The following is a 44,711-nucleotide window of genomic DNA, read 5'->3' on the forward strand; positions in this document are numbered from 1 at the left end:
TCTTGCCAGTGTGGCAAAGGCGTCTTAGTGCGAAAAGCCGCGAAAGCCAAAGGGAAATTCTGGTGGGGATGCAGCGCTTATAAATCGGGATGTACGGCTCGCTTTTTTGATGAAAAGGGCAAGATTGGCAAAGCTATGCCCAACAAGGCGTAGCGTGAAATGTGTACAGGGTTATCCACCGAAAAGGTGGATAACTGAGCAATAACCATTGAACAGGAAGATAGATATGAACAACAGTCATGAGCAGACTTTATCGCATACAACGGGTGTCATTATTCAGCACGTTGCGGATAAAAACCTTTTTGAAGGAGGCGATGACGCACACTCATTATGGACCCAAAGCGCTTCGTCTTCGTCCACAATACCAGTCCAGCTTTGGCGAGTTGGTGGAGGCCATGATGCCAGTATGGTCAGGAAAAGCGGTGACCCATTACTGTTATCGAGCGGATGAATCCCTTCATGTGTTGAGTGCGGATTCGTTCGAAGTGACGATCAATATGGGGTGTCAGCCCCACATACCGACAGGGGGTGATTTGAAGGATTCTTGTCGAGTGGCCCATGTTACCGCTGACCTCTGGGATAATGCCGATGTTCAAGGTTTTATTGAGTTGCTACTGCGTAAGTTGAAGGCTTCTTTGGTGTTGTCATCGGTTGATAAGTGTAATACTCCCGCGGAGGTGGAATGTGCAGAGTGTGACAGTACGACCGCGTTTGTGTTTGATAATGGCAAGGATCAATTTTCCATTCACCTTGAAATTGTGTTGCAGTGTTTGAAGCTCGCTGAAGAGTATGGACAAGTGCCACCGCTTCCTGATGACTGGTGGTGCAACATGAATCATAATCTGGACTCGCAAATTTTTTAGAAGGGCACCATAAGCATTATGTGTTTTCTTCTGAAGGGAGCGTGTCAGGTTTAGGGTGATCGATTAATGTTTTCGATAAAATGCCACGGTTGACCCCTAACACTTTTGCAACGTGGCTTTTTCTTTTGCCGACCATGCCCATCGACTCTTGGAATATCACGGGCTTGAAGGCGCGCAATATCTGACTGACATCGGGCGTGTCCAATTTCTCATCGAACTGAGAGAGGTAGGCTTTCAAGTTGGCCTTAAACGCTTTTTTCGCTTGTTTCATTTCATCAGAAGGGGGCGTTTGCATGGGAATTGCCTTAGAGTATGAATTGGAGCGTGCAGCGGGAATCGAACCCGCATCATCAGCTTGGAAGGCTGAGGTAATAGCCATTATACGATGCACGCAACGGAGCGCCTGTGAGAGGACTCCGGCCAATGAGCATCCTGTTCCCCAATGGCGCGAGTATTGTAGCGAATATTGGTGTGACCTCAAGCGCTATTTTCAGTGCGTTTTTGTGGAGAATGGCGATGGGCATTGTGTTGATGGGTGAGCAGTGAGAATATGACGCCACTTATCACCGATTGGAGGCAATATGGCTGCTTACCAAATTCGTTATTATGATAACGAAGAGACACTACTGAAATCGGAAACGGTATTCATGAAAGGCACCAGAGCGGCAAAACAAAGCGCGACCATGACCGCGCCTGAGCATACCGTCCGCACGATAATTCTTGATGTGGTTGGGCGTCCTTTGTTGACGAAAGAGCTCGGACAATGGACAGAGCATAAGAGCTAGGTATGTCGAACACTTATCAATACTACAAAGCGCTGAATACATTGGTGTCCAATGCGCTGCTTCACCTGTTTATGCAAACCCAAGCGACCAAGGGGTTTGTCCCCAAGGCCAAGCGTAACGCCATCTTAGTCAAATACATCAAAGCTAGGCAGCATCTCCCTGAATTTAAAGCCATCAAGAAAGACATGAAAACCATGTTGAACCTGGGGCGTAAAGGCGGAGACTTACAGCAAGGCCTGGATGAGATTAACACCATGGCTCAAGAGCATTATAAGCGCCTGTCTCATGCGGATGACCTTTACGTGGCGCTCAATCACGCCTATGAACAAGCGGGGTTTGAATCTCGGCTTGAGCATGTGGATGAACACAAAGAAGAAGACATTCTCTATATGGCAGCAAAAGAGATTGAAGAAGGATTTGATGACAAGAATATCCAGCTTAGGCCGTTAAAGCTGTTCATCAAAACCGATAAACTCAGTCAGCTCATCAAGATATTTGATGATGAAGGGCACTACACGCTAGTGCAAGACTCTATTAATGAGCAGGGTTTTTCTCACCTGTTATTAACGCATTCTTAATGGCCAAAGTCAGAGTGGCCCATGTTTAACCAGTCAGTATACCGAGAGAGGATGTATGGCGTTTAGTGAGTTTGAGACAGCTCGATATTTAAAGATGATGCAAACATTTGTGGAAGAGATACGTCCACCTCAAGCTGTGAGAGCGCAGATTGACTATATTTCTGAGATTGAGAAGCAAAGTGTGATGCTTTATGAACTCTCCAATTCGTTCTCAAGAGACGGCACAACGCAGCGCTTTCCTGTTGCAAAAATCACCTACGTGAATACGAAAAAGCATTGGGTTTTGTATGGAATGCGAGCGTCAGGAAAGTGGATGAAGCACTCGATACATTCTCATTTGGAGTTCGCGATAGGCACGCTAAAAGCAGACCCTGATTGCAACTTCTTCGGCTAGTATTTTCGAGCAAAAATCGACCTTTCTTCTTTACAATCGATCGATTTTTGCTATCGTAACCACTCTTAATACGTTCGTTACCCACGTTAAGCGGTATCAAGCACACGGCCTCAATAAGCCTTAAATGCCCCTAGGAAGCGTGTCGCGGTCTGACCCAGTCAGATTGAAGGGATTTCAAATCATTGTTTCGGCAATGGCTAACATAGCAAATCATTAAGATGTTGCTATGGCCTACAATCCAAAACCCATGCGGGAATATTATTTCCCATGGGGTGATAGTTTTCTCGCTTTTTTCATTTTTGAAGAGAGAGAAAAATCATGTCACAAGCAAACCAAGACTCCCAGAAAGCGTTAAACCTACATACCAAAGGTATTGGATATCTTAACCGTATCCGTAAAGTAACGCCGAAAAAGGGCCAGCCGTTTTGGTCGGTCGAAGTGAATTGCCACTATGGTACAGACAAAGATTCGACCCGTTTTGATTGCATAGTTGTTGGCAAAGATGCCATCGACTTGTTTGATAAACACCTGGTTGGGATGACCAAAGAAGATACCGTGACGGCCAGTGTGCTCATCAGTGATATCTATTTGCATCAGTATATCTACACAAAAGGCCCAAAAACGGGCGAACCTGGTGCTTGCATCAAGGGACGTCTTTTGGAAGTGAAGTATTTGAAAGTGAACGGTCAAGTGGTGCATTCCACTAAGCTTCAAGCAACGAATACCCACGCTGCCTAATCAAAACCACATCAGCACGCCTTCGGGCGTGACTGACCCATGCGGGAAACACTCTCCGCCTGGTGGGGTTGTTTTCTCGCTTTATATTAAGAAGAGAGAAAACAATGAAAAACATGAGCCAAACTATCACGACCCTTGAAGCGTGCTACGCTCAATTTCAATTAGAAATGAACATGTTCTATACGATTTTGGGACAGCACGCTCGCATCCAAGACTATTTTGCTTGGAATGTGGATGTGGCTTTAAACATGGTGAATCACGCGAAATCGCTAGCTGAAAGCTGGCCTGAGCGTTTTCCTGAGTTTGAAGAGCAATTTGAGGAGGAGTGTTATCTGGCGCAAGGTTGGTGTTTAGACGTTCTGGATGAGGCCGCGCCGATGATCGAGCGTTCTTATCCTCAATTCCAATCACCACCGTCGATAATGGAAAGAATTCATGTCTTTCTGTCATCCAAGCGTCAACGTTGGGTTATGTAACCCAAACCCACTGAAAGTCGCCCGTTAGGGTACTTTCATTGGAGTCTGCCAGACTCTTAAAACAACGGCACTAAGCAAAGTCGAGTGATCGTGTTTTGCTTTCTTACGTTATCCCTTGCAGGGCACCGCTTCTGTAATGGGTTGGGTGTTCTGCTTTTTTTGTTATACTAAAAGAAGGAAATCCAATGAAAGGAACGACAATGTCAGACAATCAGGGCCATTCAATTGTTCTTTCGTCAGAGCAAGTCATTAATGCACTCATGCACACTGCGACTCAATCGCATGTGCAAGAGTCTGAATCACGCCTTAACCATCGAATCGATGAAGTGAAGGAAGATTTAGGCAAGCGCATTGATGAAAGCAATAAGCGCATTGATGACGCTAAAGATGATCTTGGAAAACGAATTGATAAGCTTGATGCCAAGTTTGACCGCTTGACCTTTCTGTTCGTGAGCCTTTCTATGACTTTGTTTTTTAAAGATCAAATCATGATGCTTTTTAGTCAATAACATTGGAGGGTTACTGTCATGTCGGACAAAAGTAGCAACCATGTTACCGCTAAAGACTTACTGTACGTTATGTATGATTTGGCAAAGCGAAGCGTTACTCGAAAAGAGTTAGAGCAGCGATGCCGTCAGTTAGAAGTAAAGATAGAAAAGCTTACAGAGAAAGTCGAATCGTTATCGAAAGATAAATAGCATTACCTACTTTGAGCATAGTGTTGAATTAACTCAAACGCCTCCTTGTGAGGCGTTTTCTTTTTCTGAAAAACAGGACTCTATGCCGTCCTACGGGCTTCGCCCTACCTGCAAAGCCAATAAGATAAGAAAATGCTGCGCTTATTTCCTTATCTCATCGACTTTCAGTGAATCCTTTCTCTCATTTAAATAAACGCACTTCTTTTTGCACCACATTGGTGCAATCAACACTCCGCAGCAAAATTCACTCACAGGTATATAAAAAGTCAAGGATTAGGCGGCACTATTTTTCTGCTATTTTCGTGCCGTCTAATCCGTGACTCTCGATCTAAACTTGGTATCGTTTCCTTATTGAACAACAACAAGGAAACGAACATGAAAGCGATACCTTGTGCCATTGGCGTACTGACGTTAGTCGGATGCGCGAGTGAGCCGCCGCCTGTTATCCCAGAGCCCATGGCGCCAATGAATGTGCGCACGGCGCCCGATTTACAACAAAGCGCCATGATAAAGACCTCACGCTACACCCTGAGCAACCCAGTGCACGGGGCGAGATTGGTGGATATTCTCAATGTGTCTGTCGATGCGCGCATTCCAACGCTGGATGCGGATTTAACCGTTAAGGAGGGACTGAACTTCTTACTGGATGACTCAGGCGTAAAGCTGCGTGAGCCGCGCTCTTATGGTGAAGAGCAACTCTACAAGCAGCCGTTGCCACTGGCGCACTCCGACCTTGGCACCATGCCACTTCGTGAGGCGCTGCAAGTGCTGGGTGGTGAAGCCTTTGAACTCCAAGAAGACGTGGTTAAGCGCGAAGTGGGCTTTTCTTTGAAATCAGGCTACGTCTGGCAGCCCCCAAAAAAGGATGCCATTACGCCAACACCAACCATCAGCAAGGCGCTTGCTCACAACCAAGCTGCCAGCAGTGAGTCTCTTCAAGAAGCCAATGATGCTTTGTTTTTGGGAGAGAGCGTAACGCATTCAGTCAGTAAGACGGTGCCAGGCAAGGTTACGGGACTATCTGGTCGCTCAACTTTTAAAGTCAAGGTGGGGGAAACCTATCGAACGGCGCTCCTTCGCTGGATGAATCGCGGTGGCATTAAGCATGTTGCCATTGCCAAAGTCCCTCAGTTTCAAGAGGCGCTCTCTCAATCGGCTCATGAGGCATTTGTGAAAGAGGGCACGCTAGGTCAAGCCGTGGCCGCGCTCTCTTATCAAGTGGATGGGCTCGATGCGTTAACTTACACCCCTAAGCCTTCACTAGAGATGGCGGCACTTCACCCTTACAAGCGTGACGCTGTCACTCTATTTTTATTGCAAGGTAAGACTCTGTCACAAGCGGGCGCCTTTGCAGCAAAACAATACGGTTGGAAATGGCAAGCGCAGCCAGATTTACCCGACTACCGCTTTGACCAAGTTTACCCAATGGTCACCAAGCGCGGTGACATCAATCAAGCCATGAATGAAATCCTGGCCTCTTACCCACTGAAAGTGCAGCGCCTTGATGAGAGCCGCACCCTCTACTTAACCAAAGCGAGTACATTATGATGCCGATATCTTCAGGCACTTTGAAGCCCGTTGCCTTGATCATGCTTTCACTCTCGCTGCTGGGGTGTGAAATGCTGGGGTTCAACGAATACGACAAGAGAAACAGTGAATCCGACCAAGTATCACAACGTATTGATGCTTATCAACAAGGGCTGACAACAAACAAAGTGGAGACCGTAAGCTTTCCACCCGTGGACATTCGCCCGATGCAAGCCAGCCGATATGCGTGGCTCGATAAACCCGTGCAAATCAGCGCTTACCAACAACCTCTAGAGTCTGTATTGGTGAAACTTTCTCGCCAAGCGGGCGTGAGCGTACAAATCCAAAGCGACGTGAAGCGCGACCTGCCCGTGTCGCTCTCTGTTGATGGGACGCTCTCTGACGCACTGAATCAACTGCAAGCATTAACCGACATTGCTTTGGTTCCTGGCGCAAACACATTGAGCGCTCAGCCTATGCTGTCAGAAACGTTTGAACTGAGCCTGCCGCCAGGCCGAATTAGCGGTCAAATTGGTGAGTCCACCTCGGGAGACAGTGGGGATGATGAAGAGGGCACCACGCAGCTAGAGGGGCAGTTTGTCACCACCTCGACAGAGGATGTCAGTCCCTTTGAGCAGGTGGCACTCGGCGTGAAAGCGCTGCTAATGGACACCAACGGTGATAATGATAACACCGTTGGCAGTGTGGAAGCGATATCGTCTCTTTCTCGACTAGTGGTGCGCACGACCCCATCTCGAATGAAAGCGGTGAAGGCTTTCATTGAGCAAAGTGAGGCGGACTTAAATGCTCAGGTACTGCTGAAAGTGGAAGTGCTGGAGTTTCGCTCGAACTTAGGTCATGAGCGCGGCGTGGATTGGAACTTGGTCAAAGATATTGGTAACGACAGCAGTTTAACCTTTTTCATTCCAGGGACGTCTTTGGAGTCCTCTGGCGGCTCAGGCATGGCATTCACGGGAGGCGGCAAGTGGTCAGGCTCGACAGCGCTGATTCAAGCCCTCAACCAGCAAGGTCAAACCGCCACTCAATCGCCCGTATCGCTGTATGTGCAGAACTACCAAACCAACCACATCACGACAGGCAACACCGTGGATTACATCAGTCGCCTATCCAGTGATTCCGATGAAGGGGTCGTGAGCTCTGATATTGAGATTGACACCCGTCGCTCAGGCATGGATTTCATTGTGGTACCGAACATCCAAGATGAAAAAGTCCACCTGCGTATCTCAGGGCTGCTAACCAAAATCTTAGGGTTTGAGCAACAAGACATTAATGGTCAAGTCGTGAAATTCCCTCAAATGAAAGAGTCGAAAATCAACATGGCAACCAACCTTCGCTATGGGCAAACCATTGTATTGAGCTCTATCTCACAGGAAGAGAGCAGCACTCAAGACAGCACCTTCTTTGGTGTGCCGTTTTTCGGTGGCTGGAGTGCTCAAACGCAGCGAGTGGAAACCTTGGTGTTACTGACGCCCATTCGCGCGGATGGTTAAGGAGTGTCCATGATGTTTTTTACGTTGCCCCATAACGGGAATCCGCTCTTTGCAAGATTGACGTTGCAAGGTGCAGGGAAAGGTCAGCCGTATCGCTGTTTTGTGTCAGGAAAAACGCACCTATCTCTGTACGCGCAAGTGACGCCAGGTGTGGCTTGGTCAGAAGTGTACCGACGCGTATTGAAAGCTCGTGGGTGTGATGTTGAGCACGCGGCAGTCATGGCGCACCACCCTGATGAGAAAGAAGGGGCGCAATGGCATGTGACCATTATCCACAAAGGCGAGGTGATTCAGCATTGGTCTCAAGCGACCAATGACGTCTCTGGCAGCATTGATGTGCAAGGTCAATCTCACCATTACTGGGTGGGTTTAGATGAAACCACAAGCTTGCCAAACACCCCATTCAATGCGAAAGCCAGCATTGAACACATGGCGCCTCTGACCGAGCAAGAGCAAAGCGTCATCGGGCAATACACCCTAAAGAAACGCCGTTGGCCTCTCATGGTAGCGGGCGCGGGGCTCTTGGTCGCACTGGCCTGGGGAGGGGCAGCTTGGCTGACTGCTCCAGAGGTTACCCCTGTGAAAGCGCCCCCTACCGTGGAAACGGTAGAAGTCGTTGAAACCCAAGTGAAAACTGACCCAAACGAAGCGTATCGAGAAGCCATCGCAAAGGGGCACAGCGCTCACCGTTTGATGTATGAGCTGGGCATGGCGATGACATTAACCGACACCCTCCCTCAAGGGTGGAAAGTGGGCAGCATCCAAAGTCAATCAGGCAATGTGCAGATTGATATTCAGCGCGAGACGCACGGGGAGGTCGGCATGATGTTGGCGTTTGCGGACTACTACAAAAAGCTCAAGCCTTACATCACGCTTTGGTCAGACCGTGCGGACATTCGCTGGAAAAACCCAAGCGACAATACGCATTGGTTAAGCCATGGCGCGCCGCATTCGTCCACCAAAGTGGCGTTACTGGACGCGTTAACCCGAGTAGGACTGGTTACCAAGGTGGTCAGTGAGTCTGCGAACCCTCACTTCATTTCATCCATGATTGAAGTAAAAGGAGAGCTCAGTGCAGGACGTTTGGGGCAATTTAGTCAAGCCTTTGAAGCGCTGCCTCTGTTTGTTCGAAAGGCCACATTCTCCCCCAAGTCCGAACGAACTTGGGAGGCAACATTAACGATGATACTCATCACTCGACAAGGAGATGAACAATGAGCAGCAAAGTAAAAGTGGGAGCAGCGATAGTCGGCCTCATCGGAATTGCCGCACTCGCCGCGACGATGAACACCGACAAAGGCTCAAAATACCTAAAGGCAGCACAAGCGCCCCAACAAGCCGAAAACTATGAGGATAAGGAGCCTCAGTCTCATTCTTCGCCGATTTCTAAGGGGAAGAATGAGGAAACCAGCACACAGGAGAGCTCGCAAGCGGAAAAAGCGTCGGCGCACACTCAAGCTCAACCTGACAAGGTGGCGTCGGATGTTGAAAAAGAAGACAAAAAAGCCCCTGAAACACCCGAAAGGCCCATCACGCTTGGGGCGGTGGATAAGCACTTTTCCGAAAGATTCTTAGATACGCTGACCCTTGTCGATAAGCAGGACGCACTGATTAATGCCAAGCTGGATGCGGAAATTCGAAAAGCGCAAGGGGAAGGAGAGTTGGGCTTAAATCAAGCCGTCCCTGTGGCCACAGCAACCACAAACACCGAAGCAAAGAAGCCCGAGTTTACCCCTATCTATGTAGACCGCACTTACTTTGATGGGGATAAACCCTGGGCGGAAATGGATCTCTTTATGACGGGTGACATGACCCAGCTTTATCCCGCATGGGAGGGGACGCGCTATCGCAATGTTGAAATCATCAAGATTGAGAAAGCGGGTGTCTGGCTCTCTGAGAGCGGCAAGAAACGCTTTATTCGCACTGGAGAAACCGAATGAATATAGAACTCACGATGGACAAAGCGCTGCTAACGCTTTGTCTTGAGGATGGCCACACGGTGGTCGATAAGAGGGGGAACATCCATACAGGTCAGCCGAGCACGCCGAAAAGTGATGAAATTCGTGATTACCTGATGACGCACTGCGCCCACTTTGGTCAAGCCAAAGGCTGGGTACCCAATCGTTATTTGTTAGATCGCAACGCATTGACCATCCACCTCGACAGCATACAAGCGCTCTTGCTCGATAAAGGGGGGGAGATGAAATCCAGCGTGGGTGACCGCTTAACCGCACTGTGTCAATCGGCGGTTAACCGAGGCGCGTCAGATATCCACCTAGAGGTGCATCGCAACCAAACCAGGGTACTCCTTCGAGTGGATGGGAAGCGTGAGCCTTTGCTGGTGCTTTCTAATGGCGAAAGCGCGCAGAGACTGCCAGATGCGACAGGGCATCAGTTGGGCTCTTACCTGTTCCAGGTGCTAGGTCGTCAAAACTTTTCTGTGCGAACGCCGATGAATGACCGTTTTGAGCTCAACCTGGAGGTCAAGGGTCGATTACAACCTGTGGAGTGGCGTGCGGCGTTAATGCCACTTGACCGAGGGTTTAAGTTGGTCCTTCGCTGCTTAACCTCCCTTGGTCAGCCATTAACCCTGAAAGGCATGGATTTACTGCCTGCGCACACCAAGTTACTGAAAGAAAAAGTAGCTCGCCGAAGTGGCATCATCATTTTAACGGGGCCGATGGGGTCGGGTAAATCATCAATGATGTACGCGCTGCTTGAGACCATTGACCGAACAGCGCGCTGCGTACACAGCTTGGAAGACCCTGTGGAGTTTGAGCAGACCATGGTCACCAAAACGCTGGTAGAGCCTAAGCGAGAGCTCAAAGAGGGTGGTGGTCTTTACCTCGACTACACCTTCTATGCGCACGAACAACTTCGTCAAGACATTGATGTGACTTCGTTTGGCGAGCTTAGACAGGCCGACACCGTGAAAGAGTTCATCCGTAAAGGGGAAACGGGAGGCTTAGCGCTCTCAACACTGCACTCAAACAGCGCCATCGGGGTGCCGTCGATATTCATTGAGCAGCTTGATGTGCCAGCTTCCGTGGTGGCAGCGCCTGGTCTGATGCAGCTTTTTACCCACCAAAAGCTCATTCGCTCGCTGTGCGACTGTAAGTGCCCAGCGCTTAGCGATGAAACTCGCACGCTGTATGAGCAAGCGGGGCAATTGCCTTTGTATCACCGAAAAATCAAACAACTGAAACGGGTGCTCGGTGAAGAGGCGCAACACGCCGCCATCACACGCCCTAAAGGCTGCGCTCAATGCGACAGCAAAGGGGAGAGAGGGCGAAAGCTTGTCATAGAGATGATTGCGGTAGACGACGATGACCGCGACTTTTTCCAAAATCGTGACTATCTCGGTTGGAAAAAACATCTGAAATCAAAAGGGTGGCCTGATATTCGAGCGCACGCTCTGCACCGATTGCGGTTAGGTCAGGTAGATATTTTGAGTGCGTCTGAGCAGGTTGATGGACTGGTCGAACTGCCAAGCCAAAGCATTTACCAGACATTGTATCAACAACTCGCCGATACGGAGGAGCGAGCATGAATCTCCAAGCCTTGATGTTCACTCGTCAAGACCAAAAAAGCCTCTTGGAGCAGTGGGCCATGTGCGAAGAGGATGGCCTGACGACCATGCAGTTCTGCGCCTTGCTCACCGAGCACGGCAGCAGCAGTGAGCAAAAAGTTGGGCGCGAAGGCCAGCAAGCTGCCGCCGATGGGGAAGCGTTTTCTCAGGTGCTGGGTCGTTGGTGTAGCCCAATGGTTGTGGGGGCGATTGACGCGGGCGAGCAGGCGGGCAACCGCCTGCTGGGTATTCGCGTGGCTTTAAGCATCTTACAAGGGGGGCAAAATGTCATGGCACGGTTAGCCAAGGTGACCCTATTTCCCCTTGCCATGATGTGCGCGACAGGCTCAATGGGGCTCTACATTTCAGGCGAAATCATCCAGACCGCTCAATTGAAGATGGGGACAGGTAGTCAACTGCATCAAACTCTCGATACCGTCTTGCCTGCTCTGGCTATCGCCATTGCGCTACTGCTGACGCTCATCACTATTGCTTTGCCGTTGTGGTCGGGTTTTGGACGCTCATTCGCCGATAAGCTGCCTCTGTTCTCCCACTATCGCCTTGGGGTTGCCAGTGGTTTTTTAGAGGTCGTCGGAAAGCTCTCAGAAACAGGGTTAAGTTTGGATGAATCTTTGTCTCTGGTTGCCCCGAAAGCCACCCCGTATTTGCGTCATCACATTCACGCCATGCGCACCACACTGCTAAGAACCAGTAACTTAGGCAGCGTGATGGACACGGGACTACTGATGAAAACCACGCAAAGCAAACTGCATGTCTTAGGGGAGAGCCAAAGGCTGACGCATCTTCTTCTTCGTGCAGGCGAACACCACCGCGATGCGGTGGAGAAACAATTGAAACGCCTTGAGGCCTGGCTTCCCAAAGTCATTTTGCTGATAGGCATCGGTTTATTGCTGACCCTCGTTGGGTCGGTAATGAACGACCTCTTAACACAAATCTTATAGCAACAGGAATTATCATGAAAAAAACAATGCAATCACAATCACGCCGCCACCCTTTGTCTAAGAAGCAAGGCGGATTCTCGTTACCTGACTTCGCCCTGTGGGTTGTGCTGGCAGGCGGCTTAATTTTGGGGCTCATCCAGCTTTACGCAATGGCATCAGGCTCATTAAAAGAGTTTCAGACGACGCAAGCAGTTAACTCACTCAAGGCGGCAGCAGAAAACGTCAAAATCATCAATCACACGGGGTTGTCTATGACCAAAGTCTGCGATGAAAACCGCAATGCCGCACCAAAAGCCCTATGTGGTGAAGCGCGAGACGGCAAAGGCACTAACCCTTACGGTGGTGATTACCAGCTAGCGCCCAACAGTAACTTCTCTTTAGTAGATGTCACCGTGACAGGTATTGATACGCAGTACATCGACAGCATTGCCGACAAGCTCGCCACCATGAGTTCGGGCAACTGCGCCAGCTTTACAGGGTGCAGCACCATTGCGCTGTCAGGTAATAACATTACGGTGACGTTGTAGTGAATCTGCCATCGATGATTCTGGCGCTCTCTCTGAGCGCCAGTGTAGTGGGGGTGGGGTGGCACTATACCGCCTCTATGCGCTTACATTCCGAGTTAAGCGTGCAAGCTCAAACGGTGATGGACGCCATGGCAACGAACATGAGCTTTCATGTGGGAGAGACGAGCTGCATGACAGAGCCTGGCAATCACAGCCTTGAGGCGCTGAAAGCGAAGGACTATTTAAGCGAGTCGTTTGAGAGTGATTGGGACATCACCACGCAATACCACTTAAATCCGCCTTGGGTGACGTATCAAGTTCTGTTTCATGGAAAAACAGAAGCTGAACTCGACGAGCTTAAACAGGTTGCGCCTCGATTTGGGACGCACTACCGCCTGGATTTTGGAGCTAAGACGCTGACCGTGTATTCCAATACGGATTACTACCTGAAATCTCAATATCAATTTAACCGATACGACTGGTCAACCGACTGCTTCGTTGATCCGTTGTAACGATTCAAATAAAGGAAAAAAATGAAACTCAATAAAAGCGTGTCCCACAAAAAGCAGCAAGGTTCCACTTTAATGAGCGTTTTGCTCGGGTTGTCAATAGCGGCTCCCTTAATGTTGGGATACTACAAATTCGATCAAAAGCGACAAGACAAGCTCGACCGAGAAGCTTTTGCTGTCTCAATCAGTGAAATAATGGAAGCCGCGCAATCTTGGCAGTTTCAGTACGTTAAAAATAATAACTATGATGACGTATCTTATGAAAACCCATTGATTTTTGAGACGTGGCCCCCGTCCTTGGATGCGCTGATTGCTTCTCCTTATCTTAATGATGGATGTAGTTTAGCCGAGGAGTCAGCGGGTAAGTGCCTTCGCTATGATGGCGTGGATTGGAGTAATCGACGCATCACTCAAGAGAAAAGCTATAAGACTTTCGATAATCAGTACAAGATTGTCATTCCATTGGGCGATCTCGCTCCTGGAGGAGGCGCAGGGCATGAGGATTGGGATAGATACAACCGCTGGGTTGCACCGTTAAGAGAGATTGGCGCAAAACAAAGACCTAATTACGACGTAGAACTGAATGTTAAGTTTTTACAAGACTCAATCGCCTACTCAGAGATGGTGTGGCGCAACGGTTCAAAAACGCTAACTGGTGATTGGGATGTGGGGGGCGCACACGGCATCACGAACGCGAAAGACTACATGATTGCAGCAAGTGACGGCAGTCAGATATCGGTATCAAGAAGACTTGTGACGATTGAGGGGGTTTCACATCTTGATGATGTAATGAAGCCTAAGTGCAGCAAAGGTTTGTCACCGAATTTGATATTGAACTTTGGTGGCATTAATACTGATCATCGCTATGACTATTTAGGCAACTTCAAAGCTTACATTCTAACTCAAAATAGCAATTACTGGACTGTCGGTATTGAAGCTTCTTTGAGAAACAAGAACACAAAGAACCTTGAAGTAACGAATCTTGGCAAAGCGACCGCTTTAGTTCAGTGTATTTAACAGGAGAAAGTCATGAAAAAAGTAATGTTAATGATTGCGCTTATGAGTGGCGCAATGGCAAGCCATACGGTGCTTGCAAAGGTTACGCTTGAAGATGGTTATGCGAGTGAGGCCGAGTATTGGGACAGCGTTAAGCAAAACCGCGCTGAATATGAAAAAGATTTGTATGACGGACTAGAGCCGCCGAAGTCAGAAACAACAACTGACGATCCTTATCTCTTCGGAGGTAGTTACGGCGAAACGATTAGTGACAGAAAAAAAAGTTGCAGCTCGCCAAATCCAATTACAGGAAACTGTAGTTGTCCGTCAGGCTACGATGATGTAAATCATTCCAACAACGGCGGTTCAATTATTTCAACTTGTTATAAACGAGTAAAATAACCAAAAAACCTCATGAGGATATGGATATCCTCATGAGGTTTTGCTATAATGTGTTCATCTACACAACCAGAGGCGTATACCATGTCAAAGCTAGCTTATAGAGATGATAAAAAACTTATATACGGCTGCTATCTAACTGATGAAGACCATAAGATAGTTACTCAAGCAGTTGATAAAGCAGCAAAGAGCATTGGTGTCACAAACAATCGAAAAGCAAGACTTGCATTGATTGAAATGGCTAGATTCTACAATGAAAAAGGAACGTCAGAATGAAAAAAACATTGCTCGCACTTTGGCTAAGTGCACTATCAAGCTCGTCTTTTGCTATCACAAACGGAACTGTTGTCGATTGGCAAAGTGACTTTGATGATTATGTCTCGGGTAACTGCACTGGCTTAATCATTGGCGGTGATCAAATTCTTACTGCTGCGCACTGTGGCATCCCTGATAACGTAGTTGTTACACATGACGGTAGCTATCTTGATGTCGTTTCAAAAGTTGACAATCCAAACTATAGCTTCACTACTGATTACGATGTCTCTATTCTAAACATAGGTACACAACCAAACCAAAACATCCGATTTTTTTCTGACTTAAACAATCCTACCGCAAGCGTAGGCGATGCGGTTCATACCTACGGTTTCGCTGGTAGTCTTACTGAATTGAAACGTGGTGACTTTTCAGTAATGCGAGTAAGCGATGCGTCTCACTATCGAATGTATCACGAATACGCAGCAGGAATTTCGCAGACAGAAAACGGCGATAGTGGCAGCGCGTGGTTTAACGCTAGTGATGAAATCATAGGAGTAACTAGCGGAGGTGATGCCTTCGCAGATCTCTTTTACTCAAAAGACTTCATTCTTGAGACTGTGGACGGTTGGCATTATCCGACTGTACTTAAAGGCACGGGCACTCAGACTGTGAAAGTTCAGTCATTGCACCAAAATGGTGTGACAGATTCTGCTTACGCGACAGGCGATGTTCAGCTTGTTGGCGGTACTTGTCAGACTCTAGCAACTATTAACGAGTTCGATACGTGTACTTACGAGCTTGATGTGATAGGCACGGGACAGCTTCACCTAAGCAGCGATGAAGTCATTGATATCACTCCAGAATCAGGCGGCTCTCTGTCAGTTTGGGGCTTGTCTCTAATCGCACTCTTAGGTTTGCGCCGTCGAAAAGCCATCGCATAACGGAAAAGTGCCTTCTGTACGCTCTGCCATTAAGGTTCGCTATGAAAGAAGAATTTGCACCCAGCGACTTGGTCGTATTGGAAATGCTGGAAGGTAACGACTGGCGCTACATTCGCACTTATTATGCGAGAGCAAAATATCTGCTGAATAAAACCCAGCATCGAGGTTATCTGCTCTATCGAGAGCGAGATGGACACCCACTGAACAGAAAATCGGTACGATTGAGATAATCCCACCTTGAGATGAGCGTTGAATGGTACATTCAATGGGAGTCTTGAGGCCACAACCGAAGGGCGTGAGCGCTTTTTTATCCGATTGGTGTCAAATAGGCTCCTGTAAACAAACACCGAGCACCCACAAAGAGGTGTGACGCCAATCGTCTCCCTTGCCCACTCAGCAGTGTAGTGTTGTGTGGGCTTTTTTTTACTTGGCGCGCCGCTGACTAAACTATCGAACACCACCATATCAACACGAAACATGCTCTTAACAACGTTGACGAAGCGCCGCACTGATATTAACATGATTGCTGTAAACCCTTTCTTATCTACTCCAAACCGGCTTGGTTTCCCTTACGCGTAAAATGGTAGGGGCATTTTTTCAAAACCATTGATAAGCCTCTTCTTTTCCTTTATATCTACCCCCGAAAATCGTCCAGTTAGCTCAAACACACAGGCATAAAATGAAATTAACTCAGCGTCAGACTGAAACCCCCACTTCATTGCGAGCGCTCACTCGATGGAGTCAAGATAACCGAACTGACCGAGGTCAGAACAACCCCAACAAAAAGAACGTCATCAATCAGCAATACTCGGTCCCTCAAGAGACCATCGCCCTAGCGCTGAGCGACTATGTATCGGGGAATTTCAAGTACAAAAAAGAGATAGCAAAGAAGCACAGCATATCGACCCAAACGCTGGTCAGGCACGCCAATGACCGCGAATTGGTTTTTGTTAAGCAAGGTGCTCAGCGAAAGAGGGGCCTATGAGGGATGACGTTAAAAACCATTCGTACATTTACCGTTCGGTTTACCCGAGAATATTAAAGACTCAACGCTTGTCCGACCTTATTACTCCCAGCCAATACTGGACAAAGGTGGGCAACAACCACCTGACATTTCAGGTGAAGAACAAAGTGCTCACTCCACGCCGGTATAACGTGCGTAATGAGCGCACCATTGAAGACCAAGCGTTACCCGAAGAGACGCGTCTCCCTAAGTGTCGCGTACGAAATTTTTGACACACTTCAAAGCGTACGGTTTGTCATCATCTATAATGATGGTAAACCCATCAGCGTCATTACGCTGATTCGGCTTTAATTCTATTCTCGCAAGGAGTGCGCATGAACACACAACCCCCAAAACACATCGTCAGCAAAAAAGAAAAGAAAGCGCTCATGGCCCAGCGCGCTGAAAGTGACACAACAATCCACGCCACGAGAAAGCGCATTGAAGCCATCAAGGAGCAGCAAGCGTTTGACAGAGAGTGGGGAGAGTTCACTCACTAACACCTCGTGTTAATAATCAGGCACGCCCAGTGCAATGCGCCATAATGGAGGCATCAAAAAGGGGAATCTCACCCCAAGGTAAGGGGTGTTCATTCTTTGACTGGCCTGGCGATAGGAAATCGCTGCAATCGCTGACTCCAGCGAGCCTTCTCTTGAAAAGTAGTGCATCAGCGTCTCTTCTGAGACGTTGAGCATTTGAGTGGCTTGAGAAACCGTCATCGCTCTGGATTCAGAATGGTCGTAGGGGCTTTTTTCTTTCATAGCATGGTGATTGTGAGCTGGAGTTTGGTGCAGTGTACCACACTCCGCCACTCGCTTTACCTTGCCCTTACCGGATACATCACCTACCACAAATAGACCAGAAGTCAAACGTTAGACGGCACTATTTTTCTACTATTTTCGAGCTGTCTAATTCGTGACTCTCAATGTGAGCTTGGTATCGTTTCCTTATGGAATCATCATAAGGAACGAACATGTCACCCTCGCCCAAAATATCTCGTCGGCGCTTACTTGCCGTACTGCTTTGCCTCTGCTTGGCAAGCATACTATGTGGTGCAACATTTTGGCTAACGCTTCAAGTCGTAGAGTCTCGCCTTGAAACGCACGCCACAGAAACGAGCAACGCCCTGTTAGCGCATCAAGAAACGCTGAACACCCAACAGCTTGCCCATCAAGAAGATACCCAAAACATCTTGAATAAGCTGAGTGGTATCCAACGCCAATTAACCGCGCATCAAGGCGTGCTGGACGCTCAATCCCAACGCATCACCTTGCAAGACAGGCGAGAAAGGGTGTCAGACCTTCAAACCCGCCTTGATGCTATTAAGCACCTATTAAACACCCACACCAAGGCACTTAAATCGCTCAAAACGACAGGGCAGCGCCAGCAAAGTCTAGCGCCTCGCACCAAGGTTGCGCCAGTCGTGACAACGCCTGTATCAAATCAGTCCAAACCGAAAGCCAAGCCCATTATTACCCCGCCTTTTGCCCTTTTTGATGTGCAAAAAAGAGGGATGCATCACCTAGCCATTGTCGGGGAGGCCAATGCTACCCACATGTCACAGCTTCGCGCGCTTCGTGAGGGGCAAACTTATCAAGCCTGGAAAGTTGAGCGCATCACTCAACAAGGCGTGCGTTTATCGAAAAACACCACCACTTTCTTTTTGGAGAAACCTTAATGAAACCCATCTTAATGGCACTCGCTCTCACGCTCAGCAGTGCGACTTACGCAGGCACAACAGACCCAATAGACACCCACGCCCAAGAAACCACGGTTCAGACGCTGAATCAGGCGAAAGCCTGGGGGTTGTCAGAGCAAGATTGGCAGCGCTATGAAACTTTGATGAGCTCTCCACAGGGCCATGGTCTTGAGAAATCCAACCCCATCACCGTACTTGGACGTTTTGCACGCACACCCAGCGAGAGAGCAAAGCTCGCGGAAGCCTTGGTGCACTACGAGAAGAAACGAGTCGAGGGCTTGTTGGCATTCAATCGCGCCTATCAGTCCGCTTGGAAGCGCCTCTATCCCACCCTTAAGCCTATTGGCACTCAGCGACCTGACCGCGTCGCGTTGTTCGTGCAAGAAGATTGCCTGACCTGCTTTACCGCCTATCAACAGTGGCGCAGCCAGGGCGTGGCGGTCGATGTCTACATCAGTGGGATACAGCAAGACGATGAGCGATTGAAGCGCTGGGCAGAGCAGGCGGGCATCACCACCTCGGACGTGCAATCAGGGGCGGTCACGCTCAATCATGATGATGCTGGATTGGCCTTTTCCTTTTCCATATCGAGCGGGCGCACCTTTCCTATGAGCGCACACCGCAAGGGGGGCGAATGGGCGCTTATCGACTTGCCTTAATGATGGTCGGCGCTCTGAGCAGCTCATCAAGCCTTGCCGTCCCAGCGCTGTATCAATCCATTGCCGCCAATGTCGGCGTACCTGACAAGGCCCTTTATGCGCTCGCCATGACCGAAACGGGCACTCGGTTAACCAATGGCACCCAAAGACCTTGGCCGTGGACGCTGAACGTCAAAGGGAAGGGGTACTACTACCCCAGTCGAGACGCGGCGTGTCAGGCTTTGCTTGGGTTTCTCACTCGTACGTCCTCCGTCGATATTGGACTGACTCAGGTGAACTGGCATTGGCATCAGTCTGCGTTCAATTCGCCCTGCTCCGCACTTGAGCCGACCAGCAATTTGACCTACGCCAGCCAATTGCTCAAAAAGGCATATCAAGACAAGCAACACTGGGGCTTGGCGGCGGGTGCTTATCACCGCCCAGCGGGCGGGGCGCCAGCCATTCGTTATCAACAACGCTTTGAGCGTTATTTTTACTCATTGTAGAAGGAGTCCAACTTGTACCGTTTTCTTTTTTTACTCATCAGTCTGGCTCACTTTAGTCAAGCTCACGCAGCCCCTAACGTCAGTGCGCGAGATTTTTCAACCATGCTGCCCGTCAGCACCCCTTCGCTCACCCCAGGCGAGGTACATAAGCGACCGTTAAAGCAAACGATAAGGCAGCCGCTTTTCATTGTCGGCGCAGACCCGATGTCGCATCGCTGGCTCAAACGCCACCGTGACTATCTCGCGCGCATTAAAGCTAAGGGCATTGTGGTGGATGTGCGCACGGTCTCTCAGCTTCAAGCACTAATGAATTACGACCTGCCGATGTACCCGATTCAAGGGCATGAGTTTGCTGATATTTTTTCAATCACGCATTACCCCGTTTTATTACATGAAGGAGAGCTCAAGCAATGAGACCCCCACAACACGATTTCATTACACCCAAAATCAAACAGCACGCGCTTCGAGAGTGTGATGTTCATGAGATTGTCGCCAAAGTGCACGGCATTACCGCCAAACCGGAATTTGCACCGTTGATTTTAACCCTTATCGAGCAGTGTTTGGTGGAATCCATTCGACCTGAGCAGGCGATGATGTCGCTGATTCAGCGCAATCTTGCCTCCACCCACAACACGCGATTGGTTTTTCCTACCCAGGAGGTGGTGAGATGATGGAAGGACTCCTTCGCCCCGCCGAGGAGCGATACAGCGCTATCGCCCTCACGGTGTCGGCGTGCTGGTTACTGAGCGCGCCATCGCTGTTTATGCTGACATCGGGCAGCGCAACAGCGCTGGCGGCGGGCATGTTGTCACTGGCAGCCCTACGCGAACATCAAGCTCGCACCCTGCGCCGATATCAGAAAGGGCTCATGCGGCTGCCCTATTGGGCTATGCCTTCTCAAGATATGCCTGTCTACCAAGATAAGCTTTTTCTAGGGAAAGGGTTTGAGGTGTTACCCCGTCACGCCCAGCGTCTGTTTGATACGCGTCAGATTGGTGCTGAGCCCTACGTGACCCCAAGCGCGCTATACCACTTTGCCAGGGCGCAAGAAGCCAAATACGAACATCACGCATTGGGACGATTCTGGTCAGCCAAACCGGTCTTCAAGGAAGGGACGCTCACCGCACTCAATCCACTGCTGAAAAAGCTCAACCCCGCCCCACCGAGACCGCCTGTGGGTGGAGACACCTGCCTTCACGGCGTGGGATTGGAAGAGGAGCGAGACTGTTTATTACCCAGCAGCGCCAGAGCGGGCCACACTTTAGTGCTCGGCACGACAGGGGTAGGCAAAACACGCCTTGCAGAGCTTTTGGTGACGCAAGACATTCGCCGCGGAGATGTGGTGTTCGTGTTTGACCCAAAAGGGGATGCTGACATGTTGCTTCGCATGTACATCGAGTGCCTGCGCTCAGGGCGCTTGGATGACTTCTACGTTCTACACCTTGGTTACCCAGACCAAAGCGGGCGTTACTCGCCTCTTGGGCGATTCAATCGCATCACCGAGGTAGCGACCCGCGTATCAGGTCAACTTGAGGGCAGTGGCAACAGCGCCGCTTTTAAGCAGTTCGCTTGGCGGTTTGTTAATATCATTGCCAGGGCGCAAGAGGCACTGGGGCGCAAGCCAGACATGGCGTCAATTCAGCGCTACGTGACCGCCATTGATGAGCTCTACATGGACTACTGCATCAAAATGTTGCCCAGTTATCACCCTCAAGCAGTAGAGTGGGTGATGGAAATGGAAACGCAGGTGGATGAGACCAACACCCCCAAACATCTGCAAGGCCGACACCCAAGAGTAGTGGCTCTGGAAACCTACTTCCAAGCCTACCCCAATGATGATGACGTTCTAGCAGGGCTTCGCAGCGCGATTCAATACGACAAAACCTACTTTGACAAAATCGTAGCGTCACTGCTGCCGCTGCTCGAAAAACTCGGAACTGGCAAAACGGCCGACCTCATCTCACCCAAACATCGAGCGCACGATGATAGACCCACGCTTGACTGGCGAGAGCTCATCAACCAAAACGCCGTGGTCTACGTGGGGCTTGATGCACTATCCGATACCACCGTTGCAGCGGCCTTTGGCAATAGCATGTTTGCGGACTTATGCTCACTGGCGGGGGAAATCTACAAATTCGGCAACACCCCTGGCTTTGATAACCTCAACCTACCACCCAGACAAATCATGATACACGCCGATGAGTTTAACGAGCTGATTGGGGATGAGTTCATCCCCATTCTAAACAAGGCCAGAGGGGCGAAGTTCGTGGTGACGGCCTATACGCAAACCGAATCCGACATCGAAGCCAGGCTCGGCAGCGCCGCGAAAGCAGGGCAGACCAAGGGGAACTTCAACACCTTAATCACGCTTCGAGTCAGAGAGCTCAAAACCGCGCAAATTATGACGTCAAGAATGAAAATGGCCACAATTAAAGAGATTGTACCCGATACGGGCGTCAGTGATGCACCTGGCACTTTAACGGGCTTTAAATCGACCAACAAAGACACCTTGCAATCCAAAGAAGTGCCTTTGATTTCAGACAGCGACCTGACCAACCTTCCCATTGGTCAAGCGTATGCGGAGCTCGAAGGGGCGAAGTATTGGAAACTGCGCTTTCCACTACCAAGCAGTGTCGGAGATGAAGGGCTACCAGAATCCATTCACTACTTAGTGAGCGAGATGAAAGGCAAGACTGAGCGTCTCACTCCCGACGTATGGTCTCTCGCTGCCCCAACCCCTCATTCATTACCAGGGCTGGATGAGCCATCGCTACCAGAGGATGAAATCACATCAGCGTTCAGTGCGAGCGATTTTCTGGCGAGGCTGAACCATGAATGAGAAAAAACAGACGCCCGAGCATAAAGCCCCACAAAGACCCCAACCCACGCCTTGGCATGCCTGGCCTTTTGTGGCGCTCAAGCACCTCACCATTATCTCAGCAGCCTTAATTGTTATCGAATGGACAGGCTTTTTCGGTGAGGTGGGCAGTCATGCACATCAACAGTTAGTCGCTTTGCTGGACGGCCTGACTCACGCCTTGGCGTTGTCACCCTCCATGACGCTGCATTTGAATGACATCTTGCTGCAAGGTATTACCTACCTGAATGTGGACTTTCAAGGAGGAACGCAGTGGATGCAGCCGTACTGGGAGGGGGCGGTGTACGTCCTGATGGGGCTCGCACTGCGCGCTCTCATGCTGTTTGCCAGCTACCCTCTGTTTGTATTGGTCATGACTCTGGCCTTGATTGATGGATTGGTGGTGAGACAACGCCGCATTGCCAAGGTCGCAAGGGAAACGGAGACGGTGCACTACTATGCCAAACGGTTAGTGCCCATCGTAGCCATCATCGGTGGTTACGTCTGGCTGGCTCTACCAGCCTTCATCACGCTCCCCATCCATTGGGTACTGATGAGCAACCTTGTTGTGCTCAGCTGGCTGTTTCAAAAAACCGTCGCCAGCTATAAGAAGTTTTTTTAGTGCAACCATTAACATGGACGATTTATTGTACACATCATTGAGTGGTACTATACTTGTTCAATAACACGTACATATTGGAGTATTTATGAGAATTGTCTCTTTTACAGAAGCGAGGAACGGTCTTAAGAGTGTGCTTGATGGTGTGGTGAATGATGCCGACACAACCGTCATTACTCGTCGTGATTCTGAGGACGCCGTCGTTATGTCTTTAGATTACTACAATAGCTTGATGGAAACGGTGTACTTACTTCGTTCACCTCAAAATGCGGAGCACCTCAATCGCTCTATTGCGCAGTATCGCGCTGGAAAAACGATGCCGCGAGCGCTGATCGATGAATGATGCGCCACACCTCCTATCATGGACAGACGAAGCCTGGAAGGGTTATCTCTATTGGCAAACTCAAGACAAGAAAACATTAAAACGCATCAACAAGCTGATCCTCGACATAAAGCGCTCACCCTTTGAGGGGATTGGCAAACCGGAGCCGTTAAAGGAAAACTTGTCAGGGTTTTGGTCTCGTCGTATTGATGATACCAATAGATTGGTTTACGCCATCGATGAAAAGGTCATAACGATTCTTTCCTGCCGTTACCACTATTAATGCAATGAAGTTCAACCTCCAACAAACAAACCCTTACCACACATAACATCAAAGTCAAGAATTAGGCGGCACTATTTTTCTACTATTTTCGTGCCGTCTAATCCGTGACTCTCGATCTGAATTTGCTATCGTTTCCTGACCGAACAACGACAAGGAAACCGACATGAAACCACGCCTTTCCTGCGTGCTGTTATCGCTACTCGCAACCAGCGCATGGGCCAGCGCAGAAGGGGAGCGCGCCGAACTTGAACTCGTCCAAGCGCACCTTGGCAAGCTTCACTACCTCATTGACAAAGCCGAGCAAGAAGCCGACTACCGCATCGAGCATCAGTTTCACTACGACGCGCTGAGAGCCGATTTAGCGGACATTGAATCGGGCATTGCCGTTTACCTCTCTCCTGAGCGCTCAGAAGCCCGTCCACTTCGTCCGTTATCTGGCGACTATCGACAACGGAGTGCGCATGAGTAATGAGTTTAGCCCAGACGCCGCTTTTGAGCATGGCGCTGGTTTTTCGCTGCATGACGTTAGTACAACATTAGCCCTCGTGAGTGTGGCTGTGACGATGTGCTGGGTGCTCTGGACAGCGTGGGGCGGCTTTAAAGGCATGAAGCGCGGTCAGCTCAACAAAGAAGACTTTCGTCGCTTACTGTTCAAAGCCCTGTTTATTTTTCTATTAATCAACGTATTTTCATTCTATGGAGTACAACAATAATGAGCCTTCAACGCCTTTCACTTCGCACGGCACTCACGGTTATGGGCGCCATCGGCGCCCCAGCATTGGCGAAAATCCCCACCAATACCAGCCCAACGCAAGGCGACAGCGACAATATCTTGGAGGTTGTCCTTAACTACGCCTATGACATCTTGCTCTATGGCGGCACGGTCTTTTTGGCATTTTGTGCCATCTACTTCTTGGGGCACGTGTGGGACATCTACAACCAGACGCGAGAAGGGAAAAAGACCAAAAAAGATTTGCTGACCGATACCGTCATTGGCGCGGTGCTGCTGCTCATTTCCGTTTGGGGACTGAACTACGGCCTTGATGTATTAAGTGGCGTCTAATGAAACAAGTGGACCTCCTCTGTGTTAAGCCCCCGTTTTACAAGGGGCTTAACACCACAGAGCTTGGATTGGTGACGCTGGTCGGCACTCTCATTATGGGGAGTGTCGGCATTCCCGTCGCCTTAATCACAGGGTGGGGGATAGTGGCCTTTAGCGCCCTGTTTTTAGGGGTGATATCCCCCGTCATTCTGCCCAAGCGCCTGCTCAGCGCCTTAGCCAAACGTAAAGAGCAACATTGCCGATTTTATTTTGCCCAAAAGTGGCACCATTTTTTTCATCCCGAGCACTACACCTTACGCTCAGAGAAAATGGCCAGAAAGAGAGTGCACCATGACTGAATTAACCAACAGCGCCCCTGAGCGCCCAAGTATTGTCTACGACATCATTCCAACAACGGGAGAAGCGTCCATCTTGCTTCACGGCTGGCTCATGAGCTACGCCGAATTTACCGTGCCAGAGCATCAAACGACGTCAGCCTTTCAAGATAAGGAGCGCTTTCGCCATGTGCGTCAGGAGATTTACCTCGCCAATGATGGGCACTATCTCGCCGTCGAAACCATTTTGTCTGGCGACAGCAGTTGTTACGACCGTACCTGCGCCTGCTGGCAATACGCCGACAAAGCGGACGTCAAACCGCCGTTTCGCCATCGCCAATACTTAACCGCCTTGCTCAAACAGGCGGGAATTGAGCACATTCACGTACTGGGCCAGAAGGAAAAAGCATGAACACCATTGTATTAAGCACGCAAAAACCTGGGTTCAGCCAGGTTCAATTTGAAGGGCAGTGTTTGGCGCAGCATCAAGATGCAAACGCCACCTATCGCCTCTATCAAGATGTCAACGACGACTGGATAGGCCATATCCACCCAAACAATCAAACGCCCGCTCACACCGAACCACTCGATGATGAGTTTGACCTTTTGCAATTTTTTGGCCCTTCGGTGAGCTTTTCACTGCTCAAATCCCTGCAAGAGAGTCCCATCACTTGCCTCGGATACCGTCAGGAGGTGGCATGACTCAATCCAAATTACGAAGCGCGCTCTCTGGGCGAGACGCGCACATCCGCTCACTTCGCGTCGCCCTAGTGTGCGTGACCAGTGTGGCGCTGTTTTCGCTCTGGGGGTGGCATCAGGCGGGTGAGGGGATCATTGTTCATACACCGCCAGACCTAACTTCTGGCACATCCAAACCTTGGTGGGAAGTACCCAAGCCCAACGTCTACAGCTTTGGTGTGCAAATCTTCACGCAAATCAACCGATGGGCCAACGAAGGCGCCGTCGATTACGAGCAAAATTTGCATCAATATCGCGCGTATTTGACCCCGCAGTGTTTCAGCACTTTGCAGCAAGATTTATCCCAAAAACGTACCCGTGGTGAGTTGTCAGGCCGAGAGCGCAGCTTGTCACAAATCCCCAGCCTAGGCTTTGATGAGCAACGCGTGATATCAAAGGGGCGAGACGCTTGGGTGGTCAATGCCGACCTAGAGCTCAAGGAGTACGTCAGCAACGAGCTGGTAAAACACAACATCATTCGCTGGCCATTGAAAGTGGTGCGTTACGACATCGACCGCAATGCCAACCCCTGGGGACTGGCACTCGATTGCTTTGACAGCGCGCCAAAAACCGTCCAATTTGCCAATAAGGAGGCGTCATGACACGCTGGCTTCTTATCCTCTCTTGCTTGGTGGCGACGTTCAGCCACGCCCAAACCCCTCGCGCGATGCAGTGGGATGGACGCCCTTTGCCCGTCTCTCTCAGCGTGAACAAAGAGATGGTGCTCACCTTTGAGGCGCCTGTGCGCCTTGCGCTGCCTAAATCACTCATCCAGAAAGTGGAGGCGTTCAGCTTGGATAATCACCTCTACTTAACCGCAAATCAGGCCTTTCCCGCCTCTCGATTGCAAGTGGAGAGACTCAGTGACGGCAGTCGATTGTTAATCCAATTAAGTGCCCGTGAACAAACCGATGAGCCCGATACGGTCACCATCCAGTTTGAGCGTGACGCGTCCAGACCTGAGCGCGCCCCGCAATCGCAAGCGATTCAACCCTCAGAGCGATTGGGAATGGATGACGCGACACTGCTCGTGCGACATGCGATGCAATCGCTTTATAGCCCTAGCTACGCCATTGAGCCGCTCCCTGGCGTGCAGCGCATTCCTGTGACGCTGCCAGAAGAGATGGCACTGTCCACCTTTCCGCTTTGGCAAGTGAGCGCCAAGCCCATCACCGCTTGGCGACTCAACCACACCGTGGTCACCGCCATTGCTTTGAAATCAAAAGACACACGCTCACAAACGTTAGACGTAAGAGAGGTGACGCTAGGGCAAGGTTGCACGCTCAAGCGCTGCTCCGTGAGCTTTGCGCACCCAACTTTGGGGGCAAAAGGCGAGCAGACGGACAACACCACGGTGTTCATCGTCACGCCAGGACCACTGTCAGACTACTTGTATGGAGAAAGCGCATGGTAAAAGGCAACAAACTCCTTCCTATGCTGGTTGGCACCGCACTGCTGTCAGTGATTGCGATTTCCTTCACTGGCTCGCCAGAAGAGGAGAAAGACGTTGAAGCCACCCCAGAAGCTTCAACAGACACCTCGGAGACGGTGGTCATTGATGCCGTAGGTCAGACTTTAATTGGCGACACCTTTGAGGATGGCTCGGGGGACACCCTTCGCACCCTGACGGCGACCATCAAGCACCGAAATGAAGAAATTGAAGCGCTGAAGGCTGCTCACCAAAAAGAGCAAGAAAAGACCGCCACCGCACTGAAGCAACAACAAGAAAGCACGGAGAAAATCGCCTTCATGCTCTCTACGGTCACCGAAGAGATGAGCCGACTTCAAGCGCGAGTGAAAGCAGGCGCGCAAGAACTGAAAGACAAGCAAGCCCCGATACACCAAGGGAATGACCACGTTGAGTCCGATTGGCAGGCGCATTGTGACCCAGAGCTCACCGCATTAGGGTTAGGCGAGTGCTCAACCGTGCAAACCGAGCACAGTGATACCACAACGCCCAATACACGCCCCGAAGCGTACCTATGGATAGATCCGCTTGACGCCCGTTACGACGAAGAGGGCGCGCTCATTCGCCCAGCGTCCAGCTCATCCTCTCAAGATAAAAGTGAATGGAAAGACGAGCATGGCGAAGATACGCTTTCCTCCACACCGCTCTTTTCATTACATCCTGGCGCGGTTTTATCCGATGCCGTCAGCATGACCGCCCTGATGGGGCGGGTGCCTATGGATGGTCAAGTGACCGACCCTTATCCCTTTTCGATGATTATCGGAGCCGAAAACCTGCTCGCCAATGGGCAAACTTTACCCGACGTACAAGGGGCCATCGTAACGGGCACCGTCACGGGCGATTGGAGCTTGTCGTGCGTTCGCGGGGCGGTCGAAACGCTCACGTTCATTTTGGCGGACGGTCAAATGGTGAACTACCCCGACCAAGAAGAAGCCGTCGATGGGGAGTTTGATGGCAGCACCATTAAAACCCATGACCTCGGGTTTCTGGCAGACGTGAATGGCAACCCTTGTTTAACGGGAGAGCGCATCAGCAACGCCCCGCAATATCTAACCACCAAGGGGTTGTTGGATGCCGCCACAGCCGCTGCGAATGCCGTTGCGGTCTCACAACAAACCGTCAGTGTCGATGGCAGCACCACCACCTCGTCAGTCACGGGCAACGCGGCGAAAAATGCCACTGCCGAAGCGGCAGCAGCCAGCGCCCAGACCGTCTCGGACTTCATTCAATCACGAATGGGGATGAGTTTTGACATCGTTTATGTACCACCTGGCGTAAAGGCGGCCATTCACCTAAGAACGCCAATCACGTTAAGCCTTCCTGAGACGCCAAAGCGTGTTCGTTACCCAACATCATCAATAGGAGGAGCGTATGCGCTGCCTTAAACATGCCGCTTTGGTTGCCATATTCTTATCTGGCTGCACAACGAACCAAGAAGCGGTGCTTCCTCAGCCCGATACCAATGTAAAGCAAGTGTGGAATGAAGAGATGGGAGCTGGGCGCAGCGCTGACGCGTCTCCTTCATCCATTCAAAGGGAGCGAGCGCTTGATGCCAGCGCCCTGGCAAGAAAGCAGAGCGACTACGCCAGAGACAGCTATCGAGAGCATCAGCAACTTTTTCAGAGGCTGCCTAACCCTGATATCGTGCTCTATGTGATGCCGCATCGCGCAGGGCAACTGCCCGTACCTGGTTACACCACGGTGTTCCCGCTCTATGAACGAGCTCATTACAAAATGTAGAAAAAGAAACAGAATGCAGACCGAAAAGCCACAGAGAGATTTGTGGCTTTTTTGTTAACCGACAATAGCAAAGACCAGTGTAGAGATGCCCCATCTGAACGCCCCCCCCCCCAACAAACCAAATAAAACAATCACAACGTCACACTCTAAAACAATTGAACTATTTAAAATTAACATCCCATTTATAATTCAGCCGAACTCATTGCATATCAGGAACAAACCATGAAAAAAACCATCATCGCATTAGTAACAACATCGTTATTTATTACGGGCTGTCAAACAACGGGAGAGTCTCACAAGGCATCAACCTATACAGCCGCCCAGTTAAATACAAAACAATCAGCAAAAACCATCGAAATAATCGCGGTACTCCCTGCGAAGGTAACTCTAGATAACTCAGAATCAAAAGAGAAAGCCACAAAAGGAGGCGCACTATTTGGCGCCATTGCTGGTGCCGCCATTGGCTCAGGGAAAAATTCAGAAACAGCAGCGGTAGGTGGTCTAGCTGGAGGGCTTTTAGGGGGGCTAGCTGGATCCACCGTCTCAGACACAGCAACTGTGGATGCGGTTTCTATTACATATTCTGAAGATAATGAAATCTACACAAGCACACAGGTGGGTCTTGAGTGTGAATTCAAAGTAGGCACGGCATTGGTGATTACAACCCAAAAGAATGAAACACGCATCCAACCCAATGCAGCATGTCCAGTCGAAGGTTAAAAATGAAAAAGTTATCACTTTTAAATGGCATTATCATTGCTACAATTGGGTTTAATGCCCATGCGAATCTAGACTCACAGCTCAATGCCATAAAGGGAATAGAGCAAGATAATCAGAAAAAAATAGAAGAAGAAAACGCCAGACAAGCAAGAGCTCGACAAGAAGCGGCTCGAAAAAAAGCACTTGCTGAAAAAAAAGCTTATGACGAAAGGATGGCGAAAATAAAAGCACAAAAAGAACGCGACAAAGCCAAACTCAAAGCAGAACAAGACCGAGTGGATACGCTTGAGTCAGAAAGGCTCGCTGACAAATACAGAGAGCAAGAGTTTGAAGATCAGCTGCGCCAAATGCAACTGGAAGAGATGCGTTTAGAACTCGAACGGAAAAAAACGCGTGTCGCAAGAGAAGGTGATGTTATTGACTCAGAGCTAGCCAGCTCTAAGGCAGAAACGGATCAAGTCCAATCTGTCGCAGACTCGAACCGCAACATTTCATCAGGTGTGAAATCGGCTTTGGAAAGTGAAGGGAAAGCCAAAGAAGAAGAAGCGTCAAGCTGGTTCAACTAATAGAATGTAGTCCGAAAAGCCACAGAGAGATTTGTGGCTTTTTTGTTAACCGATAATAGCAAAGACCAGTGTACAGATAGCCATCACCACCCCCAGTAAAAATAGGGAACGGTACAGATGGCGACGCTCTCGCCGTAATCGCTCCAACTCTTTATCGTGCTTCATTTATTTTCCTCTTGTGATTGACTGTCAAAAAGAGCCGCTAGCCCTTAATCATCGTTTGTGATCGCCAAACTGGATAGAATAGCGGAAACCTCTTCTCGAGCGATGTCTCTTTTCACGAAATCTTCTACCATCCAAGCCAAATTCTCTTCATCAGGAATAGTAATGTCGTAGAACTCAAGGAAGGTGATCGCAGATACAAAAGCGGTGCGTTTATTGGCATCAACAAAACAGTGCCCCATAGCGATGGCTTCAATGTAAAGCGCTGCTATGTCAAAAACATCATCCAGCCCACCATAGTAAACCGCATTGTCTATTCGGCCAATTGCTCCACCAAGCTTGTTGTCCCCATAATACCCCTCACGACCAGGGGCGGTATTTAAGATCGTGTCGTGGATGTCAACCACTTCTTCTATAGATAGAGTGGTGATCATTTATCGGCTAACAACTCAATGGCTTTCTTGTTTGTGCGCATCACACGACGGCAAGTGGCTTTCAGGTGAATTTTTCGGCTATCATCGCTCATACCAACGACATAGCTATTGGCAGATACTTTCTTCTTGTTTTTCTTTTTTGCCTCATCGAGCAAACGACGAGTATTTGGAGACATCATAAGAACCTCTCATCCCTCTTTGTGTGTAGTGACTCGCTTCAATCGAGCTGCCAGGTTCGAGTTTTAACCTCGCTCATACACTACCTAGCATGAAACACATAAAATGTCACGAATTAGGCAGCACTATTTTTCTACTATTTTCGTGCCGTCTAATCCGTGACTCTCGATCGGGAGTTGGTATCGTTATCTCATTGTTTATTCAACGAGAACGCGTATGCCATTGCCGAACCCATTTCAATCCTTCGCTCACTTTTTCACAGAAGGAAAGTCCACAGAAAGCGAGCCTTTCTGTTATGACATTCCCAACTCTTTTGCCTCCAAGCTGCCTTGGGTCGAGGTCGGCAATCGAGGATTCACGCTATTAGAAGATGGGCGCTCGGTCGGGGCGTTTTTTGATATCACACCGACAGAAACCGAAGGCAAGAACAACGAGGCACTTGACCGAGCCATACGAAAAGTCAGCCACACCCTCAGCAGCGCCTGCACGGATGACGACAACCCGTGGATATCCAACTTTTCGCTCGTGATATCGCGGGGTTTGGGGAGGTTCATCAAGCTCTATTGAGCAACGCCCGAGTGGTGGATAATTTCACGAAAGCGGTACTGGATGAAGACCGTCGCCACTTTGAGCTCATCGGGCGTGAGCAGGGTATTTTCTCTGTTGAAAATCGACCGTGGCGAGGCCGAGTCAGACAAATAAAAATGGCCATCTATCGTTGGCTGCCTGACACCGAGACCGACAGTGATATTGAGAAAAACACCCACAAACTGCGCAGCATACGACGCACCCTAATGAACCCGTCCAGCATGGAAGGGACAGGCATCACCATCAAAACCAGCAGTGGTGAGTCTGTGTTTGAATGGTTAAGCCCCTTTTTCAATCCATCGGGCGTGGCAGGGGAGACACTTCAATATCGCAAACAGCGCAATCCCATTGACCAAGACTTTTCAGAGCGATTACTTCGCTCCAGCATCCGAAGTGATGTAGAGCATGGATTGTGGTGGTTTGAGGGCAAAAGCAAAGTCGGCTGCCGCGTCATGGAGCTAGAGCGATGGGACAGCGACCACTTTCTATCGGGTGCGGTCTTTGGTGAAGTATCAGAGCATGAAGACCAGCCTAAACCCCAAAGTGTGGTCTTTGATGAGTTGCCGCCAGGCACCATGATGAGCATGACACTTGTCCCTCAAAGTAAAAAGAAAGCCCAAGAGCGCATCAACACCATCAGCCGAGCGGCGGTAGGGGATGAGGCGGAGCTGGTTGAAGTCAGAGAGCGCTGCGCCCAATTCACCAATGAATTGCAACACCAGCCCCTTTGGCGAGGGCAAATTGCCTTTTACATTCAGGGGGGAAGTGTTGAGGCGATAGATGCTGCCACGGACCAACTAAGAGACACTTTTAACCGCGACGGGCTCGCACTTCGATTTGTGCAAAACAGTGACCAAGTCTCTCCGCTTGATAGCTACCTGCGCTGGCTGCCGATGAACTACCACTATCAGGATGATGCGCGATTTTGGTACTGCGGCTGGTATTTCTTGCATGACTTATTGGCGCTCTCTCCGCTATTTGGGCGCGCCAATGGCACCAACGCCCTGACGCTACAACACTTCAACCGAGGTGGGGAGCTGTTTGGCGTTGACCCTCTTACCGACTACAAGTCTAACGGTCATTTAAACCTGTTTGGCCCATCGGGCTCAGGCAAGTCCGCCACATTAGTGGGCACCTGCCTTCGCCTACTGGCCATGCACAGACCGAGACTTTTCATCATCGAAGCGGGCAACAGTTTTGGTCTGATGGCGGATTTTTGTGAGCACCACAACCTAACGGTGCACCGCGTCAGTATCGGCGCGGACTCCAAAGCGTTAATGGCGCCGTTCGCTGATGCCCTGCAACTCATCGAGCCGGATGTTGACTTAATGCTCTCGGAGCATGAGTTGGATGTGGAGATTGAGCACTTGAACGATAACGACAGTGATTTTGATGAGCAGCGCGACATCTTGGGTGAGCTCGAAATCATGGCGAGATTGATGATAACGGGCGGCGATGAGCAGGAGATGCAGGACTATCGCCGCGCGGATGCAGCGATGGTCAGAGAGGCGATAGTGTATGCCGCTCAGCAATGTAAAAGCCAGCAGTGCCAAGTTCGTCCTGAGCACGTGATGAACGCCTTAATGACGTTTAGTGAGCAACCCTCTCGCACACCCGAAAGACGCGCTCGCGCCGCCGCTATGGGCGAAGCCATGACGTTATTTTGTCAAGGCATGGAAGGAAACATCTTCAACCAGGAAGCGCTGGATTGGCCTGAATCTGACGTGACGCTCATTGATTTAAAGCTCTTTGCTCGAACAGGGTATGAAGCCCAAATGGCGACCGCGTATATCTCGCTGATTAACCGCATCAACGCCATCGCCGAGCGAGACCAATACACAGGGCGTCACATTGTCACGCTGACCGATGAAGCGCACCTGATTTCCACCAATCCACTTCTGGCGCCTTACGCGGTCAAAATTGTGAAGATGTGGCGAAAACTCAACGCATGGTTCTGGCTTGCCACGCAAGACATTGCGGACTTCCCAGACATTGCCAAGAAAATGCTCAACAACGCGGAGTGGTGGATGCTACTCAACATGGGCGAAGATGAACTCGGCAACTTGACCGCCTTTAAAAAGCTCTCGGAAGAGAAAAAGAACTTGATTCGCTCGATGACCTCAGAGAAGCATAAATTCAAAGAGGGCGTGATATTGGGTCAAGACAACACGATTTTTCAGCGTTTTCGCATTGTACCGCCCGCACTCTATCTAGCACTTGGTGAAACCGATGCGCCCTCAAAAGAGAAGCGCCAAGCATTAATGGACAAACATGGCATTACGGAGCTGGAAGCCACGCTCCTCAAAGCCAAAGAGATAGAAGACGCCAGAGCGTCCTACCAAGGCGAGGGCTGGTCATGAGATTCAAAGCTCAACGCTATGCGAGTGCCTGTCTGATGGTGAGCTTGTCCTTACCTGTGATGGCAACGGGGGCGATAAGCACCCCTGAAATCATCGCCAGTAGCGCTTGCCCTGACTGCTTGAATTATCAAGTGAAAGGGATGTGCCTGTGGATGACCTGCACCCCAGCGGGGTGCGTCACCGCCGAATCCGCCTTAGTGTCTCACCGCCTGCCTGAAACGGTGGTGATGAGCTACCCAGAAGTCGGCGAGGCGACCTGGCAACCCGTGGGACTATCTATACCCTCACTGCCTTTATCGAAAAACGGAGGGCGCAGCACCAGACGCAGTGTTGAGGGGCTCGATAACGTCATCATGACGTTTCAAAATGTCGATGTGATAGGCCACCCAGGGCTCGATACCGTCTATCAAACCCTGGCTGGAACGGGATTTTTCTTGCGCTCTGACGTGCTCTCACTGATGCCCTATTACCTATCCAGTATTGACCCCATTGGGTGGCGATGGAATCTCCCTGACATGTTCAAGCTCGACAGTTACAACCCGTTTGACAGCAAGCTGGGCACGCTAGGCGATATCTACCCAAGAGGCGGATTTTCAACGCAGCGCCACCCGTTTAAATCCGCCGCCCTTGCGGCGTATAAAGCGCAGCACATCGTGACCAGGCAAGGGGAGACTCGCCTGTATCACACCGTTGAGCAACGGCCTCGCACAGGGTTTTGGCCGCCAGAGCCACTTAGCCCTGACTCCACAGACACCGCCTTTCAGCGCCTTTATCCCAAGATGGAGATGAGCGCGCACGTTTGGCCTGAATTTGATGACAGTTTATCGCTGCATGACCCCTACGCCGACCAACAGTCGGAGTCAGGGCAGTACGCCTGGGCAGTCTGGCGCACCTACACGGGCTGCCAACGACTCGGCGCCACCTTACTTTTTTCGGTAGGAGAATAACCATGAAACCGACCTTAACCTTACTGACCCTCTCGATAGTGAGCGGGTTAACGCTCATTCCCAATGCGTTCGCGCGAGAAACCGATGTATTGGACTACGCCATTGGAGGGGGCCCAGTGATATCTCTCCCTGCGCGTGAAGACCACATCAAAACCGCCAAACTCGGACTGGGCTGGGATGCCAATTTGCAGTGTGGACAACTGGACCCAAAACTGACCGTCGAAAATCAGCTCAACGGCATCACCGAGGGGTTTCAAGACATGATGGGAAACGTCATGCAAAGCGCCACCTCAGCGGTGGCCTCTCTGCCTGGTTACCTCATTCAAAAAGAAGACCCAGGTCTGTACGACCTACTGACCAACGGCGTACTGCAAGGCAAATTTGACTTTGATGACGCTCTGACTTCTTGCGAAGCCATGACCGAAACCATGGGGGAGACCATCGCCAATAGCGATTATTACGCTCAAGCCAAAGCCGAGCTTTGGGCAAAAGAAGCAAAAAGCGGGGACGCGGTGCAGGCCAAGCAGAGTGTGCTTGATGACATGGGTAACTCAGGCATCACCTGGCGAGGCGGCATCAGTGCGGGCGGGCGAGGACAGCCGACCATCAAACCCACCGAAGACAGCGCCATTGTGGGCTTTGAGATGCTCGCCAAAACAGGGGGTGGCACAGGCACCAACGGTGACGAAGAGAAGACGGGGCTATACCGTTTCTGGGACTCTCCCGATGCGCTCTCTGAGTGGGTCGCCTCCGTCGTAGGCAGTCAAAGCGTTCAAACCGGTGTTGACCAAAGCCAAGTGGAATCCACCGCAGGGATTGGGCTGTCACCCGAAGTCGTCACTGCCAATACAGCGTTAACGCAAGAGCTAGAGCAAGCCATTACCGACAAAGCCGAAAGCGAACACTTCCCACTGGCTCTCGTGACAGCGCTCTCAGAAGGGGAAGCAACCACGGGCACTAAGCAGCGCATCACCTCTGAGCTGGCACTCGCCCACACGATTGAAAAGGCGCTCATGGCGAGACGCGCTTTACTGGCTGGAAAGCAAGAGGTCTACATCGCTCAAAACAAACCCGCCCAAGAGAGCATTAACGACTCTGTGGCGATTTTGGAAGACGAAATCAATGCCCTTCGCTTTGAAGCCGAAGCCCGACAAACCATCAGCAGCTTAACCGCGACGCGGTACATGCAGGCGCATTACCAGAAACGCAACAACAGCACCATCCAAGAAAAAGAGCGTAACTCTGCGTTCTTGAATGAAGACTTAACCACTAATAAGGAAAGCTCCAATGACTCGCAATAAACCGCTCAAATGGCTCTATCTCGGCCTTATCGTTAGCGTGATTCTCTTTTTTTCGTATTACTTCTTACTCAATGAGCTCCCAGCCATTAATGCCAAGCTTTACGTAACGACACTGCTCTTTCGTACGGCGCTGTATTCGCTCACCTTGGCCTACCTATTACGAAAGAAACGTCCAACACCCAGCATTTGGGCGCTACTCATTAGTGCCATCACCGCAAATGAATTAACCCTGCTTTGGCGTCTATTTTAAGGAATCAAACACTATGATTATGCAAGATTTACTCAGCTTAACGCTGCTCTCTCAGGCTTGGTACTTATCGAATCAGTTTTGGTATTTTTTGAACGTGTCAGGCATCGTTGTGTTTCTCTTTTTCGTTATTGTTATCGACCAATGGATAACCGCCACAGAAGAGGGGGCCGATGAAGGCAATAAAGCCTCACTCGCCATGAACCGCACCGTCACCCGACTGACGATGGCTGGCCTGGTGTTGATTTTTGCCACGATGCCGACCGTGCCCATCAGCATGCAAACCTTGACGTTCAATGAAAGCTTAAGTCAGCAGTGTGGCGTGTCCATTTCAAGTGGACATTCAGAGAAAAATCAAACCTTGGTAGATGGAAAACCGATTTACACGCCCATTTTATGGGGGCTGGTGCATAGCCTTGCGCAAGGGATAAACACGGGCATGACGGCCTCCATCCCCTGTGAAGGCGATATCACGCGCACGATGCTGCAACTTGATGATGCGAACATCACAAGCCCTGTACTCAAACAAGAAGTGCAGATGTTCTATGAGCAGTGTTACACCCGAGCGAAAGTGGCACTCAACACACTCGCGCGTATTGGTGAAGCCACAGAAGAAGACTTTGTGGATGCTCACTGGATTGCAGGGCGCACCTTCTTTAAACCAAGGCCGCAAATGCCAGGGGCAAGCTACACGACAATTCAATCAGACAAGCCCGTGTATGATTTCCCGTACAAGTCAGAGCGAGACGACCCAAAACAGACCTCTCGCTATAACGACAAAATCAATACGCGCAAAACCTACCCTATGTGTGACGAATGGTGGGAAACCACCGAGAAAGACCCAAGAGTACCAACAAAGCCAGCGGGCCTGAAATACCGCTTGTACGTTGACCTTGCGAATAATTACCCAGGCGTCACCGAAGACCTAGTGAAAAAGCGTGGTGTGTTTGAGCGATTGCTGCGCGGTGATTCCACACCAGAAGAGCGCTTAGATATGTACCTAGAGCGCGTATTAAGCCCAAGTAACCAAAAACACAAAGGGGCGGTGTCTCATGGTTATGGTCAGAGAATTGATAATAATCTTGGCTCAGCCGCCATCGGTGCGTGGAACTTTACCGCTGGCTCAACGGGAGCCATTATCGGTCACGCCCTATCAGGCCCAGTCTTTTTTGTGGTTCGTGAAGCGCTGCCGATGATCCAAGCGATGTTGCTGATGGTGGTCGTGGTCTCGGCCCCAATCGTGACCGTGATTAGTCTCTATCGCATCAACGTGGTTGCTTCACTGCTCGTGACTTACTTTGGTCTGGTGACATTAACGATGTGGTGGGAGATAGCGCGCTTCTTAGAAACGCACTTGATGGAGATATTGTACACTGCCAATCAAAATTACAACCCCATTACCATGGTCAATAACACGATGGACGACATCATCCTAGGCATGGCGTTGATGTTTTTCTATGTCGCCGTCAGCTCTGTTTGGCTAGGTCTTTTGGGCTATGCTGGCTACAAAACTAGTGCTGTTAATATTGAGAGCTTTGCATCTGGCATTCAAAAAACAACCCAACAAGGCCAAGACCTCGCACTCGGCGCCCTGCAAAAAAGTCAACAAGAGAAAAAATAATTAGTAGCCATCCGAGCTTGCTCGGGTGGTACTTACTGACACAACACTAAAGCGTTGGCCACAAGATTGATCTACGATGAATTAGGCATCGCCCCAGGAATGGTCGAAAACCATAATGCTCTAGTCGTAACGACGTCGCCGGTTTTCTTGCTCAATCATATATTCAACCCCACTAGCTATAGCTTCATCCCAATCAACACCCCTCTGCATACCTTGATCTTCTTCCACCGTACGCTTTGATTTATCGACCGAGTAGTGGTACCACCAACGTTTTAAAAATTTAATCATGCCTTTTCCTTACTGTTGAAGGCACTGAGCTAAACCAGTGCCTTTTTAGAATTAGTTGTAACATGCGACGACCTTACAGGCGCCTTTATATCTACATACCTAATTTGTTAAAGCCTGTTTTTTGGGAAGGTTCATCAGGCTCACTCTCACCGCTTCTTTCAAGAATATCAACTGCTTGGTTGTTTTTCTCATGTTGACTAAACAACCTAATATAATCGCTTAACTGCTCAAGAGACACGCTCTCCCCTCGTCGAGAGGCAGATACAAGTAAATCAGCAATAGGCTGACAAACCTGTGCGATAGCTCGCCCAGCAATTATAGCCTCAATGGTTGCTAATGATTTTCTACCTCGCCCTAATGTTTCTGACCATTCAAAAATCTGCCTCTCAGCAGGATCTGAATCATTCAAATAAATTTGAGGTCCTTTTTTTGTCGCCATACAAGATGTGCCTCACTATTTTTCCATAATTGAAGCAATAGATCTTGCTAACGCTTCAACAGGGTTATCAATTACCACTGGAGTAATCCCTTCGATTTTTTCAAGATTTTTTGAAAGTAAATCAGCCCCTCCACCAATACAGAAGCAATTAGAAAGCAACCGAAGGTCGTCACCTAGAAAATCAAGAATAAGATTTTGAGCTTTTTTCATTATTGGAAGAGTTGTTTGATATCTATCAATTGAAAATTTACCTCCAGAAGCTTGTCCTGTTTCGAGTAATTTTTTTAAAATCAAGTCTCGGCGCTTGGGTATTCCACTATCCCTCATTACATCATCAAAAGTATCGAACATCCCCAAGCTAAAAGATTCAGCTTTTAATATGTCAGATGCCGCACCAGAGAAAAGACAAAGATCCAGCGTTGTTCCACCAAAATCAGCAAGGAAAGTTAACTCTTCCTCATCAACTAGCGCCACTCCTTTTTCATTAACTAAATTAGGGTAGCAAGCTGGGATCCCTTCAGGGTATACAACCACATCAGATATCGTATTTGTTTTTGATTTTGAATCTGACTCTACACGCCTTAAAATTGAGGCTTTCTTTTTATTAATGTTCTCGTCATTAATGCGTGTACCATTGTAATACTGAGACAATGGAAGAGTCACAGCTAAAGTAACATTTTGACCTTCAATACCTGCTTTATGTAACCCGTGGTGAATTGAAGCTACAGAATGTGCATCATATTGAAATCTTTCATTCTTAGATCTAATTGAATCTGCATTCTCCATAAAACAGAAAGTAGTTTCGCCGTTAGACTTATCAAAGACAGTGTAATTGCGACCACCATCCTCTGAAAAGCCTTTCCCAAACTCAGCAGAATTGGATGATGTAAATGTTTTTAACTCACCTTCATCAAACCACGCTAACTTTACGGATGTGGAACCATCATCGGCCACAATAATCATACTTGACATAATTAAACTCCAAAAGAAATCACAAAGACCACAAAAAGATACATTAAAAATCCCAAAAATTCAACTTAAATTTTTAAGAGTACAATAAAACACCAATAGAAATCACAAAGGTCACATAAGAGACACAAGAAACCCTTAAAACCAATCAATAAACATTAATAATGTACTTAAACGACTCTTGGTATTTAATGGATCTTTTCATTTACAAACCCATTTTTTTTGCTATCGTTAATGCCCTTAATACGTTCGTTACCCACGTTAAGCGGTATCAAGCACACGGCCTCAATAAGCCTTAAATGCCTCTCGGAAGCGTGTCGCGGTCTGACCCAGTCAGATTGGAGGGAATTCAAATCATTGCTTCGGCAATGGCTAACGTAGTCAGGTTAACGTCACCTGGTTATGGCCTACAATTCAACACCACCCTACGGGAATAACATTCCCGATAGGTGAAGATTATTCCCTTTTTTTGGAATAATCTTATGGATACACACTCACACCACACGTTCGCCGATATCATCGTCACACCCAGCTCGCATCAAAACGATTGGATTGACGTCACTGATAACGCGCACGCTGTCGGTATTCACGCTCAATTTGTTGGATTATCACAACACGTCTGGTTTGAAGCGATAGAAGTTCATGACTGCGCCCTGTCACTCTCAACAGAGAGCCAGTTACGCCAATTATTAACCTTGGCAAAACGCGCTTTCATGCGAATACCTAACGCTCAAACGGTCTCTTTCGTAGTGGCAAAGCCGCCATCCAAGGGGAGTGTTTATCTCCATCAACCTTTACACTTAGTGGCTACCCTTGAACCTTGTGAGCAAGGCGCCCAATTGGTGATTGATACGGAGTCGGGCTCTCACCGACGCCATTAATCACCACCACTCTTCCCATAGGAAAGGCTTTTCCTATGGGGAGGCCTTTTGTTTTTGTATTAACAGGAGGCCGCATGGTCACGACTCAAGGGACGCTCAGCGTCAAAACCATCACAGGCCGCTACGGGCCATTCAATGTCGGGCATCTTGACTGTGAACTCGGAGAGTTCGCTATTCGAGATGGACTCTTAGATGAATACGCCGAAGGCAGCTACCAAGGAACGTTTGGTCTCAAACGCATCTATTCGGGCAGCTATCAAACTCGACACCGTTTCATCATTGAGACCCGCGCTGAGCTGGCGGGGATTTGGCTGAAAGATTATGAGGAAAGGTACATTGAGCCTGACTCGCTTGAAGCCGACCCTATCGCTGAAGAGCACCAAGCCAAACAAGCAGAAGTGACATCCGCGCCACCACAGCCAACTTGTGAGCCTCAAACCGAGCAACAGAGCGGCATGGCGGCATTATTTGGTGAGCTTTGGCCTTTAGGTCAGGAGATTGGGGCACTGGTTAAGCTCACGCCCGAAATTGGGCGGGAGAAAATGGGGCAGCAACTTCGCTACTTGAAACGAGAAGTCCATGGACAGCGACTCTGGCAGTTTGAGCCGAAATCGCAACATTGGATCCGTATTGGCTTGGATGAGGAGGCATAACCATGGCAGTCATGCACCCAAGAGTGGCGGGAAACTATCTCAAAGATGGTTACTACCCAACGGATGAAGCGACATTGCGTCAATTAGCGCAGCTTCTCATCTGCACACCAGGAACCCATCGTTTTCTCGACCCGTGTTGCGGTGAGGGACTGGCGATGGCGCAACTTCTTCGTGAGATTGAAGGAGAGGCCGAGAGTCACATTGACACCTTTGGCGTAGAGCTCAATGCAGAAAGGGCGCAATTAGCCCGCTCAACCCTGCATCGCGTTTTACACAGTAATGCGTTTGATACGGTCATTGGCGCGGGCAGTCAGAGTTTTTTGTTTCTCAACCCGCCCTACGGCGACACGGTATCAGAAACCGAAGTGCCTCAAAAACGCGCCATGGCGCGGTTAGAGATGCAATTTACGCAGCGCATGTTACCCACACTCAAGCGAGGAGGGCTATTGGCTTTGGTCATTCCCTACACCTCATTAAGTCCGGCATTCAGTCGCTATTTAGCACTGAGGTTGGACGATGTGAGTGTTTTTGCCGCCGAAACCGATCGCTTTAAACAAGTGGTCATTTTGGGCCTCAAGCGAGATATGCGCGGTGAAGAGCACCAAGTGAGACGTCAATTGACGGCGGAACGGCTTCAAAAGGTCGGAGAAGGTCAAAGCCGACTGAGCAAAATGCAAGGGCAGCGACGGTATCGTATCACCCCGATAAGTCAGCGACCTTTTCGTTTTGAAAAAGTCAGACCGGAGATGAGTGAGCTATCGCAAGCCTTTCGTGAGCATCAGGGATTATGGCGTCATTTTGCCATGACCTTTGAGTCACCTAATCGGCAATCGGTACCCAGACCACTCAAGCGACTGTCCCCTTGGCATCTGTCATTGTCATTGGCGGCGGGGCAAATCTCAGGACGGGTCACCAGTAATGATGGAACCAAGCAGCTATTAGTCAAAGGGGGCACACAGAAGGTCAAGAAAACGCAAACCAGCGTAGAGGGGGCGCAAGTCGTCACCACCACCATTGACCAATTTGTGCCTTTGATTCGAGCCATTAACGTCACGCCGGGGCAAGACTTTGGCAAGATCGTGATGATTCAGTAAACCAATAACCATTCACCCAACAGGGCGCACTTCCTGTTGGGGGTGCGTCTTTTTTTATTTAAGGACACACCATGAACAACAATCAACTGATCGAGTGGGAAGACGGCCTTTATTTGGACGGCTTTGTTATTTCATCAGACAACAAAGTGCAATTTCTTTCCCTTTGGGGAAGAGATGGAATGATCCAACACTTTCTCGCCTCACTCACGCTGCCCAGCAGTGAGGGTGGGCTGCGAGTAAAGAGTGTACGATTACCCAATCACAACACCGTCACGTTGGACTTTGCCAATGCTAAATCGCTGAAAAAGCAGACGGCAAGGCTAGACAAATACAGTGTGGTCGGGGAATGGGTGCACCTTTGGTTGATGGACGACAGTCTCACTCAACCAAAGCCGCAATCCCTCACCTTGATCCATCAATCGCCTCACACCTGGTCAGCACTTTGGCCCGTGGTGAAGCAGCTTTGTCATCTACCGCTTTTAGACGCGTGGAAGGCACCGCTTGAAGGATTGTTTGCAGAGTACATCGAGTCACTACCGAGTTTTGGCGTTCATGGGACAGAGATTTCTCTTCCCATTGAAGATATCGAGCCTCTCATCAGCGACGCGATACAAATGGGCATATTGCCCCTGACGTTTAACGAATAAGGACAAGACCATGACGACACTGCAAACCTCAACCGATGCCCTAGAAGCGCAACCTCTGACGACGTTCATTGAAGAGTTTGGAGAAGGCTTACTCAGCAACATCGAGCGAGCTCACCCACCGAGATTCACTCAAAGTCACCCTGACAGAGAAGCCATCCTATCGACATTAAAACGCACCCCGTTTGAAACGCAATCCAATGCCATTCAAGCGATATGCGCTTTATTGATTGATGAACAAGCCCCTGCGGGGGTGATTAATGGCGAGATGGGAACTGGCAAAACGATGATGGGCATTGCCGCCACGGCTGTCGCTTATCATGAAGCCAAAGCCAAGCGTTTTCTAGTCTTATCCCCACCACACCTTGTGTACAAATGGCGCCGAGAAATACTCGACACTGTGGATAACGCAAAAGTGTGGGTGCTCAATGGGCCCGATACCTTGTTGTCTCTTCTGAAACTCAGAGAAGCGCAGCCTCATGATGGTCCAGAGTATGTGATATTGGGACGGGTAAGAATGCGCATGGGCTATCACTGGTCGCCAGCGTATCACACCAAGAAAAGCCGCTTTCAAGTGGGGCACGACGGCATACAGGCTCAAACCGCATGGATTGAGCAGTGTGTTTGCCCTGATTGCTATCAGGTGATTCGTGACGAAGACAACGAAGCCATTGCGCCTCATCGTTTTCCGACAGAGAGCCAGATGCAATGCCAGCACTGCCACTCCCCACTATGGACACTCAAGCGTCAAAGGCAGACATCGGGGCTAGGAGAGACCGTCAAGCGCGCTTTACAGACGCTTCCGACCATCGGCAAGGTCACCGCGAATAGACTGCTGAGTAGTTTTGGAGAGCAATATCTCGCCAAAGCCATGGCAGACAACATCTATGAGTTGGTGAACCTACTCGATGAAAATGGGGAGTTTGTATTTACAGAGCGTCAAGCTGAACGTATCGAGCGCAAACTGGCGAAAACTCAATTTGCCTTTGGGCAAGGGGACTTTCAGGCCAGCGAGTTCATTAAGCGTTACTTTCCATCGGGGTTCTTTGATTGGTTGGTGATAGATGAAGCGCACGAGTACAAAAACGCAGGCAGCGCTCAAGGGCAAGCGATGCAGGTCTTAGCGAGCTGTACCCGTCACCGTTTGCTGCTCACTGGCACATTGATGGGCGGTTACGCGGAAGATTTGTTCTATCTACTTTGGCGCACCATGCCGAACGTGATGATGAATGACGGCTACCACTATAGTCGTGGCAAGTTGGGAAGGGCTGCGATGCAGTTCTCTCAAGAGCACGGCATCATCAAAGAAGTCATGAAAGTCAGCGAAGAGGGACACCATAAGACCGCAAAAGGCAAAGCGCTTCGCGTCAGTCAAACGCGAGCGCCTGGTTTTGGTCCTCTGGGCGTGGCGAAGTATGTTCTGCCTTACACGGTGTTTGTGAAACTCTCAGAAATGCAAGTCGGCGTATTGCCTGACTATGAACCGGCGACGTTGTCGCCTTAGCGGCCTACGGCCGAAAACAAAGAAACTCAACCGACTAGGCTGCTTTGCATGAATCGTTTATCCTATAGGACATGTTTCCAAATAAGCCCATCAAACAACTCTTCAATGCCAACAATAATTGGCTAAGCTTCCTTAATAAACATCGGGAAAAACTCCGAAC

The 44,711-nt window shown here is 49.6% G+C and carries 63 protein-coding genes and 1 tRNA gene; 56 read left to right on the plus strand and 8 right to left on the minus strand.

The annotated features are described in order from the left end of the window. The first annotated feature begins 314 nt into the window (after positions 1-314). Positions 315-863: a hypothetical protein gene (locus AB4484_RS00005; RefSeq protein ID WP_372075807.1), complete on the plus strand. Its 549-nt coding sequence runs from the start codon at positions 315-317 to the stop codon at positions 861-863. Positions 864-879: 16 nt separating this feature from the next. On the opposite strand, the gene AB4484_RS00010 is transcribed toward AB4484_RS00005, so the two are convergent. Continuing rightward, a complete protein-coding gene (locus AB4484_RS00010) occupies positions 880-1,158 on the minus strand; it encodes a hypothetical protein (protein ID WP_372075809.1) in 279 nt (92 codons plus the stop codon). 23 nt (positions 1,159-1,181) lie between these two features. After that, positions 1,182-1,256, minus strand: a tRNA-Gly gene (locus AB4484_RS00015). 30 nt (positions 1,257-1,286) lie between these two features. Here AB4484_RS00015 and AB4484_RS00020 point away from each other — a divergent pair. The 23 genes from AB4484_RS00020 (at position 1,287) to AB4484_RS00130 (ending at position 17,209) form a co-directional block, all read left to right on the plus strand. Next, positions 1,287-1,409, plus strand: a complete 123-nt coding sequence (locus tag AB4484_RS00020) for a hypothetical protein (protein ID WP_372075811.1) — start codon at positions 1,287-1,289, stop codon at positions 1,407-1,409. A 35-nt stretch (positions 1,410-1,444) separates the two neighbouring features. Then, positions 1,445-1,648, plus strand: a complete 204-nt coding sequence (locus AB4484_RS00025; protein ID WP_372075813.1) for a hypothetical protein — start codon at positions 1,445-1,447, stop codon at positions 1,646-1,648. Between the two features lie 2 nt (positions 1,649-1,650). Next, positions 1,651-2,226, plus strand: a complete 576-nt coding sequence (locus tag AB4484_RS00030) for a DUF2913 family protein (protein WP_372075815.1) — start codon at positions 1,651-1,653, stop codon at positions 2,224-2,226. A 55-nt stretch (positions 2,227-2,281) separates the two neighbouring features. Then, complete coding sequence (locus AB4484_RS00035; protein WP_372075817.1) at positions 2,282-2,620, plus strand: DUF3024 domain-containing protein; 339 nt, start codon at positions 2,282-2,284, stop codon at positions 2,618-2,620. A 318-nt stretch (positions 2,621-2,938) separates the two neighbouring features. Continuing rightward, positions 2,939-3,358 (plus strand): DUF3577 domain-containing protein, encoded by a 420-nt coding sequence (locus AB4484_RS00040; RefSeq protein ID WP_372075819.1) that lies wholly within the window; start codon positions 2,939-2,941, stop codon positions 3,356-3,358. Between the two features lie 104 nt (positions 3,359-3,462). Continuing rightward, the gene (locus AB4484_RS00045) at positions 3,463-3,834 is read left to right on the plus strand and encodes a hypothetical protein (RefSeq protein ID WP_372075821.1); all 372 of its coding nucleotides are present in this window, start codon (positions 3,463-3,465) and stop codon (positions 3,832-3,834) included. 185 nt (positions 3,835-4,019) lie between these two features. Next, positions 4,020-4,343: a hypothetical protein gene (locus AB4484_RS00050; RefSeq protein ID WP_372075823.1), complete on the plus strand. Its 324-nt coding sequence runs from the start codon at positions 4,020-4,022 to the stop codon at positions 4,341-4,343. Between the two features lie 18 nt (positions 4,344-4,361). Further along, on the plus strand, positions 4,362-4,532 hold the full coding sequence (locus tag AB4484_RS00055) for a hypothetical protein (protein WP_372075824.1): 171 nt from the start codon (positions 4,362-4,364) through the stop codon (positions 4,530-4,532). Between the two features lie 375 nt (positions 4,533-4,907). Further along, positions 4,908-6,080 carry a hypothetical protein gene (locus AB4484_RS00060; protein WP_372075826.1) on the plus strand — a complete coding sequence of 391 codons (1,173 nt, stop codon included), beginning with the start codon at positions 4,908-4,910 and terminating at the stop codon, positions 6,078-6,080. After that, complete coding sequence (locus tag AB4484_RS00065; protein WP_372075828.1) at positions 6,077-7,570, plus strand: hypothetical protein; 1,494 nt, start codon at positions 6,077-6,079, stop codon at positions 7,568-7,570. Before AB4484_RS00060 ends, AB4484_RS00065 begins: the two co-directional genes overlap by 4 nt. A 9-nt stretch (positions 7,571-7,579) precedes the next feature. Beyond that, positions 7,580-8,788, plus strand: coding sequence for a hypothetical protein (locus tag AB4484_RS00070; protein WP_372075830.1), 1,209 nt, complete (start codon positions 7,580-7,582; stop codon positions 8,786-8,788). Next, complete coding sequence (locus AB4484_RS00075) at positions 8,785-9,510, plus strand: hypothetical protein (RefSeq protein ID WP_372075832.1); 726 nt, start codon at positions 8,785-8,787, stop codon at positions 9,508-9,510. The genes AB4484_RS00070 and AB4484_RS00075 overlap by 4 nt, the downstream gene beginning before the upstream one ends. Then, positions 9,507-11,120 (plus strand): GspE/PulE family protein, encoded by a 1,614-nt coding sequence (locus tag AB4484_RS00080; RefSeq protein WP_372075834.1) that lies wholly within the window; start codon positions 9,507-9,509, stop codon positions 11,118-11,120. The genes AB4484_RS00075 and AB4484_RS00080 overlap by 4 nt, the downstream gene beginning before the upstream one ends. Beyond that, a complete protein-coding gene (locus AB4484_RS00085; protein WP_372075836.1) occupies positions 11,117-12,100 on the plus strand; it encodes a type II secretion system F family protein in 984 nt (327 codons plus the stop codon). The genes AB4484_RS00080 and AB4484_RS00085 overlap by 4 nt, the downstream gene beginning before the upstream one ends. 14 nt (positions 12,101-12,114) lie before the next feature. Continuing rightward, complete coding sequence (locus AB4484_RS00090; RefSeq protein WP_372075837.1) at positions 12,115-12,627, plus strand: hypothetical protein; 513 nt, start codon at positions 12,115-12,117, stop codon at positions 12,625-12,627. A 77-nt stretch (positions 12,628-12,704) separates the two neighbouring features. Next, positions 12,705-13,118: a hypothetical protein gene (locus AB4484_RS00095; protein WP_372075839.1), complete on the plus strand. Its 414-nt coding sequence runs from the start codon at positions 12,705-12,707 to the stop codon at positions 13,116-13,118. Positions 13,119-13,139: 21 nt separating this feature from the next. Next, positions 13,140-14,132, plus strand: a complete 993-nt coding sequence (locus tag AB4484_RS00100) for a hypothetical protein (protein ID WP_372075841.1) — start codon at positions 13,140-13,142, stop codon at positions 14,130-14,132. Between the two features lie 12 nt (positions 14,133-14,144). After that, positions 14,145-14,513: a hypothetical protein gene (locus tag AB4484_RS00105; protein WP_372075843.1), complete on the plus strand. Its 369-nt coding sequence runs from the start codon at positions 14,145-14,147 to the stop codon at positions 14,511-14,513. Between the two features lie 81 nt (positions 14,514-14,594). After that, the gene (locus AB4484_RS00110) at positions 14,595-14,786 is read left to right on the plus strand and encodes a hypothetical protein (protein ID WP_372075844.1); all 192 of its coding nucleotides are present in this window, start codon (positions 14,595-14,597) and stop codon (positions 14,784-14,786) included. After that, positions 14,783-15,706, plus strand: coding sequence for a trypsin-like serine protease (locus AB4484_RS00115; RefSeq protein WP_372075846.1), 924 nt, complete (start codon positions 14,783-14,785; stop codon positions 15,704-15,706). Before AB4484_RS00110 ends, AB4484_RS00115 begins: the two co-directional genes overlap by 4 nt. 41 nt (positions 15,707-15,747) lie before the next feature. Next, positions 15,748-15,936: a hypothetical protein gene (locus AB4484_RS00120; protein ID WP_372075848.1), complete on the plus strand. Its 189-nt coding sequence runs from the start codon at positions 15,748-15,750 to the stop codon at positions 15,934-15,936. A gap of 449 nt (positions 15,937-16,385) precedes the next feature. Then, complete coding sequence (locus AB4484_RS00125; protein WP_372075850.1) at positions 16,386-16,691, plus strand: hypothetical protein; 306 nt, start codon at positions 16,386-16,388, stop codon at positions 16,689-16,691. Between the two features lie 353 nt (positions 16,692-17,044). After that, positions 17,045-17,209, plus strand: coding sequence for a hypothetical protein (locus tag AB4484_RS00130; RefSeq protein WP_372075852.1), 165 nt, complete (start codon positions 17,045-17,047; stop codon positions 17,207-17,209). A gap of 9 nt (positions 17,210-17,218) precedes the next feature. Here AB4484_RS00130 and AB4484_RS00135 read toward each other — a convergent pair whose 3' ends face one another. Then, positions 17,219-17,578 carry a hypothetical protein gene (locus AB4484_RS00135; protein ID WP_372075854.1) on the minus strand — a complete coding sequence of 120 codons (360 nt, stop codon included), beginning with the start codon at positions 17,576-17,578 and terminating at the stop codon, positions 17,219-17,221. A 104-nt stretch (positions 17,579-17,682) separates the two neighbouring features. Between AB4484_RS00135 and AB4484_RS00140 the strand changes: the two genes are divergently transcribed. From AB4484_RS00140 to AB4484_RS00240, 21 genes are all read left to right on the plus strand, one after another. After that, positions 17,683-18,387 carry a hypothetical protein gene (locus AB4484_RS00140; protein WP_372075856.1) on the plus strand — a complete coding sequence of 235 codons (705 nt, stop codon included), beginning with the start codon at positions 17,683-17,685 and terminating at the stop codon, positions 18,385-18,387. Continuing rightward, positions 18,387-19,067, plus strand: a complete 681-nt coding sequence (locus AB4484_RS00145) for a TIGR03759 family integrating conjugative element protein (RefSeq protein WP_372075858.1) — start codon at positions 18,387-18,389, stop codon at positions 19,065-19,067. The genes AB4484_RS00140 and AB4484_RS00145 overlap by 1 nt, the downstream gene beginning before the upstream one ends. After that, complete coding sequence (locus tag AB4484_RS00150; RefSeq protein ID WP_372075860.1) at positions 19,043-19,552, plus strand: hypothetical protein; 510 nt, start codon at positions 19,043-19,045, stop codon at positions 19,550-19,552. The genes AB4484_RS00145 and AB4484_RS00150 overlap by 25 nt, the downstream gene beginning before the upstream one ends. Before the next feature lie 12 nt (positions 19,553-19,564). Further along, complete coding sequence (locus AB4484_RS00155; protein ID WP_372075861.1) at positions 19,565-19,966, plus strand: integrating conjugative element protein; 402 nt, start codon at positions 19,565-19,567, stop codon at positions 19,964-19,966. Beyond that, complete coding sequence (locus AB4484_RS00160; protein ID WP_372075863.1) at positions 19,963-20,223, plus strand: hypothetical protein; 261 nt, start codon at positions 19,963-19,965, stop codon at positions 20,221-20,223. The genes AB4484_RS00155 and AB4484_RS00160 overlap by 4 nt, the downstream gene beginning before the upstream one ends. Continuing rightward, a complete protein-coding gene (traD, locus tag AB4484_RS00165; RefSeq protein ID WP_372075865.1) occupies positions 20,220-22,391 on the plus strand; it encodes a type IV conjugative transfer system coupling protein TraD in 2,172 nt (723 codons plus the stop codon). The genes AB4484_RS00160 and traD overlap by 4 nt, the downstream gene beginning before the upstream one ends. Then, positions 22,384-23,031: a DUF4400 domain-containing protein gene (locus tag AB4484_RS00170; RefSeq protein ID WP_372075867.1), complete on the plus strand. Its 648-nt coding sequence runs from the start codon at positions 22,384-22,386 to the stop codon at positions 23,029-23,031. The genes traD and AB4484_RS00170 overlap by 8 nt, the downstream gene beginning before the upstream one ends. Before the next feature lie 85 nt (positions 23,032-23,116). Beyond that, on the plus strand, positions 23,117-23,371 hold the full coding sequence (locus AB4484_RS00175) for a type II toxin-antitoxin system Phd/YefM family antitoxin (RefSeq protein ID WP_372075869.1): 255 nt from the start codon (positions 23,117-23,119) through the stop codon (positions 23,369-23,371). Beyond that, the gene (locus AB4484_RS00180) at positions 23,364-23,633 is read left to right on the plus strand and encodes a Txe/YoeB family addiction module toxin (protein ID WP_372075870.1); all 270 of its coding nucleotides are present in this window, start codon (positions 23,364-23,366) and stop codon (positions 23,631-23,633) included. Before AB4484_RS00175 ends, AB4484_RS00180 begins: the two co-directional genes overlap by 8 nt. A 184-nt stretch (positions 23,634-23,817) precedes the next feature. Then, positions 23,818-24,102, plus strand: a complete 285-nt coding sequence (locus AB4484_RS00185; protein ID WP_372075872.1) for an RAQPRD family integrative conjugative element protein — start codon at positions 23,818-23,820, stop codon at positions 24,100-24,102. Then, positions 24,095-24,346 (plus strand): DUF3262 family protein, encoded by a 252-nt coding sequence (locus tag AB4484_RS00190; protein WP_372075874.1) that lies wholly within the window; start codon positions 24,095-24,097, stop codon positions 24,344-24,346. Before AB4484_RS00185 ends, AB4484_RS00190 begins: the two co-directional genes overlap by 8 nt. Then, the gene (locus tag AB4484_RS00195; RefSeq protein WP_372075876.1) at positions 24,346-24,696 is read left to right on the plus strand and encodes a TIGR03745 family integrating conjugative element membrane protein; all 351 of its coding nucleotides are present in this window, start codon (positions 24,346-24,348) and stop codon (positions 24,694-24,696) included. The genes AB4484_RS00190 and AB4484_RS00195 overlap by 1 nt, the downstream gene beginning before the upstream one ends. Next, positions 24,696-25,034: a hypothetical protein gene (locus AB4484_RS00200; protein ID WP_372075878.1), complete on the plus strand. Its 339-nt coding sequence runs from the start codon at positions 24,696-24,698 to the stop codon at positions 25,032-25,034. Before AB4484_RS00195 ends, AB4484_RS00200 begins: the two co-directional genes overlap by 1 nt. Next, positions 25,027-25,422, plus strand: a complete 396-nt coding sequence (locus AB4484_RS00205) for a hypothetical protein (RefSeq protein WP_372075879.1) — start codon at positions 25,027-25,029, stop codon at positions 25,420-25,422. The genes AB4484_RS00200 and AB4484_RS00205 overlap by 8 nt, the downstream gene beginning before the upstream one ends. After that, positions 25,419-25,712 carry a hypothetical protein gene (locus tag AB4484_RS00210; RefSeq protein WP_372075881.1) on the plus strand — a complete coding sequence of 98 codons (294 nt, stop codon included), beginning with the start codon at positions 25,419-25,421 and terminating at the stop codon, positions 25,710-25,712. Before AB4484_RS00205 ends, AB4484_RS00210 begins: the two co-directional genes overlap by 4 nt. Beyond that, positions 25,709-26,350, plus strand: a complete 642-nt coding sequence (locus AB4484_RS00215) for a PFL_4703 family integrating conjugative element protein (RefSeq protein ID WP_372075883.1) — start codon at positions 25,709-25,711, stop codon at positions 26,348-26,350. Before AB4484_RS00210 ends, AB4484_RS00215 begins: the two co-directional genes overlap by 4 nt. Next, the gene (locus AB4484_RS00220; protein WP_372075885.1) at positions 26,347-27,162 is read left to right on the plus strand and encodes a TIGR03749 family integrating conjugative element protein; all 816 of its coding nucleotides are present in this window, start codon (positions 26,347-26,349) and stop codon (positions 27,160-27,162) included. Before AB4484_RS00215 ends, AB4484_RS00220 begins: the two co-directional genes overlap by 4 nt. Further along, entirely contained in the window at positions 27,156-28,601 is a 1,446-nt protein-coding gene (locus AB4484_RS00225; RefSeq protein WP_372075887.1) for a TIGR03752 family integrating conjugative element protein, read from the plus strand. The genes AB4484_RS00220 and AB4484_RS00225 overlap by 7 nt, the downstream gene beginning before the upstream one ends. Continuing rightward, complete coding sequence (locus tag AB4484_RS00230) at positions 28,588-28,956, plus strand: TIGR03751 family conjugal transfer lipoprotein (protein WP_372075888.1); 369 nt, start codon at positions 28,588-28,590, stop codon at positions 28,954-28,956. Before AB4484_RS00225 ends, AB4484_RS00230 begins: the two co-directional genes overlap by 14 nt. A 222-nt stretch (positions 28,957-29,178) precedes the next feature. Further along, positions 29,179-29,676: a hypothetical protein gene (locus AB4484_RS00235; RefSeq protein ID WP_372075890.1), complete on the plus strand. Its 498-nt coding sequence runs from the start codon at positions 29,179-29,181 to the stop codon at positions 29,674-29,676. Positions 29,677-29,678: 2 nt separating this feature from the next. Beyond that, the gene (locus AB4484_RS00240; protein ID WP_372075892.1) at positions 29,679-30,242 is read left to right on the plus strand and encodes a DUF5384 family protein; all 564 of its coding nucleotides are present in this window, start codon (positions 29,679-29,681) and stop codon (positions 30,240-30,242) included. Positions 30,243-30,451: 209 nt separating this feature from the next. Here the strand turns inward: AB4484_RS00240 and AB4484_RS00245 are convergent, their stop codons facing one another. Both AB4484_RS00245 and AB4484_RS00250 read right to left on the minus strand, forming a co-directional pair. Next, positions 30,452-30,838, minus strand: coding sequence for a type II toxin-antitoxin system death-on-curing family toxin (locus tag AB4484_RS00245; RefSeq protein WP_372075894.1), 387 nt, complete (start codon positions 30,836-30,838; stop codon positions 30,452-30,454). Beyond that, entirely contained in the window at positions 30,835-31,017 is a 183-nt protein-coding gene (locus AB4484_RS00250) for a hypothetical protein (protein WP_372075896.1), read from the minus strand. Before AB4484_RS00250 ends, AB4484_RS00245 begins: the two co-directional genes overlap by 4 nt. Positions 31,018-31,231: 214 nt before the next feature. Here AB4484_RS00250 and AB4484_RS00255 point away from each other — a divergent pair, with 214 nt between their 5' ends. Genes AB4484_RS00255 through AB4484_RS00280 form a run of 6 tightly spaced genes read left to right on the plus strand, consistent with a single transcriptional unit; the run spans position 31,232 to position 38,079 of the window. After that, positions 31,232-31,582 carry a hypothetical protein gene (locus AB4484_RS00255; RefSeq protein WP_372075898.1) on the plus strand — a complete coding sequence of 117 codons (351 nt, stop codon included), beginning with the start codon at positions 31,232-31,234 and terminating at the stop codon, positions 31,580-31,582. Then, positions 31,519-33,963, plus strand: coding sequence for a conjugative transfer ATPase (locus AB4484_RS00260; protein WP_372075900.1), 2,445 nt, complete (start codon positions 31,519-31,521; stop codon positions 33,961-33,963). The genes AB4484_RS00255 and AB4484_RS00260 overlap by 64 nt, the downstream gene beginning before the upstream one ends. Next, positions 33,960-34,910 (plus strand): TIGR03756 family integrating conjugative element protein, encoded by a 951-nt coding sequence (locus AB4484_RS00265; RefSeq protein ID WP_372075902.1) that lies wholly within the window; start codon positions 33,960-33,962, stop codon positions 34,908-34,910. The genes AB4484_RS00260 and AB4484_RS00265 overlap by 4 nt, the downstream gene beginning before the upstream one ends. Before the next feature lie 2 nt (positions 34,911-34,912). Continuing rightward, positions 34,913-36,211 carry an integrating conjugative element protein gene (locus AB4484_RS00270; protein WP_372075904.1) on the plus strand — a complete coding sequence of 433 codons (1,299 nt, stop codon included), beginning with the start codon at positions 34,913-34,915 and terminating at the stop codon, positions 36,209-36,211. Continuing rightward, positions 36,198-36,461 (plus strand): hypothetical protein, encoded by a 264-nt coding sequence (locus AB4484_RS00275; protein WP_372075906.1) that lies wholly within the window; start codon positions 36,198-36,200, stop codon positions 36,459-36,461. Before AB4484_RS00270 ends, AB4484_RS00275 begins: the two co-directional genes overlap by 14 nt. A 13-nt stretch (positions 36,462-36,474) precedes the next feature. After that, complete coding sequence (locus AB4484_RS00280; protein WP_372075908.1) at positions 36,475-38,079, plus strand: conjugal transfer protein TraG N-terminal domain-containing protein; 1,605 nt, start codon at positions 36,475-36,477, stop codon at positions 38,077-38,079. Positions 38,080-38,199: 120 nt separating this feature from the next. Here the strand turns inward: AB4484_RS00280 and AB4484_RS00285 are convergent, their stop codons facing one another. From AB4484_RS00285 to parM, 3 genes are all read right to left on the minus strand, one after another. Further along, positions 38,200-38,367: a hypothetical protein gene (locus AB4484_RS00285; protein ID WP_372075910.1), complete on the minus strand. Its 168-nt coding sequence runs from the start codon at positions 38,365-38,367 to the stop codon at positions 38,200-38,202. Positions 38,368-38,458: 91 nt separating this feature from the next. Further along, positions 38,459-38,806 carry a hypothetical protein gene (locus AB4484_RS00290; RefSeq protein ID WP_372075912.1) on the minus strand — a complete coding sequence of 116 codons (348 nt, stop codon included), beginning with the start codon at positions 38,804-38,806 and terminating at the stop codon, positions 38,459-38,461. Between the two features lie 15 nt (positions 38,807-38,821). Beyond that, the gene (gene parM, locus AB4484_RS00295; RefSeq protein ID WP_372075914.1) at positions 38,822-39,778 is read right to left on the minus strand and encodes a plasmid segregation protein ParM domain-containing protein; all 957 of its coding nucleotides are present in this window, start codon (positions 39,776-39,778) and stop codon (positions 38,822-38,824) included. A 479-nt stretch (positions 39,779-40,257) separates the two neighbouring features. Here parM and AB4484_RS00300 point away from each other — a divergent pair, with 479 nt between their 5' ends. The 5 genes from AB4484_RS00300 (at position 40,258) to AB4484_RS00320 (ending at position 44,551) form a co-directional block, all read left to right on the plus strand. Beyond that, on the plus strand, positions 40,258-40,656 hold the full coding sequence (locus AB4484_RS00300; RefSeq protein ID WP_372075915.1) for a hypothetical protein: 399 nt from the start codon (positions 40,258-40,260) through the stop codon (positions 40,654-40,656). 74 nt (positions 40,657-40,730) lie between these two features. Then, the gene (locus tag AB4484_RS00305) at positions 40,731-41,309 is read left to right on the plus strand and encodes a DUF3275 family protein (RefSeq protein ID WP_372075916.1); all 579 of its coding nucleotides are present in this window, start codon (positions 40,731-40,733) and stop codon (positions 41,307-41,309) included. 2 nt (positions 41,310-41,311) lie between these two features. Beyond that, the gene (locus tag AB4484_RS00310) at positions 41,312-42,403 is read left to right on the plus strand and encodes a DUF6094 domain-containing protein (RefSeq protein ID WP_372075918.1); all 1,092 of its coding nucleotides are present in this window, start codon (positions 41,312-41,314) and stop codon (positions 42,401-42,403) included. Positions 42,404-42,474: 71 nt separating this feature from the next. Continuing rightward, positions 42,475-43,050: a hypothetical protein gene (locus tag AB4484_RS00315; protein WP_372075920.1), complete on the plus strand. Its 576-nt coding sequence runs from the start codon at positions 42,475-42,477 to the stop codon at positions 43,048-43,050. A 10-nt stretch (positions 43,051-43,060) separates the two neighbouring features. After that, complete coding sequence (locus tag AB4484_RS00320; RefSeq protein WP_372075922.1) at positions 43,061-44,551, plus strand: SNF2-related protein; 1,491 nt, start codon at positions 43,061-43,063, stop codon at positions 44,549-44,551. Positions 44,552-44,711: the final 160 nt, after the last annotated feature.

The sequence above is a fragment of the Vibrio sp. 10N.261.46.A3 genome (assembly GCF_041472995.1).
Lineage (GTDB): Bacteria > Pseudomonadota > Gammaproteobacteria > Enterobacterales > Vibrionaceae > Vibrio > Vibrio coralliirubri.

What these genes read in the sequence shown, in the direction of transcription:
- AB4484_RS00060 (WP_372075826.1), top strand. Translation starts at nt 4,908, where the DNA reads ATGAAAGCGATACCTTGTGCCATTGGCGTACTGACGTTAGTCGGATGC.
- AB4484_RS00200 (WP_372075878.1), top strand. Translation starts at nt 24,696, where the DNA reads ATGAAACAAGTGGACCTCCTCTGTGTTAAGCCCCCGTTTTACAAGGGG.
- AB4484_RS00180 (WP_372075870.1), top strand. Translation starts at nt 23,364, where the DNA reads ATGAATGATGCGCCACACCTCCTATCATGGACAGACGAAGCCTGGAAG.
- AB4484_RS00140 (WP_372075856.1), top strand. Translation starts at nt 17,683, where the DNA reads ATGTCACCCTCGCCCAAAATATCTCGTCGGCGCTTACTTGCCGTACTG.
- AB4484_RS00195 (WP_372075876.1), top strand. Translation starts at nt 24,346, where the DNA reads ATGAGCCTTCAACGCCTTTCACTTCGCACGGCACTCACGGTTATGGGC.
- AB4484_RS00160 (WP_372075863.1), top strand. Translation starts at nt 19,963, where the DNA reads ATGAGACCCCCACAACACGATTTCATTACACCCAAAATCAAACAGCAC.
- AB4484_RS00065 (WP_372075828.1), top strand. Translation starts at nt 6,077, where the DNA reads ATGATGCCGATATCTTCAGGCACTTTGAAGCCCGTTGCCTTGATCATG.
- AB4484_RS00075 (WP_372075832.1), top strand. Translation starts at nt 8,785, where the DNA reads ATGAGCAGCAAAGTAAAAGTGGGAGCAGCGATAGTCGGCCTCATCGGA.
- AB4484_RS00040 (WP_372075819.1), top strand. Translation starts at nt 2,939, where the DNA reads ATGTCACAAGCAAACCAAGACTCCCAGAAAGCGTTAAACCTACATACC.
- AB4484_RS00070 (WP_372075830.1), top strand. Translation starts at nt 7,580, where the DNA reads ATGATGTTTTTTACGTTGCCCCATAACGGGAATCCGCTCTTTGCAAGA.
- AB4484_RS00210 (WP_372075881.1), top strand. Translation starts at nt 25,419, where the DNA reads ATGAACACCATTGTATTAAGCACGCAAAAACCTGGGTTCAGCCAGGTT.
- AB4484_RS00105 (WP_372075843.1), top strand. Translation starts at nt 14,145, where the DNA reads ATGAAAAAAGTAATGTTAATGATTGCGCTTATGAGTGGCGCAATGGCA.
- AB4484_RS00215 (WP_372075883.1), top strand. Translation starts at nt 25,709, where the DNA reads ATGACTCAATCCAAATTACGAAGCGCGCTCTCTGGGCGAGACGCGCAC.
- traD (WP_372075865.1), top strand. Translation starts at nt 20,220, where the DNA reads ATGATGGAAGGACTCCTTCGCCCCGCCGAGGAGCGATACAGCGCTATC.
- AB4484_RS00230 (WP_372075888.1), top strand. Translation starts at nt 28,588, where the DNA reads ATGCGCTGCCTTAAACATGCCGCTTTGGTTGCCATATTCTTATCTGGC.
- AB4484_RS00055 (WP_372075824.1), top strand. Translation starts at nt 4,362, where the DNA reads ATGTCGGACAAAAGTAGCAACCATGTTACCGCTAAAGACTTACTGTAC.
- AB4484_RS00190 (WP_372075874.1), top strand. Translation starts at nt 24,095, where the DNA reads ATGAGTAATGAGTTTAGCCCAGACGCCGCTTTTGAGCATGGCGCTGGT.
- AB4484_RS00045 (WP_372075821.1), top strand. Translation starts at nt 3,463, where the DNA reads ATGAAAAACATGAGCCAAACTATCACGACCCTTGAAGCGTGCTACGCT.
- AB4484_RS00175 (WP_372075869.1), top strand. Translation starts at nt 23,117, where the DNA reads ATGAGAATTGTCTCTTTTACAGAAGCGAGGAACGGTCTTAAGAGTGTG.
- AB4484_RS00085 (WP_372075836.1), top strand. Translation starts at nt 11,117, where the DNA reads ATGAATCTCCAAGCCTTGATGTTCACTCGTCAAGACCAAAAAAGCCTC.
- AB4484_RS00280 (WP_372075908.1), top strand. Translation starts at nt 36,475, where the DNA reads ATGATTATGCAAGATTTACTCAGCTTAACGCTGCTCTCTCAGGCTTGG.
- AB4484_RS00270 (WP_372075904.1), top strand. Translation starts at nt 34,913, where the DNA reads ATGAAACCGACCTTAACCTTACTGACCCTCTCGATAGTGAGCGGGTTA.
- AB4484_RS00250 (WP_372075896.1), bottom strand. Translation starts at nt 31,017, where the DNA reads ATGATGTCTCCAAATACTCGTCGTTTGCTCGATGAGGCAAAAAAGAAA.
- AB4484_RS00150 (WP_372075860.1), top strand. Translation starts at nt 19,043, where the DNA reads ATGGGCGCTTATCGACTTGCCTTAATGATGGTCGGCGCTCTGAGCAGC.
- AB4484_RS00100 (WP_372075841.1), top strand. Translation starts at nt 13,140, where the DNA reads ATGAAACTCAATAAAAGCGTGTCCCACAAAAAGCAGCAAGGTTCCACT.
- AB4484_RS00145 (WP_372075858.1), top strand. Translation starts at nt 18,387, where the DNA reads ATGAAACCCATCTTAATGGCACTCGCTCTCACGCTCAGCAGTGCGACT.
- AB4484_RS00095 (WP_372075839.1), top strand. Translation starts at nt 12,705, where the DNA reads ATGCGCTTACATTCCGAGTTAAGCGTGCAAGCTCAAACGGTGATGGAC.
- AB4484_RS00245 (WP_372075894.1), bottom strand. Translation starts at nt 30,838, where the DNA reads ATGATCACCACTCTATCTATAGAAGAAGTGGTTGACATCCACGACACG.
- AB4484_RS00080 (WP_372075834.1), top strand. Translation starts at nt 9,507, where the DNA reads ATGAATATAGAACTCACGATGGACAAAGCGCTGCTAACGCTTTGTCTT.
- AB4484_RS00130 (WP_372075852.1), top strand. Translation starts at nt 17,045, where the DNA reads ATGAACACACAACCCCCAAAACACATCGTCAGCAAAAAAGAAAAGAAA.
- AB4484_RS00110 (WP_372075844.1), top strand. Translation starts at nt 14,595, where the DNA reads ATGTCAAAGCTAGCTTATAGAGATGATAAAAAACTTATATACGGCTGC.
- AB4484_RS00300 (WP_372075915.1), top strand. Translation starts at nt 40,258, where the DNA reads ATGGATACACACTCACACCACACGTTCGCCGATATCATCGTCACACCC.
- AB4484_RS00240 (WP_372075892.1), top strand. Translation starts at nt 29,679, where the DNA reads ATGAAAAAGTTATCACTTTTAAATGGCATTATCATTGCTACAATTGGG.
- AB4484_RS00035 (WP_372075817.1), top strand. Translation starts at nt 2,282, where the DNA reads ATGGCGTTTAGTGAGTTTGAGACAGCTCGATATTTAAAGATGATGCAA.
- AB4484_RS00315 (WP_372075920.1), top strand. Translation starts at nt 42,475, where the DNA reads ATGAACAACAATCAACTGATCGAGTGGGAAGACGGCCTTTATTTGGAC.
- AB4484_RS00025 (WP_372075813.1), top strand. Translation starts at nt 1,445, where the DNA reads ATGGCTGCTTACCAAATTCGTTATTATGATAACGAAGAGACACTACTG.
- AB4484_RS00090 (WP_372075837.1), top strand. Translation starts at nt 12,115, where the DNA reads ATGAAAAAAACAATGCAATCACAATCACGCCGCCACCCTTTGTCTAAG.
- AB4484_RS00235 (WP_372075890.1), top strand. Translation starts at nt 29,179, where the DNA reads ATGAAAAAAACCATCATCGCATTAGTAACAACATCGTTATTTATTACG.
- parM (WP_372075914.1), bottom strand. Translation starts at nt 39,778, where the DNA reads ATGTCAAGTATGATTATTGTGGCCGATGATGGTTCCACATCCGTAAAG.
- AB4484_RS00010 (WP_372075809.1), bottom strand. Translation starts at nt 1,158, where the DNA reads ATGCAAACGCCCCCTTCTGATGAAATGAAACAAGCGAAAAAAGCGTTT.
- AB4484_RS00310 (WP_372075918.1), top strand. Translation starts at nt 41,312, where the DNA reads ATGGCAGTCATGCACCCAAGAGTGGCGGGAAACTATCTCAAAGATGGT.
- AB4484_RS00205 (WP_372075879.1), top strand. Translation starts at nt 25,027, where the DNA reads ATGACTGAATTAACCAACAGCGCCCCTGAGCGCCCAAGTATTGTCTAC.
- AB4484_RS00125 (WP_372075850.1), top strand. Translation starts at nt 16,386, where the DNA reads ATGAAATTAACTCAGCGTCAGACTGAAACCCCCACTTCATTGCGAGCG.
- AB4484_RS00255 (WP_372075898.1), top strand. Translation starts at nt 31,232, where the DNA reads ATGCCATTGCCGAACCCATTTCAATCCTTCGCTCACTTTTTCACAGAA.
- AB4484_RS00170 (WP_372075867.1), top strand. Translation starts at nt 22,384, where the DNA reads ATGAATGAGAAAAAACAGACGCCCGAGCATAAAGCCCCACAAAGACCC.
- AB4484_RS00050 (WP_372075823.1), top strand. Translation starts at nt 4,020, where the DNA reads ATGAAAGGAACGACAATGTCAGACAATCAGGGCCATTCAATTGTTCTT.
- AB4484_RS00005 (WP_372075807.1), top strand. Translation starts at nt 315, where the DNA reads ATGACGCACACTCATTATGGACCCAAAGCGCTTCGTCTTCGTCCACAA.
- AB4484_RS00030 (WP_372075815.1), top strand. Translation starts at nt 1,651, where the DNA reads ATGTCGAACACTTATCAATACTACAAAGCGCTGAATACATTGGTGTCC.
- AB4484_RS00115 (WP_372075846.1), top strand. Translation starts at nt 14,783, where the DNA reads ATGAAAAAAACATTGCTCGCACTTTGGCTAAGTGCACTATCAAGCTCG.
- AB4484_RS00275 (WP_372075906.1), top strand. Translation starts at nt 36,198, where the DNA reads ATGACTCGCAATAAACCGCTCAAATGGCTCTATCTCGGCCTTATCGTT.
- AB4484_RS00305 (WP_372075916.1), top strand. Translation starts at nt 40,731, where the DNA reads ATGGTCACGACTCAAGGGACGCTCAGCGTCAAAACCATCACAGGCCGC.
- AB4484_RS00225 (WP_372075887.1), top strand. Translation starts at nt 27,156, where the DNA reads ATGGTAAAAGGCAACAAACTCCTTCCTATGCTGGTTGGCACCGCACTG.
- AB4484_RS00285 (WP_372075910.1), bottom strand. Translation starts at nt 38,367, where the DNA reads ATGATTAAATTTTTAAAACGTTGGTGGTACCACTACTCGGTCGATAAA.
- AB4484_RS00220 (WP_372075885.1), top strand. Translation starts at nt 26,347, where the DNA reads ATGACACGCTGGCTTCTTATCCTCTCTTGCTTGGTGGCGACGTTCAGC.
- AB4484_RS00290 (WP_372075912.1), bottom strand. Translation starts at nt 38,806, where the DNA reads ATGGCGACAAAAAAAGGACCTCAAATTTATTTGAATGATTCAGATCCT.
- AB4484_RS00320 (WP_372075922.1), top strand. Translation starts at nt 43,061, where the DNA reads ATGACGACACTGCAAACCTCAACCGATGCCCTAGAAGCGCAACCTCTG.
- AB4484_RS00265 (WP_372075902.1), top strand. Translation starts at nt 33,960, where the DNA reads ATGAGATTCAAAGCTCAACGCTATGCGAGTGCCTGTCTGATGGTGAGC.
- AB4484_RS00120 (WP_372075848.1), top strand. Translation starts at nt 15,748, where the DNA reads ATGAAAGAAGAATTTGCACCCAGCGACTTGGTCGTATTGGAAATGCTG.
- AB4484_RS00020 (WP_372075811.1), top strand. Translation starts at nt 1,287, where the DNA reads ATGAGCATCCTGTTCCCCAATGGCGCGAGTATTGTAGCGAATATTGGT.